54 protein-coding genes, 1 tRNA gene and 2 pseudogenes (1 of these 57 running past the window's edge) are annotated in these 57,671 nt (G+C 41.5%); 25 read left to right on the top strand and 32 right to left on the bottom strand.

Features of this window, described 5'->3' with window-relative positions:
* From ACEQZT_RS11805 to ACEQZT_RS11785, 5 genes are all read right to left on the bottom strand, one after another.
* Nucleotides 1-255, bottom strand: partial view of a hypothetical protein gene (locus tag ACEQZT_RS11805; RefSeq protein WP_370089643.1) — the 5' portion only. It extends 483 nt beyond the left edge of the window; only the first 255 of its 738 coding nucleotides appear in the window; its start codon is at nt 253-255; its stop codon lies off the left edge, out of view.
* Between the two features lie 238 nt (nt 256-493).
* Nucleotides 494-2,899, bottom strand: coding sequence for an ABC transporter permease (locus tag ACEQZT_RS11800; RefSeq protein WP_370089642.1), 2,406 nt, complete (start codon nt 2,897-2,899; stop codon nt 494-496).
* Between the two features lie 170 nt (nt 2,900-3,069).
* Nucleotides 3,070-3,813 carry a succinate dehydrogenase/fumarate reductase iron-sulfur subunit gene (locus ACEQZT_RS11795; RefSeq protein ID WP_370089814.1) on the bottom strand — a complete coding sequence of 248 codons (744 nt, stop codon included), beginning with the start codon at nt 3,811-3,813 and terminating at the stop codon, nt 3,070-3,072.
* 24 nt (nt 3,814-3,837) lie between these two features.
* Nucleotides 3,838-5,847: a fumarate reductase/succinate dehydrogenase flavoprotein subunit gene (locus ACEQZT_RS11790; protein WP_370089641.1), complete on the bottom strand. Its 2,010-nt coding sequence runs from the start codon at nt 5,845-5,847 to the stop codon at nt 3,838-3,840.
* A 13-nt stretch (nt 5,848-5,860) separates the two neighbouring features.
* A complete protein-coding gene (locus tag ACEQZT_RS11785) occupies nt 5,861-6,529 on the bottom strand; it encodes a succinate dehydrogenase cytochrome b subunit (protein WP_370089640.1) in 669 nt (222 codons plus the stop codon).
* A 220-nt stretch (nt 6,530-6,749) separates the two neighbouring features.
* Between ACEQZT_RS11785 and ACEQZT_RS11780 the strand changes: the two genes are divergently transcribed.
* From ACEQZT_RS11780 to ACEQZT_RS11730, 11 genes are all read left to right on the top strand, one after another.
* Nucleotides 6,750-9,557, top strand: a complete 2,808-nt coding sequence (locus tag ACEQZT_RS11780; protein ID WP_370089639.1) for a gliding motility-associated C-terminal domain-containing protein — start codon at nt 6,750-6,752, stop codon at nt 9,555-9,557.
* A 50-nt stretch (nt 9,558-9,607) separates the two neighbouring features.
* Entirely contained in the window at nt 9,608-9,952 is a 345-nt protein-coding gene (locus ACEQZT_RS11775; RefSeq protein WP_370089638.1) for a thiol-disulfide oxidoreductase DCC family protein, read from the top strand.
* A 38-nt stretch (nt 9,953-9,990) separates the two neighbouring features.
* Complete coding sequence (gene fabD, locus ACEQZT_RS11770) at nt 9,991-10,869, top strand: ACP S-malonyltransferase (RefSeq protein ID WP_370089637.1); 879 nt, start codon at nt 9,991-9,993, stop codon at nt 10,867-10,869.
* Nucleotides 10,870-11,017: 148 nt separating this feature from the next.
* Nucleotides 11,018-11,683 (top strand): (d)CMP kinase, encoded by a 666-nt coding sequence (gene cmk / locus ACEQZT_RS11765; protein ID WP_370089636.1) that lies wholly within the window; start codon nt 11,018-11,020, stop codon nt 11,681-11,683.
* On the top strand, nt 11,673-12,563 hold the full coding sequence (locus ACEQZT_RS11760) for a 4-hydroxy-3-methylbut-2-enyl diphosphate reductase (RefSeq protein ID WP_370089635.1): 891 nt from the start codon (nt 11,673-11,675) through the stop codon (nt 12,561-12,563). Before cmk ends, ACEQZT_RS11760 begins: the two co-directional genes overlap by 11 nt.
* Nucleotides 12,564-12,702: 139 nt before the next feature.
* Nucleotides 12,703-14,067: a Na(+)-translocating NADH-quinone reductase subunit A gene (locus ACEQZT_RS11755; protein WP_370089634.1), complete on the top strand. Its 1,365-nt coding sequence runs from the start codon at nt 12,703-12,705 to the stop codon at nt 14,065-14,067.
* A 6-nt stretch (nt 14,068-14,073) separates the two neighbouring features.
* Nucleotides 14,074-15,264: an NADH:ubiquinone reductase (Na(+)-transporting) subunit B gene (locus tag ACEQZT_RS11750; protein ID WP_370089633.1), complete on the top strand. Its 1,191-nt coding sequence runs from the start codon at nt 14,074-14,076 to the stop codon at nt 15,262-15,264.
* Nucleotides 15,251-15,991, top strand: coding sequence for an NADH:ubiquinone reductase (Na(+)-transporting) subunit C (gene nqrC / locus ACEQZT_RS11745; RefSeq protein WP_370089632.1), 741 nt, complete (start codon nt 15,251-15,253; stop codon nt 15,989-15,991). The genes ACEQZT_RS11750 and nqrC overlap by 14 nt, the downstream gene beginning before the upstream one ends.
* Nucleotides 15,992-15,994: 3 nt before the next feature.
* Nucleotides 15,995-16,708, top strand: a complete 714-nt coding sequence (locus ACEQZT_RS11740; RefSeq protein WP_370089631.1) for an NADH:ubiquinone reductase (Na(+)-transporting) subunit D — start codon at nt 15,995-15,997, stop codon at nt 16,706-16,708.
* 18 nt (nt 16,709-16,726) lie between these two features.
* Nucleotides 16,727-17,338: an NADH:ubiquinone reductase (Na(+)-transporting) subunit E gene (gene nqrE, locus ACEQZT_RS11735; RefSeq protein WP_370089630.1), complete on the top strand. Its 612-nt coding sequence runs from the start codon at nt 16,727-16,729 to the stop codon at nt 17,336-17,338.
* Between the two features lie 107 nt (nt 17,339-17,445).
* Nucleotides 17,446-18,003 carry a porin family protein gene (locus ACEQZT_RS11730; protein WP_370089629.1) on the top strand — a complete coding sequence of 186 codons (558 nt, stop codon included), beginning with the start codon at nt 17,446-17,448 and terminating at the stop codon, nt 18,001-18,003.
* A gap of 210 nt (nt 18,004-18,213) precedes the next feature.
* Here the strand turns inward: ACEQZT_RS11730 and ACEQZT_RS11725 are convergent, their stop codons facing one another.
* Nucleotides 18,214-18,936: a DUF547 domain-containing protein gene (locus ACEQZT_RS11725; protein ID WP_370089628.1), complete on the bottom strand. Its 723-nt coding sequence runs from the start codon at nt 18,934-18,936 to the stop codon at nt 18,214-18,216.
* Nucleotides 18,937-19,035: 99 nt separating this feature from the next.
* Entirely contained in the window at nt 19,036-19,665 is a 630-nt protein-coding gene (locus tag ACEQZT_RS11720; protein WP_370089627.1) for a lysostaphin resistance A-like protein, read from the bottom strand.
* A 172-nt stretch (nt 19,666-19,837) separates the two neighbouring features.
* Here ACEQZT_RS11720 and ACEQZT_RS11715 point away from each other — a divergent pair, with 172 nt between their 5' ends.
* From ACEQZT_RS11715 to ACEQZT_RS11705, 3 genes and pseudogenes are all read left to right on the top strand, one after another.
* Nucleotides 19,838-20,107 (top strand): hypothetical protein, encoded by a 270-nt coding sequence (locus ACEQZT_RS11715; RefSeq protein WP_370089626.1) that lies wholly within the window; start codon nt 19,838-19,840, stop codon nt 20,105-20,107.
* Nucleotides 20,108-20,225: 118 nt separating this feature from the next.
* Nucleotides 20,226-20,408 (top strand): annotated as a pseudogene (locus ACEQZT_RS11710) (hypothetical protein); the annotation flags it as partial.
* A gap of 72 nt (nt 20,409-20,480) precedes the next feature.
* A pseudogene (locus ACEQZT_RS11705) lies at nt 20,481-21,584 on the top strand (thrombospondin type 3 repeat-containing protein); the annotation flags it as partial.
* Between the two features lie 75 nt (nt 21,585-21,659).
* Here ACEQZT_RS11705 and ACEQZT_RS11700 read toward each other — a convergent pair.
* From ACEQZT_RS11700 to ACEQZT_RS11665, 8 genes are all read right to left on the bottom strand, one after another.
* Nucleotides 21,660-22,076, bottom strand: a complete 417-nt coding sequence (locus tag ACEQZT_RS11700) for a BrxA/BrxB family bacilliredoxin (protein WP_370089625.1) — start codon at nt 22,074-22,076, stop codon at nt 21,660-21,662.
* Between the two features lie 31 nt (nt 22,077-22,107).
* Nucleotides 22,108-22,440: an iron-sulfur cluster assembly protein gene (locus ACEQZT_RS11695; protein WP_370089624.1), complete on the bottom strand. Its 333-nt coding sequence runs from the start codon at nt 22,438-22,440 to the stop codon at nt 22,108-22,110.
* A complete protein-coding gene (locus ACEQZT_RS11690; protein WP_370089623.1) occupies nt 22,437-22,868 on the bottom strand; it encodes a SufE family protein in 432 nt (143 codons plus the stop codon). The genes ACEQZT_RS11695 and ACEQZT_RS11690 overlap by 4 nt, the downstream gene beginning before the upstream one ends.
* Nucleotides 22,868-24,103 (bottom strand): aminotransferase class V-fold PLP-dependent enzyme, encoded by a 1,236-nt coding sequence (locus ACEQZT_RS11685; RefSeq protein ID WP_370089622.1) that lies wholly within the window; start codon nt 24,101-24,103, stop codon nt 22,868-22,870. The genes ACEQZT_RS11690 and ACEQZT_RS11685 overlap by 1 nt, the downstream gene beginning before the upstream one ends.
* Nucleotides 24,103-25,287, bottom strand: coding sequence for a Fe-S cluster assembly protein SufD (sufD, locus tag ACEQZT_RS11680; protein WP_370089621.1), 1,185 nt, complete (start codon nt 25,285-25,287; stop codon nt 24,103-24,105). The genes ACEQZT_RS11685 and sufD overlap by 1 nt, the downstream gene beginning before the upstream one ends.
* A complete protein-coding gene (sufC, locus tag ACEQZT_RS11675; RefSeq protein ID WP_370089620.1) occupies nt 25,284-26,039 on the bottom strand; it encodes a Fe-S cluster assembly ATPase SufC in 756 nt (251 codons plus the stop codon). The genes sufD and sufC overlap by 4 nt, the downstream gene beginning before the upstream one ends.
* Before the next feature lie 18 nt (nt 26,040-26,057).
* Complete coding sequence (gene sufB / locus ACEQZT_RS11670) at nt 26,058-27,503, bottom strand: Fe-S cluster assembly protein SufB (protein WP_370089619.1); 1,446 nt, start codon at nt 27,501-27,503, stop codon at nt 26,058-26,060.
* Between the two features lie 100 nt (nt 27,504-27,603).
* Nucleotides 27,604-28,065, bottom strand: coding sequence for a winged helix-turn-helix transcriptional regulator (locus tag ACEQZT_RS11665; RefSeq protein WP_370089618.1), 462 nt, complete (start codon nt 28,063-28,065; stop codon nt 27,604-27,606).
* 131 nt (nt 28,066-28,196) lie between these two features.
* On the opposite strand from ACEQZT_RS11665, the gene ACEQZT_RS11660 reads away from it, so the two are divergent.
* The 4 genes from ACEQZT_RS11660 to ACEQZT_RS11645 all read left to right on the top strand — a co-directional run bounded on the left by ACEQZT_RS11660 (nt 28,197) and on the right by ACEQZT_RS11645 (nt 32,098).
* Nucleotides 28,197-28,343: transfer RNA gene (locus tag ACEQZT_RS11660), tRNA-OTHER, on the top strand.
* 124 nt (nt 28,344-28,467) lie between these two features.
* Nucleotides 28,468-30,156: an AMP-binding protein gene (locus ACEQZT_RS11655; RefSeq protein WP_370089617.1), complete on the top strand. Its 1,689-nt coding sequence runs from the start codon at nt 28,468-28,470 to the stop codon at nt 30,154-30,156.
* A gap of 2 nt (nt 30,157-30,158) precedes the next feature.
* On the top strand, nt 30,159-31,079 hold the full coding sequence (locus ACEQZT_RS11650; protein WP_370089616.1) for a DUF3078 domain-containing protein: 921 nt from the start codon (nt 30,159-30,161) through the stop codon (nt 31,077-31,079).
* Nucleotides 31,080-31,171: 92 nt separating this feature from the next.
* Complete coding sequence (locus ACEQZT_RS11645) at nt 31,172-32,098, top strand: sterol desaturase family protein (RefSeq protein WP_370089615.1); 927 nt, start codon at nt 31,172-31,174, stop codon at nt 32,096-32,098.
* Here ACEQZT_RS11645 and ACEQZT_RS11640 read toward each other — a convergent pair.
* The 3 genes from ACEQZT_RS11640 to ACEQZT_RS11630 all read right to left on the bottom strand — a co-directional run bounded on the left by ACEQZT_RS11640 (nt 32,079) and on the right by ACEQZT_RS11630 (nt 35,950).
* Nucleotides 32,079-32,981, bottom strand: coding sequence for a mechanosensitive ion channel family protein (locus ACEQZT_RS11640; RefSeq protein ID WP_370089614.1), 903 nt, complete (start codon nt 32,979-32,981; stop codon nt 32,079-32,081). The genes ACEQZT_RS11645 and ACEQZT_RS11640 overlap by 20 nt on opposite strands.
* Nucleotides 32,982-33,047: 66 nt before the next feature.
* Nucleotides 33,048-35,144: a ComEA family DNA-binding protein gene (locus ACEQZT_RS11635; protein ID WP_370089613.1), complete on the bottom strand. Its 2,097-nt coding sequence runs from the start codon at nt 35,142-35,144 to the stop codon at nt 33,048-33,050.
* Entirely contained in the window at nt 35,141-35,950 is an 810-nt protein-coding gene (locus tag ACEQZT_RS11630; protein WP_370089612.1) for a hypothetical protein, read from the bottom strand. Before ACEQZT_RS11630 ends, ACEQZT_RS11635 begins: the two co-directional genes overlap by 4 nt.
* A gap of 55 nt (nt 35,951-36,005) precedes the next feature.
* Between ACEQZT_RS11630 and ACEQZT_RS11625 the strand changes: the two genes are divergently transcribed.
* Nucleotides 36,006-36,623 (top strand): toxin-antitoxin system YwqK family antitoxin, encoded by a 618-nt coding sequence (locus ACEQZT_RS11625; protein ID WP_370089611.1) that lies wholly within the window; start codon nt 36,006-36,008, stop codon nt 36,621-36,623.
* Here the strand turns inward: ACEQZT_RS11625 and ACEQZT_RS11620 are convergent.
* The gene (locus ACEQZT_RS11620) at nt 36,620-38,026 is read right to left on the bottom strand and encodes a BamA/TamA family outer membrane protein (RefSeq protein WP_370089610.1); all 1,407 of its coding nucleotides are present in this window, start codon (nt 38,024-38,026) and stop codon (nt 36,620-36,622) included. The genes ACEQZT_RS11625 and ACEQZT_RS11620 overlap by 4 nt on opposite strands.
* A gap of 103 nt (nt 38,027-38,129) precedes the next feature.
* Between ACEQZT_RS11620 and yidD the strand changes: the two genes are divergently transcribed.
* Nucleotides 38,130-38,348 carry a membrane protein insertion efficiency factor YidD gene (gene yidD / locus ACEQZT_RS11615; RefSeq protein ID WP_370089609.1) on the top strand — a complete coding sequence of 73 codons (219 nt, stop codon included), beginning with the start codon at nt 38,130-38,132 and terminating at the stop codon, nt 38,346-38,348.
* A 6-nt stretch (nt 38,349-38,354) separates the two neighbouring features.
* Here yidD and ACEQZT_RS11610 read toward each other — a convergent pair whose 3' ends face one another.
* The 7 genes from ACEQZT_RS11610 to ACEQZT_RS11580 form a co-directional block, all read right to left on the bottom strand.
* Nucleotides 38,355-39,752 carry a fibrobacter succinogenes major paralogous domain-containing protein gene (locus tag ACEQZT_RS11610; protein ID WP_370089608.1) on the bottom strand — a complete coding sequence of 466 codons (1,398 nt, stop codon included), beginning with the start codon at nt 39,750-39,752 and terminating at the stop codon, nt 38,355-38,357.
* 61 nt (nt 39,753-39,813) lie between these two features.
* Nucleotides 39,814-40,635, bottom strand: a complete 822-nt coding sequence (locus tag ACEQZT_RS11605) for a peptidylprolyl isomerase (protein ID WP_370089607.1) — start codon at nt 40,633-40,635, stop codon at nt 39,814-39,816.
* A 267-nt stretch (nt 40,636-40,902) separates the two neighbouring features.
* Nucleotides 40,903-41,859 (bottom strand): hypothetical protein, encoded by a 957-nt coding sequence (locus ACEQZT_RS11600; RefSeq protein ID WP_370089606.1) that lies wholly within the window; start codon nt 41,857-41,859, stop codon nt 40,903-40,905.
* 135 nt (nt 41,860-41,994) lie between these two features.
* Nucleotides 41,995-43,821 carry an NAD(+) synthase gene (gene nadE, locus ACEQZT_RS11595; protein WP_370089605.1) on the bottom strand — a complete coding sequence of 609 codons (1,827 nt, stop codon included), beginning with the start codon at nt 43,819-43,821 and terminating at the stop codon, nt 41,995-41,997.
* Nucleotides 43,818-44,543 carry a ribonuclease III gene (gene rnc, locus ACEQZT_RS11590; protein WP_370089604.1) on the bottom strand — a complete coding sequence of 242 codons (726 nt, stop codon included), beginning with the start codon at nt 44,541-44,543 and terminating at the stop codon, nt 43,818-43,820. Before rnc ends, nadE begins: the two co-directional genes overlap by 4 nt.
* Nucleotides 44,543-45,796 (bottom strand): beta-ketoacyl-ACP synthase II, encoded by a 1,254-nt coding sequence (fabF, locus tag ACEQZT_RS11585; protein ID WP_370089603.1) that lies wholly within the window; start codon nt 45,794-45,796, stop codon nt 44,543-44,545. The genes rnc and fabF overlap by 1 nt, the downstream gene beginning before the upstream one ends.
* A 27-nt stretch (nt 45,797-45,823) precedes the next feature.
* Nucleotides 45,824-46,060 carry an acyl carrier protein gene (locus tag ACEQZT_RS11580; RefSeq protein ID WP_089358163.1) on the bottom strand — a complete coding sequence of 79 codons (237 nt, stop codon included), beginning with the start codon at nt 46,058-46,060 and terminating at the stop codon, nt 45,824-45,826.
* A gap of 112 nt (nt 46,061-46,172) precedes the next feature.
* Here ACEQZT_RS11580 and ACEQZT_RS11575 point away from each other — a divergent pair, with 112 nt between their 5' ends.
* Both ACEQZT_RS11575 and pyk read left to right on the top strand, forming a co-directional pair.
* On the top strand, nt 46,173-46,601 hold the full coding sequence (locus ACEQZT_RS11575; protein ID WP_370089602.1) for an IPExxxVDY family protein: 429 nt from the start codon (nt 46,173-46,175) through the stop codon (nt 46,599-46,601).
* Nucleotides 46,602-48,041 carry a pyruvate kinase gene (gene pyk / locus ACEQZT_RS11570; protein WP_370089601.1) on the top strand — a complete coding sequence of 480 codons (1,440 nt, stop codon included), beginning with the start codon at nt 46,602-46,604 and terminating at the stop codon, nt 48,039-48,041. It abuts the gene before it with no gap.
* Nucleotides 48,042-48,048: 7 nt separating this feature from the next.
* Here pyk and ACEQZT_RS11565 read toward each other — a convergent pair whose 3' ends face one another.
* The 6 genes from ACEQZT_RS11565 to ACEQZT_RS11540 all read right to left on the bottom strand — a co-directional run bounded on the left by ACEQZT_RS11565 (nt 48,049) and on the right by ACEQZT_RS11540 (nt 53,450).
* Nucleotides 48,049-49,542, bottom strand: coding sequence for a CRTAC1 family protein (locus ACEQZT_RS11565; RefSeq protein WP_370089600.1), 1,494 nt, complete (start codon nt 49,540-49,542; stop codon nt 48,049-48,051).
* Nucleotides 49,543-49,966: 424 nt separating this feature from the next.
* Complete coding sequence (locus ACEQZT_RS11560; RefSeq protein WP_370089599.1) at nt 49,967-51,073, bottom strand: WD40/YVTN/BNR-like repeat-containing protein; 1,107 nt, start codon at nt 51,071-51,073, stop codon at nt 49,967-49,969.
* Nucleotides 51,063-51,737 carry a hypothetical protein gene (locus ACEQZT_RS11555; RefSeq protein ID WP_370089598.1) on the bottom strand — a complete coding sequence of 225 codons (675 nt, stop codon included), beginning with the start codon at nt 51,735-51,737 and terminating at the stop codon, nt 51,063-51,065. Before ACEQZT_RS11555 ends, ACEQZT_RS11560 begins: the two co-directional genes overlap by 11 nt.
* Before the next feature lie 176 nt (nt 51,738-51,913).
* Complete coding sequence (locus ACEQZT_RS11550) at nt 51,914-52,486, bottom strand: hypothetical protein (RefSeq protein WP_370089597.1); 573 nt, start codon at nt 52,484-52,486, stop codon at nt 51,914-51,916.
* Nucleotides 52,476-52,985: an RNA polymerase sigma factor gene (locus ACEQZT_RS11545; protein ID WP_370089596.1), complete on the bottom strand. Its 510-nt coding sequence runs from the start codon at nt 52,983-52,985 to the stop codon at nt 52,476-52,478. The genes ACEQZT_RS11550 and ACEQZT_RS11545 overlap by 11 nt, the downstream gene beginning before the upstream one ends.
* A 105-nt stretch (nt 52,986-53,090) precedes the next feature.
* The gene (locus tag ACEQZT_RS11540; RefSeq protein WP_370089595.1) at nt 53,091-53,450 is read right to left on the bottom strand and encodes a cupin domain-containing protein; all 360 of its coding nucleotides are present in this window, start codon (nt 53,448-53,450) and stop codon (nt 53,091-53,093) included.
* A gap of 55 nt (nt 53,451-53,505) precedes the next feature.
* Between ACEQZT_RS11540 and ACEQZT_RS11535 the strand changes: the two genes are divergently transcribed.
* From ACEQZT_RS11535 to ACEQZT_RS11525, 3 genes are all read left to right on the top strand, one after another.
* Entirely contained in the window at nt 53,506-55,074 is a 1,569-nt protein-coding gene (locus tag ACEQZT_RS11535) for an NAD(P)/FAD-dependent oxidoreductase (RefSeq protein ID WP_370089594.1), read from the top strand.
* Between the two features lie 56 nt (nt 55,075-55,130).
* Nucleotides 55,131-56,687 (top strand): M43 family zinc metalloprotease, encoded by a 1,557-nt coding sequence (locus ACEQZT_RS11530; protein ID WP_370089593.1) that lies wholly within the window; start codon nt 55,131-55,133, stop codon nt 56,685-56,687.
* A gap of 195 nt (nt 56,688-56,882) precedes the next feature.
* A partial coding sequence (locus ACEQZT_RS11525) for a hypothetical protein (RefSeq protein ID WP_370089592.1) occupies nt 56,883-57,671 on the top strand: 789 nt, incomplete at its 3' end.

Raw genomic sequence — 57,671 nt, 5'->3', positions numbered from 1 at the left:
GATCTTGAAGTCAACGTAATCTTCATAGTCAATCACTAAGATTTCCTGATTCTTATGGTTATAAATCCGATTGAAAACTTGATGATAACTAAAAAGATCGTATTTGTTTACTTGAGTAGTTGAATCAGTAACGTCAAGAGTTAGATAGGAACCATCATCTCTTGGAGTAGATTCCCAATGACCTATAAGTCGGTCTTCGTCGGGTTGACAGTTTGAAAGTAAAAAAGTTAGAACCAGCAGTTGAAATATGCGCATGGGTGAGATAGTAGGTAACATTAACGTAAACGCTATATGGCGTTTATCTACCTTTCAAATATAGCGGATGTGCCCTCGTTTTAATTTAAATAAGGCTTTTTATCTATCTGGTTTCCTGCTTTGATCCCAAATAACCGTATTATTAACGTTTTTAAACGTTTGATAATACGGCTATAAATCCTTTTTGCATAAAAAAGCCCACAGAGATGTGGGCCTGGTTTGTGAAAAGTGCTGTGCTTTACTCGTCTCTTAATGAATTGACGGGATTGGAAAGCGCTGCATTGATGGATTTGTAGCTAACAGCTACCATCGCCACAATGAGGGCTCCAACACCTGCAAGCACGTAAATCAGAAGATTGTCAATGCCCAATAGATCAATTCGGTACTGGAAATCGCTGATCCAGTTTTTCAAAAAGTAAAACGCAATAGGCCAGGCAATGATATTTGCAAGAATAATCAGGAATACAAACTCCCTCATTAGCAATTGCACTATCTGACGAATGGTAGAACCAAGCACCTTTCGCACACCTATCTCTTTTTTGCGTTGCTCCACCATAAAGAAGGATAATCCAAAAAGACCGAGTGCTGAAATGATAATGGACAGCCCGGTAAAGGCATTGACCAGTCTTGCAAACAGCTCATCTGATGCGAATATTTGATCAAATTCCTGATCGAAAAATTGAAAATCGAAAGGATAATTTGGGAATACAGCATTCCATTCCGTTTCCAAAAAGTCTAATGTTCCACGCATATCGCCTGGGCTTACTTTTACTACAAGCGTATTGTTTGGTCCGGGATTGTAGAAAATCATCAGGGGCTCGATCTTGTGTCGCATACTGGAAAAATGAAAATCTTTGATCACGCCAATCACTTTTCGGGTGGTAGGATTGTTATTTCCAAAAACTAAATTTTTCCCCACAGCCTCATCCCATCCAAGGGATTCCATCATTGCCTCATTGATAATGATCGACTCCTGCTGATCTGCTCCGAAGCTGGGATCATAATTTCTACCAGCGGCAAGTTCCATACCCATAGACTCCAGATAGTTTTCATCCATAGACATTACACTCACAATCCACGGTTCGTCCTGGTTGCCACCTTCTACATTCACGCCAGCTCGACCAAAAGTGCTCCCTGGCATGTTGTTGGAATAAGCTGTTCCCACAATATTAGCATTGCCATCCAGTCGCTGCTTGTAGCTTTCTATTCCGTTTGATAATCCAGGATCTCCAATGTTGATATTTATAACCTGCTCTTTGTCAAAACCCAGGTGCTTGTTTTTGATGTAATCAATCTGTTTGGAAACAATCAATGTAGTGCAAATCATCCCTATGGCGGCCACAAACTGAAGTACTACCAATGTCTTTCTCAGCCATATTCCTTTTGAGCTGGTTTGAAATCGTCCTCTCAGAATATTGACAGATTTGATACTGGAAAGGATGAATGAAGGATACACGCCAGCAAGAATCCCCACTATAATGGCCAGAGTGATGTAAAATGCTATAATAATTGGACTGCCACTTACAAGCGCCAGAAAGTCAAAATTGAGACTAAGATCAGTGTAGGTGGTTATGATAAAGACTACAGCAAGAGACAGCAGCATGGCGATTGTCGCCATCAGAATGGATTCGATCATGTGCTGACTGATCAGCAATGCTTTGGAACTACCCACTACTTTTCTAATTCCAACCTCTTTGGCACGCGTGGTAGACTGAGCGGTAGTCAGATTCACAAAATTGAAAGCCGCTATAAGTAGGATAAAAATCGCCACACCAGACAAAGAATAGACATAGACCTTATCTCCTTTATTTTGATGGTAATAATCGAAAAGGATTCCTGCAGAACCCAGGTGTATTTCTTCTAATGGCTGGAGTTGTGGAATCCAGAAATCATTCACGTCATTTGCCAGGGCAATGTCGGCCATTTTCGTTTCCACTTCTAGCTCGTCTGCACCTTCTGCCAGTACTGCATAGCCTAACATCCCCAGGCCACCCCAGGAGTTGATGTACTGAGCTAGCGAAGAATCCGATTGGGCGGGGTAGAGAGACATAAGCGCATCAAAACCTAAGTGAGAGTTTTGAGTAATGTTGTCCATCAATCCTACTACTTCCCATGATTGATCATTGATCGTCAATATCTGTCCAACGGATTGCTGATCTGTACCAAATACCTTTTCAGCAAAGGCATCTGTCAAAATCAATTTATGAGGCTGATTGAATTTTTCAAGTGCTTCTTCGCGATTTCGAACAGGTAGATCAAAGATTTCGAAGAAATCATTTTCAACATAGATGGCATGTTCCGAATAATAGCCCTGATCGTCCCGCTCCATGCGCTGTTCGCCGGCATAGAGCATTCGCGAAGCAATCTCGATTTCAGGAATTTCTACTTCTGCTGCCTCCGGCATCCTGGGGTTAGTAATCGCCACCTGATTACTGGTTACGCCAAGTGCTTCATCAATGGTTGTGAATCGATAAATCCGTGATGATTTTTCATGCCATCGATCATACGAGATTTCATTGTACACAAATAGGGAAAGTACAATGAACGTGGAAAACCCCAATATCAGCCCAAGAGCGTTGATAGAGGTGGATAGTTTGTTTTTTTTGAAGCTTCGTAAAGCCACTAATATGAATGTCCTTATCATGATAGTATGAGTTTTTGAGTCATATTAAGCTAGAGACATTGCCGACATTGTACAATGATGGTTACACCAATGGATTTGGGGTGGGATGAAGGGTGTTAAAAAAACGTTAAAATTTTAAAAGGCATAAAAAAAGCCGGTCTGACCGGCTTTAAAATGAGTTATAATAGGTTTTAACTGATGCTACTCTTCAGGTATTCTCTATTCATTCTTGCGATATTATCCAGTGAAATTCCCTTCGGACATTCCACTTCGCAAGCTCCGGTATTGGTACAATTACCAAATCCTTCTTCATCCATTTGTTTCACCATATTCTGTACACGTTCTTTCGCTTCCACTTTCCCCTGAGGTAGGAGTGCCAATTGAGACACTTTGGCCGATACAAATAGCATGGCAGAGGCGTTTTTGCAAGTAGCCACACAAGCCCCACACCCTATACAGGTAGCGGCATCAAAGGCTTTGTCTGCATCATGCTTATCGATTGGAATAGCGTTAGCATCCTGAGTATTTCCTGAGGTATTTACACTTACGAACCCTCCTGAAGCCATGATTCTGTCAAATGCGCTTCTGTCTACAACCAAATCTTTAATCACAGGGAATGCTTTAGCTCTCCACGGCTCGATGTAGATGGTCTCTCCATCCTTAAACTCACGCATGTGAAGCTGACAGGTAGTGATTTGCTCACCAGGACCATGGGCTTCTCCGTTTATAAACATCGAACAGCTACCGCAAATACCCTCTCGGCAGTCATGGTCGAAAGCCACAGGTTCCTTGTCCTCAGCGATAAGTTGCTCATTTAATATGTCCATCATTTCCAGAAAAGAGCTATCCGGCGAGATTCCGGAAACCTGATAGGTCTCCATGTTGCCTTTTTCTTTGTCACTTTTCTGTCTCCAGACTTTCAGTGTTAGATTCAATCCTTCTGTTGCTGACATAATATCTTATTTGTAAGAACGTGTTTTCAGTTCTATGTTTTCGTATTTCAATTCTTCCTTGTGAAGCTTGGCCTTCGATGGCTCACCTGTATATTCCCAGGCTGCCACATAAGTGAAGTTTTTGTCATCACGCATAGCTTCACCCTCTTCAGTCTTATATTCCTCTCGGAAATGACCACCGCAAGATTCTTTTCTTTCCAGTGCATCTCTGGCAAAAAGTTCACCAAGCTCTAGAAAATCGGCGACTCTGCCTGCTTTTTCCAGTTCCTGATTGATACCATTGGCATTGCCCGGCACACTCACTTCTTTCCAGAATTGCTCACGTATTTCTTTGATCTCTTCGATCGCTTCTTTTAAGCCCTTTTCATTTCTGGCCATTCCTACTTTATTCCACATTACTTTACCAAGTCGCTTGTGGAAGTAGTCTACTGAATGTTTGCCTTTGTTGTTGATGAAGAAATCCACCTGCTCTTGAACACTCTTCTCTGCTTCTTCAAATTCTTTCGAATCAGTTGGTATTGCACCTGTTCGAATGTCATCTGCCAGGTAATCTCCAATGGTATATGGAAGCACAAAATATCCATCTGCAAGGCCTTGCATCAGTGCAGATGCTCCAAGTCGGTTAGCACCATGATCTGAGAAGTTAGCTTCACCAATAGCATAACATCCAGGAATGGTCGTCATTAAATTGTAATCAACCCAAACCCCACCCATGGTGTAGTGCACTGCAGGGTAGATTTTCATTGGAGTTTCGTATGGATTGTCTGCTGTGATCTTCTCATACATCTGGAAAAGATTGCCATACTTGGCTTCCACTACTTTCGTTCCCAATGCTTTTATTTCATCGTCAGTAGCGTTGTGAAGTCCTTTCACATTTGCTTCTTCTTTTCCATAACGCATGATTGCGGAACTGAAGTCCAGATATACAGCCTCACCGGTTTCATTGGTTCCTACACCAAACCCAGCATCACATCGTTCTTTAGCAGCTCTGGATGCCACGTCTCTCGGCACTAAGTTCCCAAAAGAAGGGTACCTTCTTTCCAGATAGTAATCACGATCTTCTTCTGCCAGATCAGTAGGCTTTAGCTTCCCTGCTCGTATTGCCTCGGCATCTTCTTTTTTCTTCGGCACCCAGATACGTCCATCATTTCTTAAGGATTCAGACATTAATGTCAGCTTTGATTGCTGATCTCCATGCTGAGGGATACATGTTGGGTGAATCTGAGTGTAACATGGGTTGGCGAAGTATGCACCCTTCTTGTGAATCTTCCAGGCTGCAGACACATTCGAGCCCATTGCATTGGTGGACAGGAAGAAAACATTTCCGTATCCGCCCGATCCTATCACAACGGCGTGAGCGGAGTGTCTTTCCAGCTCTCCTGTCACCAGGTTTCGTGCAATGATCCCTCTTGCTTTTCCATCCACCATCACGAGATCCATCATTTCATGACGGTTATACATGGTGATCTTACCTTTACCAATCTGGCGTGACATGGCAGAGTATGCACCCAAAAGTAGCTGCTGCCCAGTCTGACCTTTCGCATAAAAAGTTCTGGAAACTTGTACGCCACCAAATGAACGATTGTCAAGGAGCCCACCGTAATCTCTTGCGAATGGCACTCCTTGTGCTACGCACTGATCAATAATGTTAGCAGATACTTCAGCAAGTCTGTAAACATTTGCTTCTCTGGATCGGTAGTCACCACCTTTTACTGTATCGTAGAAAAGGCGATAAGTAGAGTCACCATCACCCTGATAATTTTTGGCTGCATTGATACCCCCCTGGGCTGCAATGGAGTGGGCTCTACGAGGTGAGTCCTGATAGCAAAATGCTTTCACATTATACCCAAGCTCAGCTAGTGTAGCTGCAGCGGATCCACCAGCTAGTCCGGTACCCACAACGATAATATCTATGGATCGCTTATTGGCCGGGTTAACAAGTCTGATGTTGTTTTTATGGTTTGTCCACTTTTCAGCTAATGGACCTTCAGGTATTTTAGAATCTAATGTTGACATACCTATTTATTTCTTAAAGGGAATTGACATAATGAAAAACAGCGATGAACATGAATCCTACTGGAATCAGTATCGCATATGCACGACCAATTTTTTGAATTGCCGGCGTGTACTTGTTGTGTCTTGCACCCATTGATTGGAAAGCAGACTGAAATCCGTGTAATAGGTGCAAGGCTAAAAACACAAATGAAAGACAGTATATGATCACTCTTGCCGGATTTTGGAACATATGAACAACTTCATCATAGTATCGATTTGGATCTTCCGGTTTCATTTCGATGTACTTATAATTCATCTCAGGAATCCAGAAATCATTGAAGTGAAATCCTAGAAAGAATAGAATGAAAAGCCCACTCCAAATCATGTTTCTTGACATCCATGATGAGTTAGCTGCTCCATTATTCTTGGCATATTTTACGGCTCGTGCATTTCGGTTTTTGATTTCCAATACAAACCCCATGATAAAGTGAAAAGCCACACCGAACATAAGGATCGGCTGCATTACAAACTGAATGAGTGGATTTGTACCCATGAAATGGGAGAGCTCATTGAATGTACTTTCACTAAACACAGATGTGAAATTGATTGTGAAATGCTGCAATAGAAATATGATCAGGAAGAGCGCAGAAAGCGCCATGGCAAATTTTCTGCCTATGCTGCCTGAAAAAAGTTGCTTGCTCATTTATTTAAGGTTATTGGATTTTCGCCAAAGGTAATTTCAGAAAGCTTGTCAGACAATTCCAAATTTCATTTTGAATGGTTCTAAATAATATTGTATCGAAGGTAGGTAGTAAAACTTCCCACATTGTTTATATAATAACTTTTATAGCACAATTCTTGTTCGATATTTACTCATAGTGTTTTAAAAGCGTTATAGATTTACACTAGTTCAAAAAGCTGCTATGCGATACTTAAGGTTTTTAATACTCACCATCTTCACCTTGGCTGCCCTTGTTTCTAAGGCTACACACATTCGAGCTGGAGAGGTGATAGCAAAACGTATTTCAGGATTAACCTATCAATTTACTTTTATAGGATACAGAGATGTAGAGGGGGTGCCTTTTGGACAGGGAGTCTTTGACTTTGGGGATGGTGATTTTTATGGGGATGATCCGGGTGAGACCATTCCATGGGGAGCTATAGTAGATTTAGGAAATGGTGTTGAAAAGTGGCAGTTTACCATTACTCATACTTATGCTGGTGGTTCGAATTACTTGGTTAGCTATAAAGAGGACTTTCGTAATGCCAATATTCAGAATATTTCAGGTTCAGTTAGTACATCATTTTATGTAGAGACCTTGGTGGTGATCGATGCTTTGATCGTAAACAGCACACCATTTTTCACAGTACCACCTATTGATCAAGGGGTTGTAGGAGCAATTTTTGAGCATAACCCCGGAGCTTTTGATCCGGATGGAGATAGTCTTTCTTATTATTTCACCATTCCAAAGCAAGATGAAGGATTGGATGTGAATGGCTATCAATCACTTATAAATCCGACATTTTATACAAAGTTTAGTGAAGGGAATAGTACCAGAGACGGTGAGCCTACCTTAACTATCGATCCAGTTACAGGAACAATTACCTGGGATGCTCCCGGAGGAGCCACGATTCCTGATATGGAAAATAGAGAGTTCAATGTAGCTTTCGTTGTTGAAGAGTGGAGGCGGGTTAATGGTGAGTTGATACGACTTGGGTTTGTGACTCGAGATATGCAAATCATTATTTGGAATTATGAAAATGATCCTCCTGAACTTGAAATACCAGAAGATACCTGTGTTGTGGCTGGTAGTACGATAACCGGGATAATAACCGGAACAGATCCTGATGGAGATCCTGTAAAAATCGAAGCTTTTGGAGGACCATTTGAGGTTAACCCTTCCGCCACAGTTGATCCGGACCCGGGAGAGTTTCAAGGACCACCATCTGTACTGACATTTGAGTGGGAAACCGCCTGTGGTCAGGTGAGAATAGCCCCGTATGAAGTTCAGTTTAAAGCTACCGATGACCCAACAATTCCGGAAGTTCCTAATCCTCCAGGTCAGGTGAACTTTGAAACCTGGCGAATAACAGTTGTCGGCCCTGCACCAGAAGGATTAATTGCCGATACACAATCTGGAAGACAAATTCAGCTAAACTGGGATCCTTATGTGTGTACAAATGCCGATTCTATGCAGGTATGGCGCAGGGTAGGAGAGTTTGAAATTGACCCAACATGCAATCCAGGCATTCCTGAGAATTCAGGTTATGAATTAATTGAAACTTTAGATATCGGGGAGACTTCCTTTTTGGATGACAATAACAATTTGGGACTTTCGCCGGGCTCTAAATACTGCTATCGTCTTGTAGCCACATTCCCTTCTCCCGCAGGTGGATTAAGCATTGCTTCAGAGGAGGCTTGTGATAGTTTACTTATTGATGTTCCGGTAATTACTCATGTGGATGTAAGGGAGACGAGTGAAACCAATGGCGAGATAAGGGTAAGTTGGACAGGACCTTTGCAGCGAGATCCTTTATCTGCCCCATATGAGTACGAGGTATTAAGAAAGGTGGGACAAGAGTTTGGAGGAACCTTTACTTCTGTAAAGGCACCTTCCTCAGATACTACTTTCCTGGACACAGACCTCAATACGTTAGATAATTCTTACTCTTATAAAATTGTCCTTTACGATAATACAAGTTTAGCAGTCGATACATCACAGCAAGCATCATCAGTTTGGTTAGCACCAACACCACTTGTTGGAGGAATTCAGCTGAATTGGGCAGCCAATGTGCCATGGTCCAACAATGTTCAGGGTTATCCTTATCATTATATATATCGTGATAACGTTGTTAATGGAGATTTGTCAGCTATCCAACTTATCGATTCTGTAGATGTTACCATGGATGGCTTGTCATACCTTGATGATGGACGGTTCAATGGAGTGGACCTGGATGAGGAGGTGGAATACTGCTATTACATCACTACTCAAGGCAGCTATGATAATGATTTGCTTCCTGAGCCTCTGATCAACAATTCGCAGATTATCTGTGCTCAGCCAAATGATACAATCCCTCCTTGTGCGCCCATTTCGATCACATTCAATTCTGCACTATCATGTGAGCAGCAGCTGGAATCCATTCCATGCGGGGTTGATAATCAGTTTACCAATGACTTTTCATGGGAAATGGATGGTGACATTTCGTGCGATGATGACATTCAGTTCTTTCGAATTTATTTTTCGAGGAGCGGAGATGAAGACTCATTCGAATTGTTGTCTCAAACTACACAAACACGATTTACGCATAACAATCTCACCTCTCTCGCAGGCTGCTATATAATTACAGCTGTGGACAGGTCAGGAAACGAAAGCCCAATTTCGGAAGTCGTTTGTAATGACAATTGCCCAAGATATGTCTTGCCAAATGTCATTACTCCGAATAATGACGGGAAGAATGATGTCTTCCGACCTATGAAGGGAGTTAATGATTGCAATCGATTCGTGGAGTCTGTAGTTTTTAAAGTATTTAATAGAGCTGGTGCCGAGGTTTTTGAATATGATTCGAAAGAACCCGAAAAATCCATTCTGATCAACTGGGACGGTACCACGAGAGGAGGAAAGGAGTTACCAGCAGGTGTCTATTATTACTCTGCTGAAGTGAAGTTTTTAAAACTGAACCCGGAAGAATCTGTAGAAGTTATAAATGGGTGGGTACAGATCATTCGATAGATAAACCGATCATTTTTTTTGATGGTGTTTGCAATTTGTGCAACTCATCAGTGCAGTTCATACTGCAGAGAGATAAGAAAAAGAAGTTTTTATTTGCCTCTCTCCAATCTGGTTTTGCTAATGAAAACCTACCGTTGGATTTATCTGATTCAGAAAACCTGCAAAGCATTATCCTAAAGGATTCCAACTCACTATATACAAAAAGTAGTGCCGTTTTAACCATAGCTAAGTCATTAAATGGACTGTGGCCTATTTTCTACATTTTTATAGTTATCCCTAAGCCCCTACGGGATTGGGTGTATTCAATCGTTGCTAAGAATAGGTATAAATGGTTTGGGAAAAAGGATTATTGCATGATCCCCTCACCTGAATTGAAAAACAGGTTTCTCGATTAATCGGATTGGCTACTTTTGTAGCGAACAAACATTATCCTATGAGCAAAGCATACGTTTTCCCTGGTCAGGGAGCCCAATTTTCAGGAATGGGCAAAGAACTTTATGATAACCATTCTGCAGCCAAAGAACTGATCGATCAGTCCAACGATATTCTTGGTTTTGATATAAAAAGTATCATGTTTTCAGGTTCTGATGAAGAACTAAAACAAACCAAGGTGACTCAGCCAGCCATTTTCATCCATAGTGTTGTGGCTGCTCTCACGTCGGAAAATTTCAACCCAGAGATGGTAGCAGGTCACTCACTCGGAGAATTTTCTGCACTTGTGGCTAATGGTACGCTAAGTTTTGAAGACGGTCTATCATTAGTTTCTAAGCGAGCATTGGCGATGCAAAAAGCATGTGAAAAGCAAGAATCCACCATGGCAGCAGTATTAGGTTTGGACGATGAGGTGGTGGAGCAGGTATGCGCCGAGACCTCAGGCGTAGTTGTAGCAGCTAATTATAATTGTCCAGGACAGCTTGTAATAAGCGGTGAAGTGGCTGCTGTAAATGCTGCATGTGAGAAGCTGAAAGAAGCAGGGGCTAAGAGAGCATTGGTGCTTCCGGTTGGTGGAGCGTTTCACTCACCATTGATGGAGCCGGCTCGTGAGGAATTAGCTGAAGCTATTGAAAATACAAACTTCAAAAATCCTAAATGTCCGGTTTACCAAAACGTGGACGCCAAAGGATACTCTGATGTGAACGCTATAAAAAGTAATCTGGTTCTACAACTTACCTCGCCGGTTCGCTGGACTCAATGCGTTCAAAACATGATTGCAGATGGAGCAACGAGCTTCACCGAGTGTGGGCCGGGTAAAGTTTTACAAGGACTTGTAAAAAAAGTAGATCGTGAAATGGAAGTGGCTGGTATTTCATGAGGTTAAGTAAGCTCATATTGATGCTTTTCCTTGGAGCCATCTTGATTGGAGCGGAGGGCTGCAGAAAAGGCCCTTCGTCATCCCATCAGAAAAACAAGAAAAAAATAAAGAAAGGGAAGCCAATCCCATGCCCGATAAAAGACTGTTGATGAAGAAGATTGTTATAGCCATCGACGGTTATTCCGGAACAGGAAAAAGTTCAACTGCAAAACAAGTTGCTGAGAGACTTGGTTATAATTATATCGATAGTGGTGCGATGTATCGGGCTGTAACCTGGTATTTCATAGAGAATAACCTTGACTATACCAATGATCAGGCTGTTCTTGAAAGCTTGAAAAATTGCACGATAGAATTTCAAGGGAAAACACTTCTCCTGAACGGACAAACACTGGGAGATGAGTTAAGAACAATGGAAGTAAATAAACAGGTTAGTCCTGTCAGCACCATTGAAAAAGTCAGAGAAAAGTTAGTGGAGCAGCAACGTGAAATGGGAAAAGGAAAAGGGGTGGTGATGGATGGAAGAGATATAGGAACAATCGTTTTCCCGGAAGCGGAGTTGAAGCTCTTCATGACTGCAGATATGGATGTAAGAGCGCTGAGAAGAAAAAAGGAGCTGGACCGGAAAGGGATTGACGAAACTGTCGATCAGATTAAGGAGAATTTGAAAGAGCGAGATAAGATCGACAGTTCTAGAAAATTTAGTCCTTTGAAGAAAGCGGAAGATGCAGTTGAAATTGACACTTCTCATCTAACTTTGAATCAACAGATAGATAAAATTGTTGAACTCGCAGAATCAATAATTTATGAAGGTTGAAATAGACGAAAATTCAGGGTATTGTTTTGGTGTTGAGTTTGCCATTCAAATGGCGGAAGACGAGATGGCGGAAGGGCAACAGCTTTATTGTCTGGGTGATATTGTTCATAATTCCATGGAGGTTGAGCGGCTTTACAATAAAGGCCTTAGAACTATAAGTAGGGAAGAACTCAAGGAGCTGAAGGATTGTAAAGTTCTAATCCGTGCGCATGGAGAGCCACCGGAGACCTACCAGATTGCGATTGAAAACAATATAGAACTGGTGGATGCTTCTTGTCCTGTGGTTTTGAAACTTCAGAATAGAGTCAAAAATGCATACGACCTTTCCAAGTCGAAGAATGGCCAATTGGTTATATATGGAAAGCCAGGTCACGCTGAAGTGATCGGTCTCACAGGGCAAACTTCAAATGAAGCTATTGTTATAACCAGTAACGAAGATCTTGAGAAGATCGATTTCTCACGCCCAATTACTCTCTATTCACAGACTACAAAAAGCACGAAAGGATTCTATGCTATAAAAGAAGAGATTGAAAAGCGAATAGAAGATGCTGGGCTTTTATCTCTGGCGGACGATTTCAATGCTAATGACAGCATCTGTCGTCAAGTGTCCAATCGTGAACCACACATGGAAAAGTTTTCGCAGAAGCATGATGTAATCATTTTTGTGGCTGGCCGGAAAAGCTCCAATGGCAAAGCACTTTACAACGTATGTCTTACCAATAATCCACGGAGTTACTTTGTGGAAAGCGAGAAAGAGATCGATCTCAGTTGGATTGAACCCGATGACTCAATTGGTATTTGTGGAGCTACTTCCACACCAACCTGGCTGATGGAGCAGGTTGCAGATTTTCTAAAAAATAATGAGCCTTCACTGGCCTAGCCCAAACCATCAACTTTAAATCTTGTTTCAATTAATTAACCCAAGGAAATGCGGTTTTTTATTGAAAAATTGACGGGCGTTAAAACCGAGATTGATTAAGTTTGCCTCGTTTTTTAGGACGTTCTCCCAAGTAAGAAATATGTCTCAGACAATTAAGCTGAAAAAAGGTTTTGACATAAACCTTGCCGGAAAGGCAGAAAATAAAACAATTGAGCTAACCCAGCCAGAAACGTTTGCCCTAAAGCCTACGGATTTTAGTGGTCTTAGTAGACCTAAAATGGTAGTGAAGGAAGGGGACAATGTGAAGGCAGGCTCACCCTTATTCTTTGAAAGGAATGTAGAAGACATTCTTTACACATCTCCAGTAAGTGGGGAGGTAGTAGAAATCAAGAGAGGTGAGAAACGAAAAGTTCTTGAGGTTAAAATTTTAGCTGATAAGGAAATTGAATTCGAAAAATTCAAAAACTACTCAGCATCCGAGATCAGTGGGATATCGAAAGAAGATGCACTGGCTCAATTAAAAAAATCAGGAGGGTGGACACATATTATCCAGCGACCTTACGGCGTTGTTGCCAATCCTGATGATACCCCTAAATCAATATTTATCTCTGCATTTGACAGTAGCCCGCTAGCTCCTGATTATGCCTATGTTCTTCAGGGACAGGAACAAAACTTCCAGGCCGGGATTGATATACTTAAAAAATTTACAGCTGGAACTATTCATCTAAATGTTGATGGAAAAGCTGAAGTTTCTCAGTTGTTTTCTCAGGTAAAAAATGTACAGCTAAATACAATCTCCGGACCTCACCCTGCAGGTAATGTGGGCGTTCAAATTCACCACCTTGACCCAATCGGAAAGGGAGATGTAGTTTGGACAGTAAATCCGGTAGCAGTGGCGCAAATCGGAAAACTCTTTTTGGAGGGTATCTTCGATACCTCAAGGCTAGTGGCACTCACTGGCTCTCAAATGAAGGAGCGTGGATATGCCAAAATGTATGCAGGAGCTTGCTTAAACAAGCTTTCTGATCATGTTGAAGGAACCGATAATAGATTCATATCTGGTAATGTACTTACAGGTGAGGGTGTAGGAGCTGATGGTTACCTTGGATATTACCATAATCAAGTCACCATAATCCCTGAAGGAAAATACGAAGAGTTCATGGGTTGGATTCTCCCTACAACCAATAAGCTAAGCTTCCACAGAGCATTTGGTATGCTTACTTTCCTCAACGGAAAGAGCAAAGAATTCAAAGTGGATACCAATACTCATGGAGAAGAGAGAAACTTTGTGGTTACAGGAGCTTTCGAGGATGTGATGCCAATGGACATTCTGCCAACATACCTATTTAAAGCTATAATGGCGGAAGATTATGATGATATGGAGGCGCTTGGAATATATGAAGTGATTGAGGAAGATGTGGCACTTTGTGAATTTATCGATGTGTCCAAAAATCCACTTCAGGAGATACTTAGAGAAGGAATTCAATTAATTAAAGAAGGATAAGCAGGAATGAAATTTTTGCAGAAAAAATTCGATCAGTTAAAGCCTCTTTTTGAAAAGGGTGGGAAGTACGAAAAGTTCTATCCAATCTACGAAGGGCACAGAACGATCTTCTTTTCACCTGATATCATTACAGGTAAAAAAGGAACACAAATAAAGGATGCTACTGACCTTAAGCGTCTGATGATGACAGTGATCATCGCCATGATTCCATGTCTGATCTTCGGCATGTGGAATGTGGGTCATCAGCACTTCATCGCAACGGGCGTTGAAGCAACCTTACTTGATAAATTTTGGATAGGAATATTGAAAGTAGTTCCTATTATAGCTGTTTCATACGGCGTTGGGTTATTAACCGAATTCACATTTTGTGTGATTTATCAGCGCCCGGTTGAAGAAGGTTTTCTTGTAACAGGAATGCTTATTCCATTAATAATGCCAGCCACCATTCCGCTGTGGCAAGTAGCAATGGCTACCGTTTTTGCAGTAGTCATTGGAAAAGAGGTATTCGGAGGTACAGGAATGAACATCCTGAATGTCGCCCTGACGGCTCGGGTGTTCTTGTATTTTGCTTACCCTTCGCAGATATCTGGCGATGTGTGGACTTATTTTGGTGACAAGACTCCAGTTGATGGATTTTCAGGGGCTACTATTCTAGCTTACGGAGCAGAGGCGGCAGCAAATGGCACTGACATGATGCAAGCTGTGGCTGGTCATTGGTACGCAGGAATGTTCGATTTCTGGAACATGTTCATTGGAATCATCCCCGGCAGTATTGGAGAAACATCAACACTTATGTGTCTGATCGGTGCATTGGTGCTTATTGTAACTGGAGTAGGAAGCTGGAAAATCATGCTAAGTGTAGTTTTGGGTACCTTGGCTATGGGATGGTTATTCAACCTTACCGGTGGTAATAGCTTTATGGAGATGCCTGCTCATTATCACTTGGTGATTGGAGGTTTGGCTTTCGGTGCAGTGTTCATGGCTACAGATCCTGTGAGTGCTGCTCACACGGAAGTGGGAAAATGGATTTACGGATTTTTGATAGGAGTGATTACTGTATTAATTCGTGTAATTAATCCTGCCTATCCTGAAGGCATCATGTTGGCCATCTTATTCATGAATGTATTTGCGCCACTTATTGATTTTTACGTAGTAGAAGCAAACAAAAAAAGAAGATTAAAACGTGCGACAGTCTAATTTATATGTAATCCTATTTGCTATCGGTTTAACGGTGGTATTTGGAGGTGCGCTATCCCTTACCTCAGTAGGGTTAAAGCCACTGCAAGACAAGCAGGTAGAGCTAGACACGAAGAAGAAGATTTTAGGTGCAGTGATGGATATCTCAGCTATCGAAGATCCGAATGAAATCCTTCGTATCTACGGTGAAAAGGTAAAGTCAATCGTGGTGGACATTAATGGTAATGAAGTTACCACTGATGAGAAAGGCAATCCAGTTGTCGCGGAAAAGGTAAACATTCAGAAAAACTCAAAACTTGATCCTCAGGAGCGTATGTATCCTGTGTTTATGTTCAGCGAAAGTGGATCAGGTGTGGATGCCTACATTTTCCCAACTTTTGGTTCGGGCCTTTGGGATTGGATATCAAGTTATGTAGCCTTTGGTCAGGACTTGAACACGGTTAAAGGAATAGCTTTTGACCATAAGAGTGAAACACCTGGGCTTGGTGCTAGAATCACGGAAGCTACTGTGCAAAATAGATATATAGGGAAAGAAATATACAATGACCAGGGTGAGTTGGTAAGCATTACCATGGTGAAGGGCGAAGGAAATACAGGATTGAATGAACATCAGGTAGACGGCATGTCTGGAGCGACCATGACAGCTAAAGGCGTTAATTCGATGCTGGAAAAATATTTAGAATGCTATTCGGCATTTATTGAAAAAACTAAATCTCAAAACAGCTAAAATATGAGTACTGAAATTGCAGAAGTGTCAGAAGAATCAGCTGTAGCATTAAAATCAAAGGAGCCTGCAGAGCCATTGTTTTCCAAAAGGAGAAAGCGCATTGTTTCGGATCCCCTCAATGAAGACAACCCGATTACCGTTCAGGTTCTGGGTATTTGTTCTGCGTTGGCAGTGACTGTTCAGTTCAAGCCGACCATGATCATGTCTATTGCGGTAATTTTTGTGATCGTATTCTCGAATTTGATCACCTCGGTTATGCGTAAGATCATTCCTAATCGAATTCGAATCATCGTTCAGCTGGCCATCATCGCAACCTTAGTAACACTTGTTAGTGAGGTCCTCAAGGCTTATAGCTATGACATGTATAAAATCCTGGGAGCATACGTTGGGCTAATTATTACCAACTGTATCGTAATGGGACGATTGGAGGCATTTGCAATGGCTAACAAACCTTACGATTCTATCCTTGATGGTTTTGGAAGTGGTTTCGGGTACGCATGGATCATCCTTGTGGTGGCATTTTTCAGGGAGCTACTTGGAGGAGGAACTGTGTTCGTAGGGACTCCACTGGAATTTGATGTTTATGGATCAATTGGAGGTCTATTAGGAACATCACTACAAACGAACGGATTAATGGTCGATTCCATTGGAGCATTCATCATCCTTGGAGTTATCATTTGGATACAAAGAACTAAAAACGGTTACGTAGAGCACTAAGCAAAGAAGATTAGAATTATGGAAGCAATTAACATAGCGATTAAAGCAATTTTCATTGACAACATGATCTTTGCTTACTTTCTTGGAATGTGTTCGTTTTTGGCCGTTTCAAAGAAAGTAAAAACAGCCTTTGGATTAGGAATGGCAGTAATCTTCGTATTGACGATTACTGTGCCAATCAACTGGTTGATTCAGGAAAACGTACTTAAGGAAGGAGCCCTGTCCTGGTTAGGTGCTGATTTTGCAAGTATTGACCTTACTTTCCTTCAGTTTATCATCTTTATTGCAGTAATCGCAGCAATGGTGCAATTGGTTGAGATGATCATTGAGAAATTCTCACCTTCTCTGTACGGATCTCTGGGGATTTTCCTTCCGTTGATAGCGGTAAACTGCTCTATTCTAGGATCGTCTCTATTTATGGTTCAGCGTGATTATACGATTGTAGAGGCCACAGCATTCGGATTTGGATCTGGAACAGGATTCTTCCTTGCTATCATTGCTTTGGCAGCCATTAGAGAAAGATTGAAATACTCTCACGTGCCGAATGGATTGAAAGGTTTAGGTATAACCATGCTTATCACAGGTTTGATGGGACTGGCCTTCAAGTCATTTATCGGAGTAGCACTTTAATTCATCAATAAAATCAACAAAAGGGGTGTTGATCACCCTTTTTTTGTGTCCTTTCTTTTGGGTGTATAGCACTCAGTACTTTACTAATACAAAAACGAAACAACATTATGAAAAAGACTTTACTTACGTTATCTCTTGTATTTATCTCAGCCGTAGCTTTTAGTCAAGTATCTGCAGGTATCGGCATCAAAGCAGGCGCAAACTTTGCCAATACAAATATCTCAGGCTCAGAGTCTATTACATCGCTTCATGGTGGGGCGTATGGACTATTTAAGCTAGCCAATATTGGAATTCAACCTGAAGTTTTATTTTCTAAGCAAGGTTCAAGCTTTACAGGTGGTGGAGAGGTTAATTTGGACTATGTCAATATTCCTGTGATGGTAAAATTTTATCTTCCTGCCGGACTTAACTTTCAAGCCGGTCCCCAATTTGGAATGTTGCTAAATGCTGAAGACGAGGATGGAACAGATTTGAAGGATGGACTTAAAAACTCAGACTTATCAGCTGCACTAGGTGCCGGATGGGATGCTCCTTTCGGACTTCAATTCACTGCGAGATATGTAATAGGGTTATCTGATAACAATGATGGTATTTCGAATGAGGATATAAAGAATAAGACTTTCCAATTATCTATTGGATACACTCTTTTTAAACTGGGTAAATAAGATTTAAAGAAAACTATCAAATAGAGCCGGGGCGTTTTGCTTCGGCTTTTTTTGTGTGGCAGGAGTGACCTCCGACTGCCAAGATTCAGACTTAACACCCGATAAGATGAGCAATAGTGCCAGCGCAATACCACCAATGATGATCAATATTTGTTTTCGGTTCTTCACGTTAGGTTATAGGTATAAAAACTTCAAATCAATTTACCCTTATTAGCGTTCGTTTAGAGACCAATCATATTCTTGAAACTCAACCAGATAATTTTCCGGGACCTTATAAAACTTATACTTGTTTACATACTTTATAAGTGAGCCCGCATTTGCATTGAATTGATCTTTATACCAATCAAAGATTTTATTGAGAGTCACTTTTTGTCCTTTCTCATCCACGTGAACATAGTTTGGTCTATCGATAATTAGTTGAGCACGAAATTCCAATTGCTCTTGCAATTTCTCAGGATAAAAGGCATTGTCATACAGAAAAGGACAGCTTCTGGCCCCACAGCCCAGTGCGAAATGGATTCGTGGATCTTTGGTTGGCTCGATAAGTTTGATAAACTCAATGGCATCTAGGGTAAGAGTCTCTCCAGCAACTTTGAAGGTTTTTACATTAAAAAATCCTTCAATATCCATCGGACTCTTCACAGGATATTTGTCAGTGATTTGCTTGATAACTAAAATGTTATAGGTGTTAATATAGAAGGCTGTCCGGTGATCTTGAGATGTATTTCTTAAATCATAGTGGGAGATTTCATCAACTAGGCTATTCAGTTGACTTGGGTTCTGTTTTAACTTCTCATAATCCACCAAGCCAAAGACTACTTCTTCAAGGAAAAACTCATTGAATCTGTAAAATATAGTAGCAGTATCCTGAATCTGACCTATTGAAGTAAAATGAATACTTGCAAGTAGGAATATCAAAACAATCTTTCTCATGAAACTATATTTAACCTTATGAAGGTACTTCACAGAGCTATTTTATTTTTCAATCTATGAGCGATTCCACGCAATTTGTATTTCATAAGACATTAGATACTATAGCCCCAATACCCCAAATACTTCATCAAATGGGTCTAAGCCTACAACAGTGTAGTAGAAAATAGCTCCGAGCCATCCATGAAATATCCCTAAGACGTATAGGTTTCTGCTTTTTAAATAGATGTAACTATAAAATATGGCCAGGATAAATGTGCCGATCACCAGCCACCAATACGGATAGTGAAGAAGGGCAAATAGGGTAGAGGATATGAGAATTATGGTGCGCTCATTGAGCTTCCCTGAATCTTGTAGATTTCCAGCAACCAATGCCATCAGGAGAAATTGCTGTAATGTTCCAAATAGTGGATACAATGCCAGTATCGGAAGTATATGCCAATGAATATTGATTGTACCTTGAGTATATCCGATGATTATACAGGTTAATACGGAAAGTATTCCAAAGGGCACAACTCTCCTTAAAATCAAACTGAAATTATCCAATCGGAAGCCCCAATGCTTTAGAATCTGAGGAGAGTTTTTGATACGCTTGAAGACATAAATTCCCCAGAAAGCAAACATCAATATGATGAAAATCAGGCGCTGATCCAGTAAATCGTAGAAGATGAACTTCCCGAATGCTGTGGACGCCACCGCTGAAATTTCAAATAAGCGGGTGTTTAGTTTCATAAATTTATAAGTAACTGAGGGGAATCATAGGATTCGAATCTACTAGTGTGTTAAAATTAGCTATTCGTCGAATTGCTAACGAAATACCCAAAATGTGGTATTTCAAATAGCGGAACTAGCCAATAACTTTCTAATAAGAATTAAAGCTATCATACTCACAACTTTACTCACTATGAACGCACAGCAAGTTATTACCAAATTTCTTGTCCAAATCATCCTTCAGGATGCTTTTAAGGATCGAGAGCAGACAAAAATTTTTATTCCCATTTCATTCGCTCGCGAGCTTGAAAAAAGTTTAAAACTCAAAACCTATAAGGATATTCAGTATGGAGGCTATCGAGTGATTTGTGGTCCCTTTGACAATATTGCAGCCTATAATAAGACCAGAGATGTTCAAATGGTTATCACCACACAAGGGGAGGTTGTTGAAGGACCACTTTGATACATGTCACTTCATACATCGATACGACACTATAAGTACAAAAAAATCTTATATTAGTACAATATTTTGATAAATTTTGTACATCTTTATATGTTTTAATTCGGCCGTATTGTGCCGAATGTCTACCGCTAAATTTTTCAGGATTATGAAAGCCACAGTCACCCAGTCAGCTAGATCAATTTTGCAGTCACTTTTCTTAATCATTACCATGCTCTCTCTGGTGATCTTTATTTCTTGTACCAAGGATGAAGATCCACCGTCTATCGATACAGATAAAGACGGCATTGTAGATGAAGAGGATAATTGTCCTTTGGTCAGCAATCCTGATCAAGAGGATTCAGATAATGATGGAATCGGGGACGTCTGTGAGGATGATGAGGACGGAGATGGTATTCCTGATGATGTAGATAATTGTCCTGAAACTGAAAACCCTGACCAGGCAGATGCCGATGAAGATGGTATTGGTGACGTGTGCGATCCTGTTCCAACAACTGTTGAGCAGGACAAGGATAATATCCAGGCTTCACTTGATGCTACTTTAGACTGTATTTTAACCTTTGAAAATGGTTTAGCTATTGAGACAGTCTTAACTGATTTTATGGGTATTAGCAATGGTGATACAGTAAATCTAGTATGGATTGATTCACTGGTATCTAGATTAGGTGAAGTAGCACCTCAAACGGAAGAAAGTCGCTTTGATATTGACCTTTTTGAAGGAACATATACGTTCAATCCAAGTGATACTTCATGGACAAGAGCAGAAGACCAGACAGCCAAGGTTGTAATAAACTTTGCTACCAGTCCTGATAAAAACTCTAACAATGCCACTTTGACCATCAGCAACTACTCAGATACAGAAGTAGATATAAATGAGAGCATCATGTATTTACCTACCTCTGTGGATATATCGTTGGTCGTTGATGGACAGGATGTGATTACCGTCGACCTGAATCATGTGGAATATGCCACAAATGCCGGATTCCAGATTCCTGTTGAAATCGATCTTGGGTTATATGTAAATCCTTATTCTCTTTCTTTAGTAGTAGACAGGCCATCTAATTTAGAATTTGTTCTTGATTTAGATTTTTCAGATGACGATGATGTATGTGCTACCGGTATTCATGCAGAGGTGGAATTAGCCAGTGATGATTTTCAGAATTTGACGGAAAAGGATTTACTGAAAGCAACGTTTGCCCTCTATAGCAATGATATGGCAATTCAATCCAATGGAGGAATAGCTGAGATATTGCAAATTACAGATCCTACTGTCGCTCAAATAAATTCGTTCCTTGATCTGGAGATTCTTATTAATAATATAAAAATAGCTGATGTTATTTTTGAAGATGATGGAATGGATGGTGTGATTGTCTTATTAGAATTTAAAGACGAGAGTACTGTAGATGCTGCGACCTATTATGATGATTTCATTCTTGAACTTGAAAGCATATTTGAGTCATATTTTGGGACTAGTAACTAAAAGAAAAAACTAGTAATTAAAAAAGCCTCTATCCAAATCGGATAGAGGCTTTTTTAAATAGTAATGAGCTTATTTCTAGCAAAACTCTTCGTAAACCTGCTCTAGGTGATCAGCAATCATCTCAGCAGATCGTCCTTCAATGTGATGTCTCTCTACCATGTGTGCAAGTTCGCCATCTTTAAAAAGGGCAATAGCTGGAGAAGATGGAGGGAACGGAAGGGTATACTCCCTTGCCTTCTGCGTGGCTTCAATATCAAATCCTGCAAATACTGTGGTTAAGTTGTCAGGTTTCTTACTGGACTTTTGAAGGGATAACAAAACCCCAGGTCTGCATGTGCCTGCAGCACATCCACATACCGAATTGATCACCAACAGGGAAGTACCCTTGTGATCTTTCAAGTGATTTTCTACGTCGCTTCCTGTGGTCAATTCTGTGAAACCGTTTTCAGTAAGCTGAGCTTTCATCGGAGCTACTAATTCCGCTGGATACATATTCGTTTTATTTAAATCAGTTATTTTATTTCTACATAAACCCTAGTTCCAACTTTGCCTCTTCAGACATCATGTCCGTAGCATATGGAGGGTCAAAAGTCAATTCTATATTCACATCGTTCACACCTGGCACCTCTCGGACATTCGCCTCTATTTCGCTCGGAATGCTCTCTGCTGCTGGGCAGGAGGGCGATGTTAATGTCATCACTATCTCTACATTGTTTACTGGCAGAATATTGATCTCGTAAATCAACCCGAGTTCATAAACATCCACCGGAATTTCAGGATCATAAACACCTTTAATGGCGCGTATAATGTCTTCTTTCAGAGCTAGTGTATCGTTATTTGTATTTGTGTCACTCATGATTCCTGCTTTGCTGAATACGCCAGAGCGTATAACTTCATTTGCTTAATCATCGCTGCAAATCCATTGGATCTTTGCGTGCCAATGAATCTATCCATTCCTATTTGTTTAGGAAAGTAGATTTCTGCATTCATAACATCACTCGGGGATGATTGATTCAATACTCTCACCAGCAAGCTTACCAGCCCTTTGGTAATAGCCGTATTTGAGTCTGCTCTGAATTGGATCCTATCATTTTCCATTTCCGCCAACATCCAAACTTTGGATTGACATCCTTTCACAATGTTATCTTCAATCCGAGCTGAATCAGGGAACGACCCAAGTTCGGCACCTAGCTCCATGATATAATCAAGCGTCATTTCCATATCTCCATCTAGCATGGAAAACTCTTCTATTATCTCCTCCTGACGTTGTTTGATTAAATCCATCAGCTAAATTTTTTCACAATATTTTCAAGCGCTTCACAGAACACATCAATTTCCTCTTTGGTGTTGTAAACTGCAAAAGAAGCTCGCACGGTTCCATCTATTTCAAGGAAATCCATTAATGGTTGGGTACAATGATGCCCCGTTCTTACCGCAATCCCTCTCGCGTCCAGCAGTTGTCCCAAATCGTAGGGATGTACATTATCAATCAAAAATGAAATAACACTAGCCTTCTTATCTGCAGTGCCAATAGGCCTAAATCCAGATATTCTATTCAGCTTTTGATTGGCGTAATCGAGCAGCTCATGCTCGTATTCAGCTATTTTCTCATGACCGATCTCGTCAATAAAGTCCATCGCATATTTGAATGCGATCACCTCACCGATATTCGGAGTGCCAGCTTCAAACTTGTATGGGATGTCATTGAATGTAGTTCCGCTAAAGGATACGTCTTTAATCATTTCACCACCGCCTTGATAAGGGGGCATAGCCTCTAAAATATCTCGATGGCCATAGAGTACACCCACACCCGTAGGACCATACATTTTATGACTCGAGAGTGCCAGGAAGTCACAGTCTAAGTCCTGTACATCAATCTTGATGTGTGGAGCTGCCTGAGCAGCATCTATTAATGTGGTGGCGCCTTTTTCTTGTGCAAGAGTAATAATCTCTTTTATCGGATTTATTGTTCCAAGGGAATTGGATACATAATTCACTGCCACCAACTTGGTTTTCTCACTCAATAGCTTTTTGTACTCATCCATCAAAATCTCACCCTTCTCATTGATGGGGATCACCTTGATGATGGCCCCAGATCGCTCAGCAGCTAGCTGCCATGGAACAATGTTGGAGTGATGCTCTAGTTGAGAAATTAGAATTTCGTCTCCCGGCTTGAGAAATTTTGAACCCCATGATTGAGCCACCAGGTTGATACTCTCTGTGGTACCCTTGGTAAATATGATTTCATCAGCTTCTGCAGAGTTGATAAACTGATGAACCTTTTCTCTCGTTGCTTCAAAGCCTTTGGTAGATCGCTCAGCGAGTGTATGTATTCCACGGTGAATATTTGCGTGATCCTTTTCGTAGAATTGAATCAATGAGTTTACAACCCGCTTTGCTGTCTGAGATGAGGCTGCATTGTCAAAGTAGATAAGTGGTTTCCCGTTTATCTCCTGGTTAAGTACAGGAAATTCATTTCTAATTTTTTGAATATCAAATGTAGAAATGTCCTCTTTCATCAGGTTAATTTTTGATCAATTAGTTGCTGAACTTCGTCCTTGATGGACTCCACTTTGATGTGCCCCATGGTTTCTAATGCAAATGCTTTAAGAATCATGGCTTTAGCATTTTTCTCGTTGATCCCTCTGGCTCTGAGATAGAATATGGCATCTTCATCCAACTGACCTGAAGTACATCCGTGAGAGCATTTCACATCATCCGCCCAGATTTCCAGCTGAGGTTTAGTGTGCAAGGTGGCATCTTCTGAGAGTAAAATGTTATTGTTTGACTGGAACGCATTTGTCTTTTGCGCATCTTGTCTTACATAAATCTTACCATTAAATATACCTGTCGATTTTTCGTCGAGGATACCTTTATACATCTCATTGCTATATGAATTTGGTTTCATGTGATCAACAGATGTGTTGTTGTCAACGTGTGACTTCTTATCAAGTAGAAACAGTCCATACATATGCCCTTCACAGTTCTCTGCGTCTAGGTTGATAGTAAGGTTGTTTCGAACCATTGCTCCCTCAAATGAAAAGGTATTGTTGTAGAAATGTGAGTCTTTGGCTACATCTGCAACGACGGTTTCATGTGAGTATGTCGCATCGTTATAGTTCTGTACTTTGGTGTGATAGCCAAATGCGTTCTTTCCAACAGAAAACTCTATATAAGAGTTGGTGAAGGTTTTGGTATCCTCTGGAGTAATCAATTTTTCAACTAAACGAAACGTGTGACCATCTTTGATTGTCACCTTTATTCTGGGATTCGACATCCCGTTTGAGTTGAAGTGATAAACATAAACAGGCGCTTCCTGTCCAGACTCAATTCTCACTTCCTCCGCAGCGTAAGCTGTATTCAAAAGACTGAAAGGATCATGCTTTCCCTCAGTCACATCTCCAACCTCAAACTTTAGGGTGTTAGAAAATTTAGAATGATCCTTGGAGAAAATGCCATTGATGAAAACTAGGTGGCTACCTTCCTCCTCATAAAGTTTCTTTGCATCAAAGATGTTTTCAGCCGTGGCACTAAAATCAATATTCTTTTTGAGGATAGAAGTGATAGGAGTGAACTTGTACGCCTCAGATTTTTTGTGAGGAAGTCCGATCTCATTTAGCATTTCCAGAGCCTCTTTCTGGGTTTTATTGCCTTGGAAAGAGCTGGTCAATTGATCCAATATGGTGGTTTCTTCCCTGATCATACTGCTGCTACTTCTTCTTTAATCCAGTCGTATCCTTTTTCTTCAAGCTCCAATGCCAGACTCTTATCTCCGGACTTCACAATTCTTCCTTTGTATAAAACGTGCACATAGTCTGGAACAATGTAATCCAGCAGACGCTGATAGTGAGTTACTACAATGGTCGCAGTGTCTTTGGTTTTTAATTTATTGACCCCATCGGCAACAATCTTTAACGCATCAATATCTAACCCGGAATCTGTCTCGTCCAGAATGGAAAGCTTAGGCTCCAGCATAGCCATTTGAAAGATTTCGTTTCTTTTTTTCTCACCGCCAGAGAATCCTTCGTTTAGGGATCTGCTTAATAGCGACTGATCGATATCCACAAGCTTCATCTTTTCCTTCATCAACTTCAGGAAGTTAACAGCATCCAAAGCTTTCTCACCTCTGGCTTCACGCACCTGATTGATTGCGGTTTTCAGGAAGTTAGTTGTGGATACTCCAGGTATTTCCACCGGGTATTGAAAAGCCAGAAAAATACCTTTTTGAGCTCGTTCTTCAGGGCTTAATTCCAAAAGGTCTTCATTCTCGAATGTTACAGATCCTTTGGTAATATCATAATCTTCTCTTCCAGCGAGCACAGATGCAAGTGTACTTTTGCCTGAACCATTAGGGCCCATAATGGCATGTACTTCACCAGCCTTTACTTCCAGATCAATGCCCTTTAGAATTTCCTTGTCCTCGATGGAGGCATGCAAATTTTTAATCGAAATCATACGTTTTATTGAGTTGATTTATCCAACGCTACCTTCAAGGGTAAGCGCCAATAATTTTTGAGCTTCTACAGCAAACTCCATTGGGAGCTTGTTCATTACTTCTTTTGCGAATCCGTTGACAATCAGTGCAACGGCAGTCTCTTCATCTATACCTCGCTGCTGGCAGTAGAATATCTGATCCTCACCAATTTTTGAAGTGGTGGCTTCATGCTCCACTTGTGCTGTCTTATTTTTTATATCAATGTATGGAAATGTGTGTGCGCCACATTTATCTCCCATAAGAAGCGAATCACATTGAGAGAAGTTGCGTGAGTTTTCTGCACGTTTCATTATCTCCACCTGACCTCTGTAGCTATTTTGAGACTTACCTGCTGAAATTCCTTTTGATACAATTCGTGAACGGGTATTCCTCCCTATATGAATCATTTTAGTTCCGGTATCTGCTTGCTGGTGGTTGTTTGTCACAGCTACAGAGTAGAACTCACCTACTGAATTATCACCTTTTAAAATGCAAGAAGGGTACTTCCAGGTCACCGCCGACCCAGTTTCCACCTGAGTCCAGGAGATTTTAGAGTGATCACCGGCACAGATTCCTCGTTTGGTCACAAAGTTGTAAATGCCACCTTTGCCGTTCTTATCACCAGGATACCAATTTTGTACAGTCGAATACTTTACTTCCGCTTTCTTAGCTGCGTAGATTTCCACTACCGCAGCATGTAATTGATTTTCATCTCGCTGCGGCGCAGTACATCCTTCCAGATAGCTTACATAGCTTTCATCCTCAGCTACAATAAGCGTCCGCTCAAACTGTCCTGTATTAGCTGCATTGATACGGAAATAAGTGGAGAGTTCCATTGGGCATCTCACTCCTTTAGGGATGTAGCAAAATGAGCCATCAGAAAATACCGCAGAGTTAAGTGCTGCATAGTAGTTGTCATTTGCGGGTACAACCGAACCCAAATATTTCTTTACTAATTCAGGGTGCTCGTGAACTGCTTCACTAAAGGAGCAAAAGATTACTCCAAGCTCAGAAAGCTTTTCTTTAAATGTGGTGGCTACTGAAACTGAATCTATGACTGCATCTACAGCCACACCGGTTAGTCTTTTTTGCTCTTGAAGCGATATTCCTAGACGTTCAAAAGTTTTGAGTAATTCAGGGTCAACTTCATCCAGACTTTTTGGTTTTTTATCTTGCTTGGGAGCGGAATAGTACCTAATGGCCTGAAAGTCGATTTTTGGATACTTGACATTGGGCCACTTTGGCTCTGTCATATTCTGCCATAAATCGAATGCCTTTAGACGCCAATCAAGAAGCCATTGAGGTTCTTCTTTTTTGGCCGAAATGAAACGAACTATGTCCTCATTGATACCAAGTGGAGCCTCATCTGCTTCAAAATCCACAGACCATCCGTGCTCATATTCTTTGGAGGTAAATTCTTCTAATATTTGATCGTCAGTGCTCATCTACTTTCCTTCGTTTCGGAGTGCAAAGGTACTACTTATTTATAGTAATTCTAAATAAGAACAAGGAAGTTGAAAGAAGGTTCGATGTGCTTTTACTTTCTTAGAAAATTAGGTGCTTGTTCACACTTTCTTCCAGCGAAATGAATGTCTCTGTACTTTCAATCCCATCCACCTTTTGAATCTTATCGTGAAGCACATCCCGAAGGTGGGAGGTACCCTTACAATAAATTTTGCAGAAGATATTGTAGTTGCCTGTTGTGTACCTGATGGTGGCGATCTCTGGAATTTCCTTGAGTTCGCTTACCACCCGATCGTATAAGGAGCTTTTTTCCAGGTAGATACCTAAGAAGCAGGTAATGTCATAGCCCAGCTTTCCGTAATCGATTTTGAGGGTGGTACCTTTTACAATGCCCATTTCTTCCAGCTTTTTCATCCTCACGTGGACAGTTCCTCCGGACACGAACACTTTCTTAGCGACCTCTGTATATGGCATTTTAGCATCCTCTGACAAAATATTCAGAATCTTAAGGTCTACATTATCAATCTCATAATTTTTACTCATATCGTACAGCTAAATTTGAAAATTTATTATTTAAATCGTTTTAAATTAAATTAAATGTAAAATTTTAACTAAATTATTAAATAAATTTTAATAAAACCACCATTCTATTAAATTTGAATCATCAAACACACTGTAGAGTGGTGAAACTGGCAGACATGCCCTCCTCTCTCGGGGGTGGAGATAAGGGATAAATCCCGGTAGGTTCTCTCTCGGTCTTGAATCGGGAGAGAACGTCTGGGGCTAACTGCTCCGTGGAGGTTCGAATCCTCCCTCTACAGCTTTGGGTTAATGTTGTTTATTTAAGGTCTTGGTAGGGGTGCCAAGGCCTTTTTTTATGGTAATTACTTTCTCAGTAAACCTCATCGCTTATCTTTATCGGCACTAAATGAACCAAGCCCTAACATGAAGAAACAACCTTGGCACGCCAACTACCCCGAAGGAGTCCGATTGGAGATTAATCCTGACAGTTATTCATCGCTTCCAGAGATGGTCGATGAAAAGATCGCTCAGTATGGTGATCTTGTTGCATTTGAAAACATGGGGAAGGAAATGACCTTCTCAGAGTTGGGAACTGCAATAGATCAATTTGCATCCTATCTGCAAAATCATACAGACTTAAAGCAAGGAGACAGGATTGCAATTCAAATGCCCAACCTTCTTCAATATCCAGTGGTAATTTATGGTGCACTGAAAGCAGGTATGGTGGTTGTGAATACCAACCCCCTTTACACACCAAGCGAAATGCTTCACCAGTTCAATGATTCCGGTGCGAAAGCGATCGTGATTGTTGAAAATTTTGCCAGCAATTTGGAAGAGATCATCACAGAGACCCAGATTGAAACTGTGATCGTGACGAAGATCGGAGACATGATCGGAGGCCTGAAGGGCAGCATCGTCAATTTCGTGGTGAAGAACATCAAGAAGATGGTGCCTTCTTACAGTCTGCCTGGTGCTATTCCTTTCAAAAAAGCTCTAAGCCTTGGATCTCAAAATCCAGTTGCTAAAGTAGCTATCGAAAGATCAGAGCTTGCATTTTTGCAATATACCGGAGGAACTACAGGGGTATCGAAAGGAGCTATGCTTACACATAGAAATGTGATTGCCAACATAGAGCAGGTGTGTGAATGGATGCTGCATGGTGGGCTAGAGGAAAGAAAAGAAATATTCATCACAGCCTTGCCTATGTATCACATTTTCGCTTTGACATGCAATGCGTTAATGACAGTGCGCATTGGTGCGCGAAATGTTTTGGTAACCAATCCGAGAGATATGAAAGCCTTCCTGAAGGATTTAGGCAGACACAAGTGGACGATTTTGACCGGAGTGAATACGTTGTTCAATGGATTGCTAAATCAGCCATCTTTTAAAAGCCTTGATTTCTCTGAGGTGAAATTCTCATTTGCGGGTGGTATGGCACTGCAAAAATATGTAGCTGATAAATGGTTTGAAGTGACTGGTACACCAGTTTCGGAAGGATACGGATTGACTGAAACTTCACCTGTACTAACAGCTAACCCACTGAAGAAAGATGCAAAGACTGGTTTCATTGGAATGCCAGTACCAAGTACAGAGGTAGTGATTTTGGATGATGCGGGAAAAGAGGTGGCCTATGGAGAACGTGGGGAGCTATGTGCCAGAGGACCTCAGGTCTTTCAGGGATATTGGAACAGACCGGAAGAAACCAAAAATTGTTTTCATGAGGATTGGTTTAAAACCGGGGATATAGCTGTCATAAATGAACAAGGCTTCTTCAAAATTGTTGATAGGAAGAAGGAAATGATTTTGGTTTCAGGTTTCAACGTGTACCCGAACGAAATTGAAGATTGCATTGCCCTTCATGACAAAGTACTTGAGGTTGGTGCAATTGGAGTGCCAGATAAGAAATCTACTGAGGCAGTGAAGGTCTACATTGTAAAAGCTGATCAAAGCTTAACCGAGGAAGAAATTGTGGAACACTGCAAGGAAAACCTCACTGGTTATAAACGGCCTAAATACATCGAATTCATTGATGAATTGCCAAAATCGAATGTTGGAAAAATTTTGCGTAGAATCCTTAAAGAAAACGACTTAAAAACAAACTCTTACGACTAAATATGAGATTAAAAATTTCGGTACTACTTGCCTTTTTATCTAGCATTTCATTTTCGCAAACAGCGAGTTCGGACACTACCTACTGGCGCATTGGAGGTGCGAGTTCACTCACATTTTCTCAAGTTTCTCTAACCAACTGGGCTGCTGGAGGACAAAACTCAGTTGCCATTAATTCCAATTTTGGAATTTTTGCCAATCGTGTGAAAGGTCGAGGGAAGTGGGAAAACTCAATGGATCTGGCTTATGGATTGATTAAGCAAGGCTCGGCAGGGTTTAGCAAATCTGATGACCTGATAAACCTGGTTACCAAATACAGTTTTCAGGTAAGGAAAGACAATGGAAAATGGTTTTATAGTGCCTTGATGGACTTTAGATCACAGTTTTATGAAGGGTTTGATGCGGAGACCGGACTGGTGAAAATATCTGATTTCATGGCACCAGGCTATCTCACGATTGGTCTTGGTATATCCTATGATCCAAGTGATAAACTAAGTTTTACTTATCAGCCGCTTACCGGGAAGTTTACTTTCGTTAGAGATCAGGATTTGGCCAATCAAGGAGCTTATGGTGTAGAACCTGCCGTATTTGCTGGCGATGGTGTTACCGTATTGACTCCCGGAAAAAAGTCTAGAGCTGAATTTGGTTCTTTCTTTAGAGCAAAATATAAAAATGACATTTTTGAGAGTAAGCTTGAGCTCTTTACCGGATATACCCAGAGTGTAGGAGAGGTGGATGTCAACTGGCAAAATGCTCTCATTTTGCAGCTTACCAAAGTGTTGTCTACCAATGTATTTACGCAGCTAATCTACGATGAGGATATCCTGATCGCCGGAGATGATGGAGAAACTAAACCAAGAGTCCAGTTTAAAAGTGTGCTCGGGGTGGGGTTGACCTACAAATTTGGAAAAAAGAGACAGCAATAATGATTTAACATGAATTGAGGCTAGGATAGAAGATTTTAAACTATCCTTGTCACCTTATTTTATAAAGTAAATTAAAAAGAAGAGAGAAAGTTATGCCTGAGTTTAGTGCCGTTGAAGGAATGAAGTATATCTACCCAATCCTGATTGGATTTATGGTGGTGGAGTATCTGGTAGCAAAAGAAAACTATGAGCTAAAGGATTCTCTAGCAGGATTTGGAATTGCGTTGGGCGCTTCCATTGTTGCTTCATTCACCAAAGTATTTACTGTAGTAGTAGTTTTCCAGTGGTTTTTCGATGTGCTTGAACCAGTGAGAGAGCAATATCTTGGATACACGACCATTGGATTTGCCTGGTGGGCATGGGTTTTGGCTATCCTGGCCGATGACTTTAATTTTTATTGGCATCATAGGTTGAGCCACACAGTCAGAGTTTTGTGGGCAGCACATGTGCCGCACCATTCTTCAAAAAATTTCAACTTTGCTGTAAGCATTCGAAATGGGTGGTTTATCACTTTATACAAGCCTATTTTTTGGTTGTGGATGGCCTGCATCGGATTTGAGCCGGTGATGATTGGAACAGCATTGATTATCAATGCAACGTATCAGTATTTCCTTCACACGAAATTGCTCGGGTCTCTTGGATTCTTTGGAAAGATATTCAATAACCCATACGTACATGCCGTGCACCACTCCAGCAATGTGGAGTACCTAGACAAGAATCACGGTGGGATTTTCCTCTTCTGGGATCATGTTTTCGGTACATGGCAGAATATCATTCCAGGAGTAGAACCTAAGTATGGCATATTAAAAGACCCGGAAACCTACAATCCAATAAAACTTAACACCCATGAGTTTGAAGCCATTTTTAAAGACGTGAAGCAGGCAAAAAGTCTTAAGCATGCGCTCATGTATATTTTTGGCCCTCCGGGATGGAGCCCTGATAATAGCACGCTCACGGTAAAGCAAATACAGGCTGGAGAAACTCCAAAGGATGAGTCTGCTACTTCTGCAGCGGCGTAGGTTCTACGTTTGACTTAATATAAATATCGCGTTGAGGGAATGGAATTTCTATTCCCTTTTCTTTGAACTTTTGAAAGATCTCAAAATAAAGCTCAGTTTTTAACCTCCTGGGTTTGTCGGTGTGTGTAGATGTCCAGATTGCTAGTGTAAAGTTGAGAGAACTATCACCAAATTCATCAAAAAACACATGGGGTGCCGGGTGTTTCAACACATGCTCATTTTCAGAAGCCACCTTTAGAAGTACCTCGCGCACTGCCACAGGGTCTTCACTGTAGCTCACTCCCACGGGGATGTCAAATCGAATATTCCGGTCATTGTGGCTCCAGTTAATTACTCGGGAAGAAATAAACTCTGAGTTTGGAACGATGATCGATACATTCTCATTTGTAAGGATGGTTGTTGCTCTTACCGAAATATTGATCACATCTCCCTCAGTATCTCCAACCACAATTCTGTCACCTACTTTGATGGGTTTTTCAAAAAGGATGATGATACCGGAAATGAAATTGTCTGTGATATTTTGAAGTCCAAATCCAATGCCGACACCAAGAGCACCAGCGAGTAGACTCAGCGAGCTCATGTCGATACCTGCGCTCTGAACAATGAAAATGGAACCAACAAACATTATCATCACACGGGTGATGAGTCCGATGGAATTTCTGGCACCTTTCTCTACATTGGCCTTCACCAATATTTTATTTACCAGCAGGTTTCTAAAACGCTTGGCAACAAAAGTGAGAACAAGAAAACTGACAAGAAAGTAAAGGATGGTGCCCAGGGTTATATCGCTTTTTCCCAGGCTAAAAAGATTGGTAGTGAATATTTCTCCTACGCTGGTGAGAAACTCAATTATGTTGCCCCAGATATCTTTTAATGATTGCATCCTCGAAGATTATGTATAGTAAACCTAACTCAGAACTTCGAGAAATGGAATTTGTTCGTTCCCATATCAAAACTTGATTCTTAGCATGGCTTTTACTTCACTGGAGGTATCGCCTTCAGCTAAGTCCAGTCCTGATCCGACAGTTTCCTGATTGCGGTAGGAAAAACGAGCGTAGCGCAACCAGAACGAAACATTGCGAATGGGATCGTAGCGAACCATTGCATAAGAACGCACACCTGTGCCGAAATAAGCCGGTATAGAAAAGGCATAAAGCACATCACTTTCATACACATATTGGGCATTGTCAAAATTATCCGTTTCAAACAGAGCCATTCGGGTATTGAATTTGAGTTTCCACACATCAAAATTGACATCCTGAATGATCGCAAACCCCTTAGTAAACTCTTCGCCTTCATTTTGTGTGCTGCTTTGCACCTTTGTTTTCAGCTTCAGCCAGGGCTTTAGGGTGTAGTCTATGTTGAAAATGAAATTACGCTTAATCTGATCAGTCAAGACATTTAGATTTTCATCTGCAATGGTCACCTGCCTGTTTTGTTGTCTCATTTGAGCATAGAGTGTGACTTCCCTGCTTGGAAAGTGGGAGTATCTAGCGAGCCATTCGCTACCTACTGAAGGTGCTTCTGTTTGGTATTTCAGCCAGGGAAATTTGAACCGATCGTAATACACGTTGAGTTTGTGCCTTCTGTTTGGTTTGATGGAAAGCCCCCAGTAGGTTCCTGTCTCATTAATGTTTCTTGAATTTTCAGAAAAAGCATTTCCATAAAATGAATGAAAATCTCGATCATAATTTCTGAGAACCATAGCCATATCCACCGTGCGCGAAAGGCTGGCCACAAGCCCACCCACAGCACCGATCCCTCCACTCTTTGAGCGTGCAGCCTCACCAAAGAAGGTGAAGTTTTGCCAGGTATAGTTTGCATAAGCGGAGGTGATGAAGTTACGGTCACCTTTAAATTCAAATTGATTGTAATTATTCGGCTTACGTTGAAGGGGCCGACTGTATTGACTATTCAAGCCAGAAACTCCAATTGTCAATCTTCGATGTGGCTGATATTGGACCACTGCTCCAATTGACTGCTCCTGGATTTGATCTTTGGAGGCAAGCTCGCTAGGAGTACGGTGAAAACCGGTATTTTGAATAGAGTTTACAAACTCCTCAAAATCTGAAAACGTGGTGTCAGTTTGGATATTTCCATCTTGATTTAGGTGTGAATAAAAGACAGTGAGCTCAAAATCCCCTTGCTTTCGTGTGAGTCCTGCACCTCTAAAAAAACCAGACTCCAGCACAGAAGTATATGACCTTAACCCTATGCTATTTCGCTTAGCCGTATTGACCGTTTCAGCTCCTTTTCCGGCATTGAATCCCGCACCAAACACAATACCCTGACCGACCTGCAATTGGAAGTCTCCCAGCATAATTTTGTCAAAGCCAAGTTTGTTTTCAAGCAGAAGATGGAAGGAATAGAAATCAAATCCATACTGACCATTCTCAAAACCAAATCGCTCTCCATTGTCTTTTTCAAAAGTGAAACCGAGACTAAAATCGTCGCGATGACTGGTGCGGAATCTGCCATAGATTTTATTCGGTGATCCCGCATAACGCGTAGGTGCTGTGGTTGTGGTGTCAATAATATTGCCACTACCATCTCTCGTAAAAGTGGTGTCCAAAGGAAGAGCCGGAGTGTACCCAATCTGCTCTTCTAGTCTTCTGGAATATCGTAGCAAGAAATAGTTGTTTTCTTCCTCGACAATACGTTTAAGGAGTGGTCGGTTGTCTGTGAGAGATTCTTCTACGGTTACAAATGGCTGAAGCAAACGAATGGTTTCGAGATCCATTTCGGGTATGGCTTGAAGCTCATAGATTGAAAGAAAATCTCCAAACCTATCTCTGTAGCTAAAGAAGCTGGATAACTGTGCGGGATTGAGAACGTAGAGTGATGCTAGCTCATCAGGTTCTACCTTATTCAGATTTAGCTTATTGCTGTAGTAGAGTAGCAGGGATTCGTAGATGTCTTCATATGAGATATCCTCATCCTGCACCTGAAACAGTCGTTCTGCAAATTGCTCCAGGTCGATTTCTTCATTCTGGCTATAAGAGGTTAAGCCAGCTAATAGCAACCCTATGGTCAGCCATTTTTTCATTTTATAAATGTGTAGGCGACTGAAATCTCATGGATACTACCAAGTCGGGAGTCGTTTGAGTATGCATAGTCAAACTTTAAATTTTTTGGATGGAAACCCACTCCAAATGCTCCCAGGAAAGGTTCGGTACTAATTCCAGTACGGACAAATACATTTTCCACAACCTGATATTCAATACCAGCTTTGAAAACTTCATCAAAGTCCAAATCCTTTTCTACTTCCAGGTTAATCATCAGTTCGTCTGAAGGGCGGTATGATAATCCTCCTTTCATGATGGTCGGAATCTTATCAGCGGTTTCCGTATCAAGTTGAGCTTGATTGAGATTGAAAATATGCATCCCAAATCGTAGTTGCTTGTTGATTTCTGCAATACCACCAAACTGAATAGCCAAAGCTCTATTGGTGCCTATGGTGGAAATGTTGTATTGAAGTAGATCAACTCCCAATGCGAGGCTCACCATTTGAATTTTATTTCCAAAGGCTAAATGAACCCGCTGCTCACTGTACAGATCGTCTCCAAATTTGTAAAACCCAACCCCGGCGTTTCCAATATCAGAATGATAAACTGCTCCAGCTCCTACTACTTGAAATTCTGTAACACCAAAACGATTTTGGTATGCTGCAAAAGCCGAATGATTTTCCACTCGTCCAAGCCCGCCTATATTATTGAAAAGACTGTACTCATCACCAAGCGTAAGGGATGCCCCAGCCATCCCGGCGCTGCGGCCTCCCAGATTATATTTTCCGTCCTGAGCACTCACCAAATGGGCTAGTAAAAGGAGAGAAGAGAAAAAGACAAACTTCATGACTGCAAAGTATGCATTTGGTTCGTTTATTTCAATAATTGTAACTTAAGTAGCGATGAAGATACTTGCCATTATCGGGGTGTTTCTTACTTTTTTTGTTCAGGCACAAAGCCCGGATACGGTTTTGTATGGAGATGGAAGCATAAAGACAATTGGAAAAAGTGGTGAAGGTGGCTTAAAGCAGGGGCAGTGGAAATACTATTATCCAGGTGGTGAGCCGAGTGCATTGCTCAATTATGAGGATGGAGAATTAAACGGAATACAGATGTATTATGGGTTTAATGGAAGCTTGATAGCCCTTGAAAATTATGAAAGGGGACTACTGGTGGATACTGCTTCATATTTTTATCCTACAGGGCAACTGGAAAAGTACGGAACCTATCAAGATGGCTTATATGAGGGTGTGTGGGAATTCTATTATGAAAATGGCAGTATAAAGCGGCAGGGCTTTTATTCTCAGGGTGTCCCTAACGGCCAATGGACTTTCTACTTTGAGAGTGGAAAACTGAATCAAGCCGGGGAGCTTATCGACGGGCTGGAGGATGGGCTGTGGGTGTACTTTGATGAGGAAGGCAATCAGCTTTATGAGGGAGAATGGGCTAATGGGGAGAAAGTCGGGCAGTGGTACTATTTCAAAAAAGGAAAGAAGAAAGCCTGGAAAAACTTTGACTAAAAAAGCGACAGGATATTCACAAAGAAGTAATTATTGCCTTGCGAATTTCTGGAGAGTTCAAATCTGAAGGTGAAGTCATTTACCAATACAAGATCCAAACCTGTCCCGACACTATACAAATATTGATCAGTTAACAGATCACTTCCATCATAGTCCGGGTAGCCAACCGCATACCCCTGATCAAAATACACCTTTCCGTAAATGATAATAGGAAAGGTCTGAAATTGGCGCACTGGCATCACCTTACTAATGTTATATTTTCGGCCAAAGAGCTGATGCTTGAATTCGTTTCGCTGCAGCACATACGAGCTGGCTTCAATGATGTTGAGATCATAGCCACGGATAATTTCCTTCAGAAAACCAACAGAGCTGTAGTTGAAGTAGCTCTGATTCCTGACTGGGAAAGTGCTCAGAGCCGAAATATTACCAACCAGGAAGAAATTGTCCTTAAAAGCCCAGTACTTGGTGAGATTAGCGCGAGCACTCCAGTAGTCTACACCGTCATTGTAGATACCCAGTCCATGTTTTGATAGCCCCAGCCTGTACCATGCGCCTCTTGTGGGGTAGTTTGGATTATTTCGCCTGTCCCACACATAGGTGTAGCCAAGTGAGAAAGATTGTTGCTGAGTTCGCCCCTCGCCGAGGTAGTTAGGGTTGAGACTGGCTACTGTATCTGCCACATCTACTCGCGTGTGCCTGAGACTGGTAAGGTGATAAGAGTAAAATGAACTTCTGTAAGAATGGACAACAGAATTTCGGTAAGCCCGACGCAATACATTTTCACGTGAAGAGGCAAATCGTCGTACATTTTCAATAGTGGTGATCGGCACATTTTTAGATTCAAAATAGCTGGTACTAAATAGCAGCCCGTTTTTTTGTTTTTTGTCTATGTAAGGAACCTGATAATAGAGGTTGAGTACCGTTTCGAAACCGGTTTGCAGCCACAGTCTGAGTATTTCATTTCTCCCTCTAAAATTGAACTGGGTCAGTTTCAAACCATAATTGACCCTGCTAAGATCACGATCTCTATTGACCCACCAGTCATTGAAATTTCGGTCCGTCAGGCGAAAAATGGGTAATGGATATAAGTACCATCTTTCATCTACCAAAATCCTAACATCCGTTTTTCCTTCCTCGATATTGATCAGGCTGATATCAACTTTATTGAAAAGGTTGGTGCCGTAGATCCTGTTTTTGTTCCAGACAAACATACTGTCCAGCTGGTATCTCGTGTAGGTACTATCAATCTCAAAGCTTAGCTCACGGGTGATGATCTGAGGTTTGGTTTTGTAGTTGCCTTCAATAAGGATTTGCTTGATCTGAAGCAACTCAGAAGAATCAGATTGAGCGAAAGCCTGCATGGCTAATCCGAAAAGAAAGAATTTAAACAGGATTTTTTTCACTCAATGAATTTTGACATTTACCTATCAGAATGCTTGATGGTTAACGCACAAACAGAACGATTTTTTATGGAGCGTGCAAGTTTTGATTGGTACTTTTACAAGTGTGAATCGGTTACTAAAGAAAATCCTCATTTTCCCTATACTGGTATATCAATACTCGATTTCTCCACTTTTCCCTCAGTCCTGTAGGTTCACCCCCACCTGCTCTCAATATGCGAAGGAGGCCATTCAGAAGTATGGTTGGAAAGGATTCCTTATGGGACTAAAGCGCATTAGCAAGTGCCATCCCTGGGGTGGGAGTGGCTATGACCCGGTGGAGTGATTAAAATCAGTCTTTAATACAACGGCATGAAAATCCATTTCCTTTATTGGATGAGTTAGAACTTGTGTATCTAATCAATCTCTCATCTCCAGAAACAAGATGTCTGCTTATTCCATGATCAGCATTATATCCTTCTTCGGAACTCCAGAAAACGGCACGTTCTCGCAAATAAGAAAAATGACCATTTACATAGTATGCCCAGCCGGCTGGTATGGCGTTGAAGCCCGAAGCATTGGTTGCATCGCTGTTGGGAGCTTCCCAGTGCTCAGTTCCAGTTTCTTTCATTTTAGACCCAGCAATACTACCACCTCCTAAATAAGTTCCTAATTCATTCCATTCTTCATCGGTAGGTATGTGCCACCCTGTAGGACATAGCTTTCCGGTATTTACTGCGTACCAGTTATAAAGTGGACCATATTCGGTTTCAGTATGGTCATACCAAGCATAAGCACCGGTAGTATTATCCTCCCAAGCAGTAATGTTTGTGCCTGGGTATTCAATTGGGTTCCCATCATTGTAAGTAGTAGCTCTTAGATTTTCAGCCATCCATAGTTGAGTACCTAAATGGATTGTTTTGTAAGTTTTTCCATCTCTAGCATCAACCAAATCTTCACCGGGGATTCCTATGGGTGTGATTTCGATTGTTAAAGGTGTGTCACCATAAGTATATAGGCTTTCTATGGTATAAGTTTCATTATATGAATGGTATCCCTCCTTTAATATTTCAATATCATAGGTATCAAAACCATCTTTTATAGTCACAGAATTGTTGGCAATGGCAATAAGTTCTTCTGTGTATTCATAATCTGTTGATGTGATATTCAAGGTTGCCTCTAAAAATGAATCCAAATTTCCCTGTTCAGATACATTTATCAAAAAGCTAAAAACAGGTACCTCAGTAAGGTTAAAACCAACTAGCCCAAAATCTTCGGCAACCAGTCCTTCAGTAGATATTACTTCAACTAAAACCTCTGTCACATCATTCCCAATAATGGAAAAGTTGATTGGAAGAGGATTGCTCACATTTTGAGCCTGATTAGAGCCTTCAAGTGGAGCAATATGCGTTATGTTATTTTCTGCATCAACAACCAAAAACTCTGTGAGCTTGTAGTTTCCACTTAGCAGTGAGATTTTTTCGGTGATAAGTTGTCCGTTTATTTCAAAAAGGTCAATTGACTCACGATCGTACGCTGTAGACTCTCCTTCAGATGTTTCTATTGTGATCAAGACAGCAACAGCATTAGCAAAGGATCCCTCCTCAATTCGACCCTCATTGTCTTTGCTTGGCGATAGGCTGAAATTCAGTTTTCCTGTATCGTTTGAGGGGTTGTCATCCTTTCCGCACGAAAAACAGATCGCAATAATAAGGGCCAGGGAGGTGGTGGTTTTTAAAATTAAATTCATCGGTGAAAAAATTGGCTTCTGCTAAGATGGCAAAAAAAAATTAAATAGAACTATTTCAGCTCTATTCTAAAATCTCAACACTCAATATTCTCACATCCTCAACCGGCCTATCCTGCGCATTGGTTTCAACCGCCGCAATAGAATCTACTACAGCCAGTCCGCTAATCACTTCACCAAACACGGTGTAGTTTTGATCGAGGTGAGGGGTGCCACCAATGGTTTTATACACTTCCCGATGTGCATCAGGAATACGATATCGTTGAAAATTATCATACTTTTTAGCCAGGGTTGCAAATCGTGAATTGATGCGACGAGCGGTAGACCAGTCATCGGTTTCGAGAGCGATCATAAGTGAGTCCAAGTCATCACGGTAGGCCGAATCATGCTTGATGTAGTACTCTGCCAGCCAGCCATTGATGCGTGTTTCTGCATGGTTGAGTAGGCTGTCATTAAACACTTTTCCCTGTACGATATAAAACTGCGTGCTGCTAGACACCCGATCCGGGTGATTGCCACGTGCAGCTGCCAGCACACCTTTCTTATGAAAAAGGTTTGGAGAAAACTCTGCCGAAACGGTGTAGGGTAAGTCTCCATTACCTAGTGTATCACCGGGCTGAGCATATTTACTTTCAGTGTCTCCGCCCTGGATCATGAAGTTTTCAATTACCCGATGGAACAATACACTATCCAGCACACCATCACTCACAATTTTGATGAAGTTGTCACGATGCAGCGGGGTTTCATTATATAGCTGTAAAACAATTTCTCCTTTGGTGGTCACCATTTTGACCTTTGTCAATGCTGGTTCATCAGTGGATTCTTGTTTGTTTGGTGTGCAGGCTACTAGCAGTAGTCCGATAAGCAGGTAAGTGAGTGATTTCATAATGATGTGTAAGATAGGGAGGGTGGTGAAATTAGTTGGATGAGAACGTCTAACTAGCGAGAGTATGCCCACTAGATGTAAAGAGCACTAAACTAGCGAAACAGCCCAACCTCCGCAACAGTAACTACGAAGTACTGCGTTCCGCAAGTCTAAACCCAGAAAGACAAAAGGAGAGAGGAGAAGAAAAAGTAGCAGAATGGGCGGTGAAGCGGGCGAATTGCAGTGAAAGTGGTAGAAGGCACTAAGGCATATTCGCGCTAGTGCCTGTTAGCTGGCTTTTTCAGCGTTAACCTTTATATGGTTCAGAACTCTATCATGTATGCTGTGAATTATCCAGTCGCTCCAGAGTTTCCAGTAAGCGCCAGGTTTGATGCTATGGCGATACCATGTCGTTCCAACAAGTTGAGTTTGGCCGTTAGGAAGTTCAGTTAATTTGAACTCACCCCGTTCAGATACAAAATAGTCATGCAAATGTGGAGCGTTAATATCCCAAAGACTGTATTCTGTCATCGGTTCTGGTTGCTCGAGAACATCAAACCTTAATGTTGTTGGTGCATCCCACTCGGTTATTGGTTCAACAAAGCTACCAGTATTGAAATTGCAGTACCGAATAGCTCCTTCTCCAGTTCCTTTGATTTCCGAGTCAATTGGATATGAAATGCCAGCTTTGAAAATGAATTCTGTTGGTTCATCCATTCTTGGAAATTCAATAACGTTCGTCCAAACAGTCTCAATATCCGCGTCAATAATCAAGCTAGTTGAAACTGTATAAAGTTGAATTTCGCTAGTCCGTTCTGTAAATGCTGTTATTGGAATGCTTATTAATGTTAGCAGAATTATCGTCAAGGAGTTATCAGGAGTTTTGTTCACCGTTGTTCGTCCGATTAAACTCCCAATCCAAGTTAGAAGAATTCCGATTGGAGCAGCCATAGCAATACAAATCAGTCCTTCAATTGCAAAAAGGATCAAACCAAGTGTGAATACCCCAAGAGTTAGAAAACTGATCTGAGCGGCTTCCTTTTTCGTTATTGTTCGTCCATGTCCGAATAGGGTCGTTGAGACAATACCTATGAGCAAAGGAGTCAACAGGAAAAGAGCTACTCCATATTCACCGATTCCATAAATGCCCCAAATTGTTAAGGGGGTTGCTAGTAGCAGGGTCGCTACGGTCGCAATCCATTTGCGTTTGTTTAGATCAGATGGAAGTTTGTTCAGGAGTTTCATTTTGACGTGCAGTCATGCCAGCTAATTTATAATGTAAAGCACACAAACCCGTGCAAATCGTTAATTTCAGCACAGTTATGGCGTTCAATTGGAAAGTTAACGGTTTTGAAAATAATCTTCGGAAATCAACCCATCCTAAAGCTTCTCCAATTCCTCCTGATACCCACCACTCAAAATCGGGAAGCGGTACCAAGAGCGTGGGTCGATGTTAAAATCATCGAAATGGAAGCTGGGAGCATAGCGCTCACGCTTCCATTGATTTCTGGTCCAGAGTCTGTAAAATTTCTTAATCCATTCCTTGAGTATTTCAGGATCATAGTCGCTTTTCAGTGCCTCATATACCTGTTTTGGAGATTTTCCGTTCAGTATTGCCTCTCGCTCAATTTTCATCAACACCTCATACGGCATCAGATCTTCCTCATCCGTCTGGTGTTGGTCTTCTGGTCGCAGTTCGGCAGTGGGGGTGAGTGCGTTTACATCTTTTAGTCCAGTGTATCCAAGGTCTGTTTCTGCATACTTCAGCCATTGCAGTACAAAATGCTTATCTACTCCCGCAATAGGAGAGATGCTCCCGCTGGTATCACCATCCATGGTGGCATATCCTACATCCCCCTCACTTCGGTTGGAGGTTGCGAGTAGGAGTTTATTCTTCAGGTTGGCCAGCATCCAGATGATGGGAGAGCGTGCGCGTGCCTGAATATTTTGCAACGTGATATCGTCCTGCTCCCAGGTGAGTTTTCTACCAATAGATTTTTCTATAGTTGTCCGGTACTGATCTACTTCTGCATCTATTTCCCAGCTGTGGAAAGTAGCACCCAGGCTTTCAGCCAGATTCTTTGCTGAACTGAATGTAGCTTCAGATGAGTTTTTGGTGGCTTGGTAAGCTGTAGTTAGCAGTTGGCTGGTGATTTCTTGAAGTGTAATCCCTTCTAATTCAAATCCCAGTTTCCTTTCCAGATCTGACTTGCCTAATTGCTCAAGAGCCGTGCGAATTGCAAAACTCACAAGCGTGGCAATTGTACTGGAGTCGGCACCCCCGCTGAGAGAGAGCACAAATCCTTTGCTTCTGCTTTTCCGACAGTAATCGAACAGGGCCAGTGCAGCTGCATGTGCGAATTCTTCATTCTGATTGTCATAATCAGGCTTGATATTTTCTATTGCCTTGTGAGCTTCAAAATCTACCTCAACTGATAAAAGTCGATAGTCATGAAACCATAGCCGGTGATTCCGACCGATCAATTTCCCCTTTTGTGCAATCAGCACATCGCCATCATAGATCATACGTCCGGCTTCATTGCCAAGGAGATTGGCATAGAGGTACACACAGTCAAATTGCTCAGAACTTTTTACAACCAGCTCTTCACGGAAGTGTGCTTTTTTGAATGCGAAATGTGAAGCACTTGGATTGAGAATCAAATCTACTTTTTGGTTAACATGCGCTCCGGGCCTGTCCGGCTGCCATGCATCCTCACAAATCTCAAAACCAATGGTAATGCTTTTGTGCTCCACAGTTATGTGGCCAAAAGGGATTTTCTTTCCAGCGATCGTGATGTGAGTGATTTCATTGACTGGCCAGGGGGTAAACCATCGAGGTTCATAATGAACACCATCATTGGCTAGTTTTTGTTTGGCATAGAATCCTATGATTTGTCCATCTGCTAGCACGCAAGTGGTATTGTATATGCGATTGTCATACCTAACAGGCAAGCCCACTGTTACTGCAATTCCTTTTGAAAGTGGAATAATTTCTTCGAGTTTATTAAGGGCGGTTTCTGGTAGCCACTGACTCAAAAAGAGGTCTTCGCACCCATAGCCTGTGACGCACAGTTCAGGCAGGCAGAGTATATCTACACTTTCTTTCTTCGCTGTTTCAATCGCTGACCTGATATTCCTCAGGTTGTTTTCCCAATCTATTGGTGTTTGATTGAGGCACGCGCCGGCCAGTTTTAGTTTGCGACTCATTCGGCTAAGTTAAGCTGCTCATAGGTCTTTTGAGCGGCATCCTGTTCTGCTTTTTTCTTGCTAAATCCAAAGCCTTTGGACATGGGCTGATCATTGATGAAAACCTGAGCTGTGAATTTTCTATCTTCCTCAGAGATGATCTCAAAGCGTAAATCTTTATTCTCTTTTTGCGACCATTCCAGCAGTCTGCTTTTGAAGTTTGTGATTTTAGAAATCAGCTCATTTAGCTCATAATGTGGCTTTAGAAGCTTTTTTATGACGAACCTTTTTGTGTATTCAAATCCATGATCCAAATAGACAGCTCCGACCAGTGCTTCCAGGCAGTCACCATATACAGATCGGTGTGCCCTTGAGTTTTGATTGTATTGAACAAGTTCTTTGAGACCAATCTTTTGCCCCAAGCGGTTAAGTGATTCTCTGTTTACGATCTTTGCTCGTATCTCTGTCAGGAAACCTTCCTCTTTGAATGGATACTGGAGGTATAGATACTCAGCTACGATCATGCCTAGTATGGCATCACCCAAATATTCAAGTCGTTCGTAGGAGTTTTTTATTCCACGTGCATTTGTTGATGCTACACTGCTATGGCGCATAGCTTGTTTATAGAGAGCTAAATTGATCGGCGCTCTTCCCGTGATCAATCGAAAAGACTGTCGAAGTTTTTTTTCGGATTTAAATGAATTGAGAAAACGTCCCGATAATCTTTTCGGAAGAGAGGACACTAGTCAGTGTATTTACCAATAATTATGGAGGTATTGTGTCCTCCAAACCCGAAGGTATTGCTCATGGCAATGTTCACCTCTCGCTTCTGAGCCTTGTTGAATGTCAAATTCAAGCTAGGATCAATTTCCGGATCATCCGTGAAGTGGTTGATTGTAGGTGGAACAATTCCTTTCTCAATTGCCATCAGACAGGCAATAAACTCAACAGCTCCTGCAGCACCAAGGAGGTGACCCGTCATGGATTTTGTTGAGCTGATGTTCATTTTGGAAGTATGATCTCCAAATACGCGCTGAGCAGCCTTTAGTTCTCCTACATCTCCGGCAGGAGTAGAGGTGCCGTGCGTGTTCAAGTAATCTACTTTGTCCGCAGAGATACCTGCATCTTCCAATGCACTTTTCAATACCAGCTCAATACCTGCACCTTCCGGATGCGGAAGGGTAATGTGATGTGCATCTGCAGACATTCCACTACCAAGTACTTCGGCATAAATTTTTGCGCCTCTTGCTTTGGCATGCTCCAATTCTTCCAGCATAATAGCTCCGGAACCTTCACCAAGTACAAAACCGTCACGATCCTTGTCGTATGGTCTTGAGGCTGTTTCAGGAGAGTCGTTTCGCTCAGACAATGCTTTCATTGCATTGAAGCCACCCACTCCTGATTCAATCACTCCGGCCTCAGATCCACCAGTAAGTATAGCATTGGCTTTACCTAATCGGATGTATGTGTAAGCGTCAGTGATTGCATGGTTTGAAGAGGCGCACGCTGATACAGTAGCGAAATTTGGCCCCATAAAACCATATTTGATGGATAATAAACCGGGGGTGATGTCAACAATCATCTTTGGTACAAAGAATGGATTGTATCGTGGAGTTCCATCGCCATTGGCAAAATTCATCACTTCCTCCTGGAACGTGCTGAATCCTCCAATACCTGAACCCCAGATTACCCCGATTCGGGTCTTGTCTACGCTATCCAGATCCATCCCGGAATCTATGACAGCCTGCTCGCCCGTGACCATGCCGTACTGCGTGTTCGGATCCATCTTGCGAGCTTCTTTTCTGTCTATGAACTCCAAAGGATCGAATCCTTTGACCTCACAGGCAAACTTTGTTCTAAATTTTTCGGTATCAAAACGAGTGATAGGAGCCGCACCACTTACTCCTTTGGCCAAAGAATCCCAATATTCATCTTTAGTATTTCCCAAAGGGGTAAGGGCACCAATTCCGGTTACAACGACTCGTTTTAATTCCATAAACTTTATAAGCTAAGTGGGTTTTAATTACTTAACGTTTTCTTCTAAATAAGAGATAGCATGACCTACAGTGGCAATGTTTTCAGCCTGGTCATCCGGGATAGAAATATTGAATTCTTTTTCGAACTCCATGATCAACTCTACGGTATCAAGTGAATCAGCTCCTAGATCGTTGGTGAAGCTTGCCTCTGGAGTTACCTCAGACTCTTCTACACCTAGTTTGTCAATAATGATTGACGTTACTTTTTGTGCTATTTCAGACATTTTTGTAATGTTTGGTTAAAAATGAGATGCAAAGAAATATATTCTCAAACTAAAATCAAATTAGTCTGGGATACATGTCTGTTGCGAATTTAGGTCTTAGCTTGCACATTATATGAAGAAAAACAAATTAGATAGTGGCTATGCTATTGATTTTGAATTGTTTGGTCTTGTTTGCAACAAGAAGGAGTACAAGCTGGCGTGGTATCTTAATCAGGCGTTAGAAATTTCTTTGATAAAGCAGGACGATGTAAGGATTGAATACGCTGACAAGACCTCTATCCTCATTTCTAACTTTTTATATGAGACTGAATATGTTTTTTTTGAATTGCTCCAAAATAGGCTAGTGGGTGGTGGAAATATTAAGAATCAGCTGCTAATGCCCGAGTTGAAGCAATTTGATTACCTGATAAAGTTTAAAGATCAAACCGGAGAGCTAACTTCCGAAAACGTTAACGCAATAATCAAAGAAATCCCTATCATTGAGTACGCTATGCGCCTTAATTTTGATACCCTGAAGTCTAAGGAAAATCTCCTCTATTAAATGAATAAGATATCCATCAATAAGCGAACAAAAATTGTAGCGACCATAGGTCCGGCCAGCAATAACAAAGAAACTATTAGTCAGCTTGCCATGGCTGGAGCCAACGTTTTGCGGTTGAATTTCTCTCACGGAAGTCATGATGATCACATTCAGGTCATGCAGTATATCCGGGAGGTGAATGCTGAAACAGAACTAAACCTGGCAATCCTTCAAGATCTGCAGGGACCCAAAATCCGTGTAGGGAAAATGAAAGATGATGGAGTAGAAATTACTGAAGGTCAAAAGCTGATTATCTGTACAGATGAGGAGATAGAGGGTACTGCGGAGAGGGTGAGTACGGTATACAAGGAGATTGTGAATGATGTGAAGGCCGGGGATACGATCCTGATTGACGATGGAAACCTCGAGTTGAAAACCATATCTGTATCAGATACGGAGGTGGTAGCTGAGGTGGTTCATGGTGGGCTGCTCAAGTCGAGAAAAGGCATCAACCTACCGGACACGAATGTATCCGCCCCCTCATTGACAGAAAAGGACCTAGAGGATTTACAGTTTGGGTTGAAGCATGATATTGATTGGGTTGCACTGAGTTTTGTGAGAAAGGCTGATGATATCCGGGAATTGAAAAGGATCATTGATGAGGCCGACAAGAAGACGAAGGTGGTAGCGAAGATTGAAAAGCCGGAGGCCTTACGAAACATTGATGCGATCATCGAAGAGGCGGACGGCATCATGGTGGCCCGGGGCGATCTAGGAGTAGAAATTCCGATGCATGAGGTGCCAATCTGGCAAAAGAAGATTGTAGAAAAGTGTAATCAAGCCGCTAAACCAGTGATCATAGCTACGCAGATGATGGAGAGCATGATCGAGAATCCACGACCAACCCGAGCAGAAACCAATGATGTGGCTAATGCGGTAATGGATGGTGCCGATGCTTTGATGCTATCAGCAGAATCTGCAGCTGGTAAATTTCCGGTAGAGACTGTACAAAAGATGGCTGAGACGATCATGGCGGTGGAAGCTGAGGCAGATTCCATCTATAATAAGTATTATGATAAACAGTTTGAGTCGAGTACCCGCATGAACGATTTATTAATACGTGCTGCTTGTAGACTTGCTGAGAATACTTCTGCCAGAGCTCTGGTTTGCATGACTAAATCAGGATACACGGGTTTCCGCACAGCTATGCATAGATCTAAATCTGCCATCTATCTGTTTACAAACAATGAAAAACTGCTTAGGCAAATGAACCTGGTGTGGGGTGTGAAAACCTTCTATTTTGATACCCAGGATAACATTGATAAAACACTGGAGCAGATAGAGAAGAAGCTTTTGGAAGCGGGGGATCTAAAAAAGGGAGATATTTTCATCAATACTGCTTCCATGCCTCAGCACTGGCAAGGACACACGAACATGATGAAGATACATTTAGTAGAGTAGGTTCTTGCTAATCCGCTCTCCTAAGAGTTTTATCTTCTGTTATCATCCAATGGGTGTTGATTTCCAGAATGTTGTATTTATGCTCAACTCCCGACGGCCAAATCACAACTAGAGAATCTATTTTTTCTTCTTGTCCCAGTCCGAAGTGGAGCTCGTAATCGTTTTGACTGCCATAGCCCGTGATTGGATACATCCAGCGATGCATTTCTTTTTCAGCTGTGTGAAGGATTAAATGAGCACCTATTCCGAATGTATTTGACTGAGTACCTCTCAGCCTTAAGGATATCCAGTTTTTACCTGTGGTTTGATTGATATAAAAGCGATTGACCTGATCGTATGAGCCCCAGTTTGCAACGAATAAATCCAAGTCTCCGTCCCGGTCGTAATCTGCGTGTGCTACGCCAGCGGTGGTGTCTGCATGGGTGAGAAACTCCCCATCGAGATAGCGATCAAATGAACCCTTTCCATCACTCAGGTAAAGGAAGTTCGCCATTTCCGGACCGTAGGTTCCATTGCCCAGGTATATATCCAAATCCCCATCATTATCATAATCTCCCCATGCGTGTCCTTTGGATGCTCCTGCCGTTTCGGAAGTAAATGTACCCGCAGCAACGGGAGTTAGTTTTCCAGAGCCGTCATTGCTGAGTAGAAGATTCTCCTTATCGAAGTTGGCAATGAACAGGTCCAGATCTCCATCGTCATCATAATCTGCCCATGATGAGCCATAGGCATACCCAATGTCTTCAATGGCCGCTCCAAGTGTATCTTTTTCAAATTGCAGTGCACCCAGATTACGGTAGTAGAGGTTTGAACGCTGAGCATTGCCTACAAAGATTTCTGCCAGCCCGTCATTGTTGGTATCTCCACACGCACAGGTACGGGCTGATCCATCGCCTTCTGATAAAGCATGCTCCGGGAGCGCTCTGAATTCGCCTGCTCCCTCATTTTCAAAGAACATATTGCCGTTGTGCCGATAGCCGATGAGCAGCACGTCCAGGTCACCATCCAGATCATAGTCTGCCCAGCAGGCCATGGAAGTGCTCAGCGTGTCACGCGTAAGCGCATGATCTTTAAGCATGACAAATCGCTTGCTGCTGTCATTTTGGAAGAGCTGATTGGGTTCCTTTCCTCTACTGCAGATGTACAAGTCCAGATCACCATCATTGTCATAGTCCACCCAGCTGACACCCTCTGAAGTGCCTCCGTGCATGATAAGTTCTGAAAATTGCTTGCCAACCCTGATTTTATGCATCCCGCCACGTCCGTCATTGGCGTACATGGCATTCCATTGCCCAACGGAGTTGGAGGTATACAGCTCAGGGGCTCCATCTCCATTAAGATCAGCCCATGCCACCCCTCGGGTGAATCCTCCGTCTGTGGCAATCCTGCCTTTTTCGTAGGTAATAAATAGGGGAGTTTCATTACTTGAAGAGGGTTGATCACACGAGATGAGAAAGATGTAAATCAGGATTTGAGCAAAGAGGTTGGTTGGTTTGCGCATGAGTTATGAATGGATGGTATGCAAGATTCCAACGCAGAGAAAGATGACAGGTTGGATTAGGAGCGCTTATAACCTATGATGTCAGTGGTTCCCAAGGGCTGTCCCTTAGATGTATCTGTCTCATTCAGATATGTTTACGCTGCTAATGAATAAGAAAGATACGTATCTTAATTCCGAAAGTACGTGTTGTTTTGGACGAATGCACACGTGGTTTTAGCATTTAGATACGTATCTAAATGATGGATGGTAGTGTGATTAATATGTATTCACGGTTTGATCGCATTTCCATGAATACCTTGAGTGGTGCTAGCGTCTAACTAAGCTCTGTCGGCTTAACCTTTATATATCTCAAATGTATTTGCTCCAAATGTTCTTTACAAATAACTAAGTAAGCTGATTGAGCTTAGTGCTTGTTACAGACCTGTTAGTTTTCAATTGGAAAAAGGAGTAGTTCCCAAGACCTTCCTCCATCATTGGTGATTTGTAAGATGGATTCTGTCATTGCAAGGCCGTTATTTTCATCTTGGAAAAAAATCCTATCAGCGTATATTAAATCTGAAACTTGACTCCAAGTTGTTCCTCCATTTGTGGATTTGTAAAGGTTAGTTACTCCTGATGTTGTTTCTTGAATACCATAAGCTGTATTTTCAGATATAAATTGAACTGATGTAATGTTATCATGGTCAATAAAATCCCAAGAAATTCCACCATCTCGTGAAACATAAAACCAGCTACCTCCAACGTCACGATTGAATCCTCCATATGCCCCGTCATCATTGTACGTATTAAATGTGAACACAAAGTCTCCATAAGACTTAATGTTAGTTGTGTTATACTCAGAGCGAGAGCTACTGCAACACTCCAAATTAAATGAAGAAATTCTCCTCCATGTCTCACCCCCATCAGTGGTTTTATGAATCGTCTTGAAGTCATCAGGCCAATTATCTGTCAAAGCATAACCTATATCTCCATCAAAATAAATCGAGGCTGGAAATTCGCCACTAATCATCCCTTTAGATTCATATGATGAGCCATTAATTTTTATCACCTCTGTTTCACTAAAATTTCCACCTAGAAGAAGCCATCCTCTTTCATCATCTATAGGGTAGTAATAGATTTCATCATCGTCAACCCAATTTCTATCTGGAACAATTACTTTAATATCAAATGTTATTCCTTGATCGCTAGATTCATTTAATGTTACCTCACCTCTATCAAAATCAAATTCAAAACTGAAGAGGTGAGTTCCATTATATTCGAAGTAATCGTAGCTAATGAAACCTCTAGTTAATTCTATTGTATAAAATAAGTCATCGGTATAAAATCTATTTCCTCCGCCATAACCGTATATTCTACCATCACTGTTAAGTTGCGCTAAAAGTTCTTGACTCTCAAAATCACCAGTATATTGAAATGAACCCTCTTTTAAATCTGTTGAGACTTGAAGGTAGTCTATGAATGTACTATCTGAAGTTTCACACGAGAAAATCGTGAAAATTATTATCATCAATGCAATTGACTTAAAATTCATATCCAATTGAAATATTTAATGATGAAAAGCTCATAGTAATGTTTTCTTCTACAGAGAAGACCTCATATAATTCATTGTAGGAAGTAAACGGAGATGTTACATCTTCGTCAAACTTGATATTAATAATCCGAATAAGATAACCCAACTGAAAAATAAACTTTTCATGTTTTAAGCTTATTTTGGGACCATATGAAACTCCCGATCCCGAAAGAATATTAAAATCTTCCCCTTGAAAATCTTTTCTGGGTGAAATCTTATCTTTTAAGCTCTCATAATAAGCTACCACACCGAAATAAAGTATAGCGTTTGCAAGACTGAAGGAATAGTTGCCATTGAGTCCAATTCCAGGATTAATCAATTGATCTTTTGCAGCCTCATTTAAATATTTAAGATGGTAGTTAATATTAAAAGCTGGACCCAAATTAAATCTGTCAAAGTTTATCACATTCAGATAGATGTTTCCATTTAGGCCGATTGAATGAACTTCACTAAATTCCTTACCTGTTGGAAAATTGGTGCCAATACTTATCCAAGTTTTTATAGAACTTTTATTTGAATCCTGACCTTGAATTTGGCTATGGAATCCAAAAATTATTAAGGCTAATATGGATTTATAAATTATTGAACGGGTCATAATGGTCTGTAACATTAACGTAAACGCCATATGGTGTTTATCTACCTTTCAAATATAGCGGATGTGTCCGCTTTCTTGTTTAAACAAGGCTTTTTATCTATCTGGTTTCCTGCTTTGATCCCAAATAACCGTATTATTAAACGTATATAGACGTTTTTAAACGTTTAATAATACGGTTATCTCGTTTCCTTTATATTAAAGGAAACTTACTCCTCCATCAGCTTGCGCTTGAGGGTAAGCAAGTTTCGCTGGCGTGGAATGTGACATGCCTTTCGTTCCCATCGCACAAGGAAGAATGCCAGGGCAAACATGCCGATTGTTAGAAGCCATTTTTCCAATGATGCACCGAAGTAAACCATTTTGCAGAAAGAGAAAATTGCAATAGGAATGATGTAGTAGGAGATCATCATGGTAGTTATTCGGATTATTGAGTCACTGTTAGCGATGGCATGATCCAGCTCACCCATGAGCGAGCGGTCAAACGTGTTTTCCTTTTGTTTTCTTTTCATTCGAAAGAATAGCAGGAATATCACGGTGAGGGCCATAATCCCCGCTCCGGCGTAATCCCAAAATCCCTCTTTGTCCACGATGGCGTCCACCAGCAAAATGGTGGCAACAATACTATTTATTAGTATAAGGCCTGTTTCTACTGTATTTATCCTCTTGCTGGCAGCATCTTTCTTGCGTCCTACGCTGTTGTGCAGCGCCTGTTGGTCTATTGCATACATGGTTTCTCCCTTTTGTTCGTTCCAGATTTTTTGCATTTCTTCAAACTCCATATTCGTACTGTTTTGAGTTTTCTGTTAGCTGTTTTTTGATCCGATGAATTTTCACCCCGATGTTGCTTTCAGAGACGCCCATGATCTCGGACATTTCTTTGTAGCTATACCCATCCAGGAGGAGCAGTGTCAGCGACCGATCTATCTCATTGAACTTCTTGATCTCCTCATACAGCCAGGTTACCCGCTCATCCGAAGGTTCATCGCTCGCCCTCAACACATTGATCATGTTGTCCATTTCCTGATGTCCATCCGCATGCTTCTTTTCCCTGGTGCTCCACTTGATCGCCGTGTTTAGTGCAATGCGATAGAGCCAGGTAGAAACAGCGGAATTACCTCGAAAGTTGGGAATCGAGTGCCACACTTGCATGCTCACATCCTGAAACAGATCATCCAGATCAGAAGAGGTGAATGCGTAGGCTTTAATCACCTTGAAGAGCAACCCCCGATGTTGATCGAGCCATTCGTTGAAGATCGTACGCTGTTCGCTTTCTTTCATTTTCGAATCGTTACCCCATTAGTACCTGAGGCAGGAGATTTCTTACAAGCAAGTTCAAAAAATGTTATCTGAGCCTGTCGAAGACTAGACATTAACTACAGATATTTACTTTAGTTGCTCTTCGATACTCTTGGTCACATGTGATTTCACATCACCCGTGTGAGCGGTAGTCTTATTTTCTATCAGCATAATCTGGCACTCTTTCTCTGAAGATACCCGATGATTAATTCCCTTTTTCACAACATAAAAATCACCTTCTTTCATGGTGAAGGGTTCTTTCCCTTCTTCTTCAAAAAGCAACTCGCCGTGGATGATAAAAAAGGCCTCATCCTCATTGGCATGATTGTGCCAGGGGATATCCTCACCTTTGATTTTAGCCACTTTTACATAGACATCATTCACCTCACCGATGACTTTCGGTGAAAAGTATTGAGAGACCTGCGACAGATAATCTTGAATATTCATAGTTTAAATATACTTCGAATGTCAGTCTGAGCTTGTCGAAGACTACTTTTGCACCATGCCTATTCACGATCTGGTAGTACCCCCTGAGGTTGGATTCGACTCTCAAAATCTGGAAGCTCATCTCAAGCAATCCGGCCTTTTGCGAAAGGGTCAATACATCGACATCCTTCGGCGATCGGTTGATGCCAGGCAAAAGACTATCAAAGTGAATCTCCGGGTAGAAGTGAGAGACACCCCACCCGAAGTGGAATATGTAGAGTATCACAAGAAGGAACACAATGTTCGAAATGCGGAACCTGTGATCATTGTGGGAGCAGGCCCGGCAGGACTATTTGCCGCCCTCAAAGCAATCGAGGGAGGACTAAAGCCCATCGTTTTGGAAAGGGGAAAGGATGTCCAGTCTCGCCGAAGAGACTTAGCGGCCATTAACAAGGAACATACTGTCAATCCGGAAAGCAACTATTGCTTTGGTGAAGGAGGTGCAGGCACTTACTCGGATGGCAAACTCTACACCCGATCTAAAAAACGAGGAAGCATTCGTCGGGTGTTTGAAATCCTGGTCGCTCATGGTGCTACTTCAGAAATTTTATTTGAGGCTCATCCGCACATTGGAACGAATAAGTTGCCCAAGCTGGTGACTGCATTACGAGAAACCATAGAGGCTGCAGGTGGAGAGATCCACTTCAACACAAAAGTCATTGACTTCATTATCGAAGATGGAGAAATGAAAGGTGTGAAAACCGACCAAGGTGAACTCAAAGGGCTAGCAGTTGTGCTGGCTACAGGCCACTCCGCGAGGGACATTTTCCGATTGTGTCAGCAGAGAAAGGTGAAAATTGAAGCCAAGCCCTTAGCCCTTGGAGTTCGCATCGAGCATTCACAGCACCTCATCGACCAGATTCAGTACAAGTGTGATGATAGAGGCGAATTTTTACCAGCATCTGCTTACTCACTTGTTTCTCAAACCACCTTGAAAGGCAAGGAACGAGGGGTGTTTTCTTTCTGTATGTGTCCGGGAGGTTTCATTGTGCCGGCGGCTACCTCTCCGGGTGAGCTGGTTGTCAATGGAATGAGTCCATCCAGACGGGATAGCAAATACGCCAACTCGGGGATGGTGGTGGCTGTAGAGCTGGAAGACATCCCTGAATACCAAAAATACGGTGAGCTGGCAGCTATGGAATTTCAGGCCGATGTGGAGAAGAGAGCATGGAGGCTGGGAGGTGAAACTCAGGTTGCACCAGCACAGCGCATGGTTGATTTTGTCAACGGTAAAGTGTCTGGTGATTTGTTGGATACGTCCTACCAGCCTGGATTGCGCTCAGTAGATATGATGGAGGTTCTTCCTCATTTCATCGGGAAAAGATTAAGGCAAGGGTTTCAGTATTTTGGCCAGAAAATGAAAGGCTACCTTACCAATGAAGCACAGATCATTGGGGTGGAAAGCAGAACCTCCTCTCCTGTAAGAATACCTCGTGATCGAGAATCTTGCGAGCATGTAGAAATAAAACGATTATTCCCTTGTGCTGAGGGTGCTGGATATGCCGGGGGTATTGTGTCTGCAGCAATGGATGGTGAGCGATGTATGGAAGGAGTTATTAAAAAATATGTCAGTAAGAAAAATTGATCAAATCCATATTGTATTATATCTGTATTTTTGATTTAGTCAACACGCCTAATCTTATGAAATTACCCTTTACAATTCTTATTTTTTTGATTTTAGTCAAATCTGAGGCTCAATCATTATTTCCTCAAAAAATTATAAGCCCAATAGAAAATTGTGAAACAAATGCTACTGACCAAGACTTTTCTGTTAGATTGAATAAACGCAAGTCACTTTCTTATAGTAATGAGTCTTTAACATTTGCAGTGGCTCATCATATTTTCTTAAACGACTCGGGAGATCCAAGTAGCAATCCGGTTAAAGAAAATGATATTGCCACAATAATGTCTAAACTCAATAAGGAATTCTCAAAGTTTGGAATTTATTTCGAAAGTGTGTGTATTGAGTATCACAACGATTCAAGATATTTATTGGAAGTGCCTAATAGTTCAGTTGGGAGTGTTGTTCAGGAATACGGTCAAGAGGATGCCTTGGACATTTATTATTCAATAGATCCGCCATACGGGGGTGCAGCCAGTCTACCTTGGAATTCGAGACAATTCATTGCTATGAATTCAGATAAAATATTTGACTTTACTTTTTTACACGAATTTGGTCATGTTTTCGGAATGTTTCATACCCATAGTGGACCAGGCTATAACGCTTATTGTGTAACTGAGGAGTTGGTAGACGGTTCAAATTGTAGTACCACTGGTGATCTTATTTGTGATACTCCTGCAGATCCGGGTAACTGGTGGAAGAATGACGGTAATTGTAATTGGACAGGGGATTGTACTGATGCAAATGGACAGTTATATAATCCCGATGCATCTAATATCATGTCCTATTCGCCTGATGAATGCAAATCTAGATTTACTACTGATCAAAAAGTGGAAATGAAGAAATGGGCAAGATCGGATGAGATGAGAAAATTCAGATATGATCCATCCCAACCACTCAAGCTAATTGGGAAAAATTTCTTTTGTTCTAGCGAAACCCAAATTATTGCCATACAAGGAGTCAACCCTTCAAAAATTAAATGGCGTAATTCATCTAACTTACAAATAGTGAGTTATGGAGAAACACTCCATGTTACCCCTTCTAGCGGAGTAAAACCAGGTAAGGGGTGGATTGAAGCATCTTATGAAAAATATTGTAATGAGGTAAAGGTTCGAAAGGAATTTTGGATTAGAGCGCCGGAATTAAAACTGAATCGAATCGAGGGGAGTTGTGATCGGCCGATAATGGTTTATGAGGTTTTGCCTGTAGAAAAATCTTTGCAATATAACTGGATTGTTAACGGAGATGTTTCCTATTCTGTTGGTGGTGTAATGAGTAACGAATTGCGTGTTTACGGAAAAGTTGGAGTAAAAGAAGTAAAGCCAGTAGAAATTATTGTAGGCATTTTTAGGAGAGATTGTATGTTCCGGAAGAAGGTTACTTTAGACTATAAACAGAATTGTTTCATTTCACTTCCCTCAGAAAGAATCTGGATTTATGATACTTCTAACAATCTCGTTTTTCATGGAACTGAAAAAGATTTCACACTATTGATGAGAAATCTTGAAAGGGGCCTATACTATATTGGGAGGGAGAAGAACGGTAAAATATCTCGATCTAAACTTTATAAAGAATGAGCAATAATTAAAGGGAGTATTTGCTCCCTTTTTTCTTTTTAAGCCGACAATTATGTTGACGCGAGTACTCATTACCCCATTACCCCCTCCGATCTAACGAAACAGGGAGTAGGTCGAATAGCTCCATTGCATTGATTCTCAAATAGATGAATTCTATATTTTTGAAGGCAGTCCACTTAGTTAAAGTCCATAGTCATGAAAGCCTTAAAAAGATTCTATCAGCAATTCTTTGGTCTGTTATTGTTAATGTTATCTGTGCCGCTTGCCGCGCAGGAGTTTACAGCAGCCATCAATACAGAAACCCCTAATCCCAATGCAGTATTACATCTGGTTGCCCCAAATGGAGATCAGGGGCTGCTGGTTCCAGTGATTAGTGACCGTGCCACCATGGCAGCTGGATTGGGAACAGGCGACAATGGTTTGTTGATTTATGATTCTTCCGCAAGCGGTTTCTACTTCTGGAATGGAAGTGCTTGGGTTGCTCTTAATGTACCTGCTAACATTGCAGATGGTATTGACTTTAGTGAATTAACAGGTGTTCCTGCGGGGTTAGCAGACGGTGATGATGTTGGAATAACAACAGTAGCAGTAGATGGAACAACCATAAACGGAGATGGTGATATAACTCCACTTTCGGTGAATATTGGAACCGGGCCGGGTCAGATTGTACAATTAGGCGCATCATCAGAATTACCAGCGGTGGATGGTAGTTTACTGTCAGGTGTAGTTACGACTGAGATAGATCCAACAGTCCCCGCTAACATTAAGGATGGTATAGAGTGGTCAGAGATAGCCAGTAGACCAACAGGTCTTGATGATGGAGACGATGTAGACGATGCAGACAATGACCCCAACAATGAGATACAGGATGCATTAGGAGTAGCCTATGATAACACAGGAGATTTAATCATCACATCAGCTACAGTAGCGGCCGCATTAAAAGACTTGGATGCCTCAGTAGCCGCCGGCGATGGCGACAATGAC

This window comes from Ekhidna sp., assembly GCF_964218185.1.
Lineage (GTDB): Bacteria > Bacteroidota > Bacteroidia > Cytophagales > Cyclobacteriaceae > Ekhidna.
Note: the sequence above shows the minus strand (reverse complement) of the source record. Positions and strands in the feature narration are given on the sequence as shown.

Bases quoted from the DNA above. Each gene is read 5' to 3' on its own strand.
- ACEQZT_RS11560 (WP_370089599.1), bottom strand. From the start codon at position 51,073: ATGAATTTTAAGTCAATTGCATTGATGATAATAATTTTCACGATTTTC.
- ACEQZT_RS11685 (WP_370089622.1), bottom strand. From the start codon at position 24,103: ATGAAAGAGGACATTTCTACATTTGATATTCAAAAAATTAGAAATGAA.
- ACEQZT_RS11785 (WP_370089640.1), bottom strand. From the start codon at position 6,529: ATGAGCAAGCAACTTTTTTCAGGCAGCATAGGCAGAAAATTTGCCATG.
- ACEQZT_RS11800 (WP_370089642.1), bottom strand. From the start codon at position 2,899: ATGATAAGGACATTCATATTAGTGGCTTTACGAAGCTTCAAAAAAAAC.
- ACEQZT_RS11695 (WP_370089624.1), bottom strand. From the start codon at position 22,440: ATGAGTGACACAAATACAAATAACGATACACTAGCTCTGAAAGAAGAC.
- ACEQZT_RS11780 (WP_370089639.1), top strand. From the start codon at position 6,750: ATGCGATACTTAAGGTTTTTAATACTCACCATCTTCACCTTGGCTGCC.
- ACEQZT_RS11655 (WP_370089617.1), top strand. From the start codon at position 28,468: ATGAAGAAACAACCTTGGCACGCCAACTACCCCGAAGGAGTCCGATTG.
- ACEQZT_RS11715 (WP_370089626.1), top strand. From the start codon at position 19,838: ATGAACGCACAGCAAGTTATTACCAAATTTCTTGTCCAAATCATCCTT.
- cmk (WP_370089636.1), top strand. From the start codon at position 11,018: ATGAAGAAGATTGTTATAGCCATCGACGGTTATTCCGGAACAGGAAAA.
- ACEQZT_RS11790 (WP_370089641.1), bottom strand. From the start codon at position 5,847: ATGTCAACATTAGATTCTAAAATACCTGAAGGTCCATTAGCTGAAAAG.
- ACEQZT_RS11575 (WP_370089602.1), top strand. From the start codon at position 46,173: ATGAAGAAAAACAAATTAGATAGTGGCTATGCTATTGATTTTGAATTG.
- ACEQZT_RS11550 (WP_370089597.1), bottom strand. From the start codon at position 52,486: ATGGAGTTTGAAGAAATGCAAAAAATCTGGAACGAACAAAAGGGAGAA.
- ACEQZT_RS11630 (WP_370089612.1), bottom strand. From the start codon at position 35,950: ATGAAGTTTGTCTTTTTCTCTTCTCTCCTTTTACTAGCCCATTTGGTG.
- ACEQZT_RS11725 (WP_370089628.1), bottom strand. From the start codon at position 18,936: ATGAGAAAGATTGTTTTGATATTCCTACTTGCAAGTATTCATTTTACT.
- nadE (WP_370089605.1), bottom strand. From the start codon at position 43,821: ATGAGTCGCAAACTAAAACTGGCCGGCGCGTGCCTCAATCAAACACCA.
- ACEQZT_RS11640 (WP_370089614.1), bottom strand. From the start codon at position 32,981: ATGCAATCATTAAAAGATATCTGGGGCAACATAATTGAGTTTCTCACC.
- ACEQZT_RS11755 (WP_370089634.1), top strand. From the start codon at position 12,703: ATGTCTCAGACAATTAAGCTGAAAAAAGGTTTTGACATAAACCTTGCC.
- ACEQZT_RS11545 (WP_370089596.1), bottom strand. From the start codon at position 52,985: ATGAAAGAAAGCGAACAGCGTACGATCTTCAACGAATGGCTCGATCAA.
- ACEQZT_RS11740 (WP_370089631.1), top strand. From the start codon at position 15,995: ATGAGTACTGAAATTGCAGAAGTGTCAGAAGAATCAGCTGTAGCATTA.
- ACEQZT_RS11720 (WP_370089627.1), bottom strand. From the start codon at position 19,665: ATGAAACTAAACACCCGCTTATTTGAAATTTCAGCGGTGGCGTCCACA.
- ACEQZT_RS11600 (WP_370089606.1), bottom strand. From the start codon at position 41,859: ATGAAACTCCTGAACAAACTTCCATCTGATCTAAACAAACGCAAATGG.
- sufD (WP_370089621.1), bottom strand. From the start codon at position 25,287: ATGATCAGGGAAGAAACCACCATATTGGATCAATTGACCAGCTCTTTC.
- ACEQZT_RS11565 (WP_370089600.1), bottom strand. From the start codon at position 49,542: ATGCGCAAACCAACCAACCTCTTTGCTCAAATCCTGATTTACATCTTT.
- ACEQZT_RS11650 (WP_370089616.1), top strand. From the start codon at position 30,159: ATGAGATTAAAAATTTCGGTACTACTTGCCTTTTTATCTAGCATTTCA.
- nqrE (WP_370089630.1), top strand. From the start codon at position 16,727: ATGGAAGCAATTAACATAGCGATTAAAGCAATTTTCATTGACAACATG.
- ACEQZT_RS11530 (WP_370089593.1), top strand. From the start codon at position 55,131: ATGAAATTACCCTTTACAATTCTTATTTTTTTGATTTTAGTCAAATCT.
- ACEQZT_RS11580 (WP_089358163.1), bottom strand. From the start codon at position 46,060: ATGTCTGAAATAGCACAAAAAGTAACGTCAATCATTATTGACAAACTA.
- sufC (WP_370089620.1), bottom strand. From the start codon at position 26,039: ATGATTTCGATTAAAAATTTGCATGCCTCCATCGAGGACAAGGAAATT.
- ACEQZT_RS11635 (WP_370089613.1), bottom strand. From the start codon at position 35,144: ATGAAAAAATGGCTGACCATAGGGTTGCTATTAGCTGGCTTAACCTCT.
- fabF (WP_370089603.1), bottom strand. From the start codon at position 45,796: ATGGAATTAAAACGAGTCGTTGTAACCGGAATTGGTGCCCTTACCCCT.
- ACEQZT_RS11700 (WP_370089625.1), bottom strand. From the start codon at position 22,076: ATGTATCCAGCGGAATTAGTAGCTCCGATGAAAGCTCAGCTTACTGAA.
- ACEQZT_RS11730 (WP_370089629.1), top strand. From the start codon at position 17,446: ATGAAAAAGACTTTACTTACGTTATCTCTTGTATTTATCTCAGCCGTA.
- ACEQZT_RS11690 (WP_370089623.1), bottom strand. From the start codon at position 22,868: ATGGATTTAATCAAACAACGTCAGGAGGAGATAATAGAAGAGTTTTCC.
- ACEQZT_RS11535 (WP_370089594.1), top strand. From the start codon at position 53,506: ATGCCTATTCACGATCTGGTAGTACCCCCTGAGGTTGGATTCGACTCT.
- ACEQZT_RS11540 (WP_370089595.1), bottom strand. From the start codon at position 53,450: ATGAATATTCAAGATTATCTGTCGCAGGTCTCTCAATACTTTTCACCG.
- sufB (WP_370089619.1), bottom strand. From the start codon at position 27,503: ATGAGCACTGACGATCAAATATTAGAAGAATTTACCTCCAAAGAATAT.
- ACEQZT_RS11610 (WP_370089608.1), bottom strand. From the start codon at position 39,752: ATGAATTTAATTTTAAAAACCACCACCTCCCTGGCCCTTATTATTGCG.
- pyk (WP_370089601.1), top strand. From the start codon at position 46,602: ATGAATAAGATATCCATCAATAAGCGAACAAAAATTGTAGCGACCATA.
- ACEQZT_RS11555 (WP_370089598.1), bottom strand. From the start codon at position 51,737: ATGGCGTTTACGTTAATGTTACAGACCATTATGACCCGTTCAATAATT.
- fabD (WP_370089637.1), top strand. From the start codon at position 9,991: ATGAGCAAAGCATACGTTTTCCCTGGTCAGGGAGCCCAATTTTCAGGA.
- ACEQZT_RS11645 (WP_370089615.1), top strand. From the start codon at position 31,172: ATGCCTGAGTTTAGTGCCGTTGAAGGAATGAAGTATATCTACCCAATC.
- ACEQZT_RS11625 (WP_370089611.1), top strand. From the start codon at position 36,006: ATGAAGATACTTGCCATTATCGGGGTGTTTCTTACTTTTTTTGTTCAG.
- ACEQZT_RS11750 (WP_370089633.1), top strand. From the start codon at position 14,074: ATGAAATTTTTGCAGAAAAAATTCGATCAGTTAAAGCCTCTTTTTGAA.
- ACEQZT_RS11760 (WP_370089635.1), top strand. From the start codon at position 11,673: ATGAAGGTTGAAATAGACGAAAATTCAGGGTATTGTTTTGGTGTTGAG.
- ACEQZT_RS11665 (WP_370089618.1), bottom strand. From the start codon at position 28,065: ATGAGTAAAAATTATGAGATTGATAATGTAGACCTTAAGATTCTGAAT.
- ACEQZT_RS11605 (WP_370089607.1), bottom strand. From the start codon at position 40,635: ATGAAATCACTCACTTACCTGCTTATCGGACTACTGCTAGTAGCCTGC.